Source organism: Stenotrophomonas sp. Sm6012, assembly GCF_030985895.1.
Lineage (GTDB): Bacteria > Pseudomonadota > Gammaproteobacteria > Xanthomonadales > Xanthomonadaceae > Stenotrophomonas > Stenotrophomonas forensis.
Map to the genome: position 1 here is coordinate 1 of NZ_JAPTFX010000024.1, position 41,508 is coordinate 41,508.

The following is a 41,508-nucleotide window of genomic DNA, read 5'->3' on the forward strand; positions in this document are numbered from 1 at the left end:
TTGCTGTTGCCCATAAACACCTCGGTCATTGCCATCAATTATGGCAACCGGATGTCTACGAAAGGCTGGCCGGTCCACCACGTCGTATCCTCCCGTGGCAGATACGCCGCCGATGAAGGCGTGTCCGGTGAACCCATTCTCGGCTGAGTACTGAATCCGATTGCCGTCACCCCAGCCTACGTATCCCATGCGTGTTCCGTCAGTGCGATGGAACGCGACGTAGCCGGCAAGTGCACCGGTACCAGCGTTGGTTCGAACGCAGCCGCCAGCACTGATGACCGAGCCAGCTGCGGTGACGGTTTCGTTGAAGGAGGCGGGCCCGGCCACGGATACGCTGGAACCGGTCAGCTCCAGTGGCGCAAAGGCATTTTCTGCCGGATTCACTGATTGGAGCACGGTGTTCCCCGCCCCATTGCTGATGAATCGGATCAGATTGTGACCTGCAGCGGCCTGGGCATACAGATAGGCATTGATGCGCAGTGCACCGGACACAGTGTCGCCGGCCTTGTTTATCTTGCTTGCCGGATCAAAGTTTCCACTGGTCCAGATCTGGCCGCCAGCGCTGAGCGTGGTGGTATAGCCGCCTGCAGAATTCGCAAAGGTGAAGTTCGTACCGTTCTTGAAGATGTACGAGTTGGCGTCGCCCAGCACGAGTACGCCATCGTTGGCCACACCATTCCAGCCATAGGAACGAAGCGAGTTTCCATTCACGCCGACGTGTCCGGTGAACGTCCCGCCGGTCTTGTCCATCTTCGATTCCGGCGCGAAGTTGCCGGCGTGCCATATGACCGAGCCATTCCAGCGCGGCGAGTCGCCATGCTTGATGGTGATCTCGCTGCTGGCATTACGATCGGCACTCCACACGCGCCACAGGCCCGTGTTCGCCCAGCCACCGATGAACGACTGTTCCGCCCCGGCACTGCCGAATCCAACCAGGGGCCAGCTGCCCGAAATGAACTGCTGGTCGGTGAAGGTATTGCCCGCCTTCGTCGCTTTGCCATCCAGTGCCGACTGCAGCCCGGTCACGTCAGCAATCACATGCTTGTGGCCGACCGTGGCGAAGTCGCCGGCCAGCGCGAACTCGGAGGCATGCTTGCCGTCCAGGGTGTCGGCGTCCAGGCCGTTGCCATGCCCGGTGTCCTTCAGTGCAGCACTCTTCAGCTCCAGCGCGGTGCGGGCTGCCGTGGTGGTCGCAGCCGACAGCAGTGTCTTCGCCAGTGCGGTCGGGGCGCTGGCGCCGAAGCGCTTGTCGGTGTAGGCGCGTACGCCACGCGGCGTCACCGCGCGCTGAGTGTCGGTCGCATCTTCGGCTTCGGTGCTCGTGGCCAGTTCAACCACGCCCACGACCTCGGTGGTTGCGGGCGGATAGATGAAGCCGGCGTCACCGAACTGGATCAGTGCGGTGTCCACCTCGGCGAAGCGCGTATCGGTGGCCAGCAGCAGCATCGAGGCGGCCGACTTCTCCATGATCGGATCGGCTTGGCCATACGTGGCGAACAACGTGCCGTCGGCCAGGTACAGGCCGAACCCGCGCAGCGTGTAGGCCGTTGCGCTGTCGTCGCGGATGGTGACGTGCACGGTGTCATCGCCCACCGCCTGCCCGCCGAAGCTGGCGACGCGTTTGATTTCGCCTGGCAGCGCGGTAAGCCCTGCCGATGGAGTGAAGGCAGTGGATGTCAAACCAATCTGCGTGATCAGGACGGCGTTGGTGCCGGTGTTCGGCGGATTGACCAGCCTGGCGAAGCCGGCATCGGTGATTTTCAAGCGCATGCGGGGGTTACTCTCCGATCAGTTGAAGGCGGCGGAAGGCCGTGGCGTGGGCGGCTGCAAGGGCGCCGACGGCGGCGTCGGCCTGCATGCCCTGGGTGAAGGTGAAGTGCGATCTCACCGGTTTGGTCCGGCTGATCTCGCCGATGACGTCTTCGACGAACATCGCCGTGGCGGCCTGGCCGCCCTGGTTGGCGATGGTCATCACCGCTTCGAAGGTGTGCGGCGGTCCCTTGGGCTGCAGCTGCCACCATTCGCGGATCAGCACCGAGCCACCGAATGCAGCGACCACGTCGCGCACACTGCCGGCGGTGCCCTTGCGGCGCTGGATGGCGATGGCCGTGCGCACCCGGGCGCGCTTCACCGCTTCGGGCCAATACGCCTTCCACTCATCCACCGACAGCGCCCAGGCCAGCCAGGGCAGCAGTGCGGTCGGGCAGCGGTCGGCGTCCCACAGTGCAGTGATGTCCACCGGCAGCGGGCGCGCCACGCTGGCGCGGGCAAGCGCGCGCTCGGCACGGGTGGCATTGGCGGGCAGCAGGTTCGCCGCCGACGGCACCACCACCTGGGCGTCGCCGTCGATGATCTCGCCGGGCACCGGTGCAGCAGCCAGGGTCACCACGCTGCCCTCGATGACGCCGCCCTGCAGTGGCTGGCGTCCTTGCGCGTTCGTGCGGTACACCGCCTGCAGCGTCGCCAGCGCGCCACCGGGGTGGCGGAAGGTGCGGTTGCGGCCATCGATCGCGCCGCGCAGGCGCGCGTTGATCAGGCGCGTGCTGGGCTCATTCATCGGTGCCGCCATGGGTCAGGGTCACGCCGGTGCAATGCGTGGCCTGGGTGCGATCCACCACCACGTCGGCAGCCGGGCGGATGATCTCCACACGCTGTACGCCCTCGGCGTGCAGTGCCGCGAACAGGCCCGAACGGGTGACGTCACGGCCGAGGCGATGCGATTCGCTGATGTAGCGATCGAGGCGGCTGCGCGCCTCGGCCAGCACCACCTGCGAGTCCGGGCCGGCGAAGGTGAACAGCGCAGCCTCGACCGCGTAGTTGACGATCGTGGCCGGCTTCACCAGCACGTGATCGGTCAGCGGCCGCACGTCATCCGCACCCAGCTTGGCCTCGACGATGTCGAGCAGGCCCTGGGTGGCGGTGCCATCGGCCTCGCGCGACAGTACCGAGACCACGACCTCGCCGGGCGTGGGGCTGGTCGCACTCGCATCGAGTACCCGCGGGTCGGCGCTGAGTGCATGGAATACATAGGCACCCTCCGGCCCCGCCACGCTGAAGCCTTCCGGGCCCAGCTGGATACGGCGGCGGAAATCATCATCGCTCTCGTAGCGTGGCGCGATGCCCTCCTGCGGTTTGCCCGGGTCCAGCACCTGGCGCGCGATGCCGAAGATCGCAGCGAGATGGTCCAGGTCGCTGCCGCCGGCATAGGCCAGCATCACGCCGCGCGCGGCGTCGTTGACGCGTTGGCGGTCGAGCAGGCGCAGGTAGGTGCAGACCTCGAGGATCTTGAAAGCAGGGTCCGACGGCAGCAGCGCGTCGAAGGTGGGATCCAGGGCCTGCAGCGCGGTCAGCGATTCATCGAACATGGCTTCGAAATCGAGCACTTCGATGACCGCCGGGGCAGGCAGCTGGGACAGATTGACACTGGTGAACGAGCCGGATGCCACGGTTAGCGAACCTCGATTCCTTCGATGGTGATGGCCTGCCCGTCGGGAAGATGGATGCCGGTCACTGCCAGGATCATCACGCCGGGGGCGGGGAGGGAGACGTCGATGTTCTCGACGTGGAGCCGCGGTTCCCATCGCGCCAGGGCGTCGACGGTGGCGGCAATCAGGTCCATGCGCAGCGAGCGATTGGTGGGCGCATCGATCAGTTCGAACACGCGTGAGCCGTATTCGCGGCGCAGTACGCGGGAGCCAAGGGGCGTGGTGAGAATGTCACGCACGGATTGGTGCAGATGGGCCAGCCCATCCAGGGATTTGCCGGTGTTGGCGTCGATTCCTCGCATGGTCTCTATCGTCGTGGAGTGCAGGTTTTCAGGGCATTGCAGGCGTGGCCGGTCAGGCCTGGGCCGGCGTGGTCGGTGCGGTGGGGCCCTGCGCGGTGTGCTTGTGCGCCTTCAGGCCGATGGCGCCGGCCTTGATCTCGCCGGGGGTGCTGATGTCCTTGCCGGCGGTGATCGCACCGGTCACGTCCAGGTCGCCCGTGGCCTTGATCGACGGTGTGTCGAGCAGCACCGATTCGCTGGCGATCACCTGCGCGCTTGCACAGTTCACGATGACCTTGCCGCTGCCGACGTTGACGCTCAGCGTGGTGGTTTCCTGGTCGTACTCGACGATGCTGCCGTCGGCGTATTGGGTACGCTGCCGCCGGCGCGAGTCAGCCGGTGCGGCGAAGCGGTCCTGGTACAGGCTGCCCAGCACCAGCGCCTGGCCCGGATCGCCATAGGGACAGGCCAGCACCACCTGTTCGCCCGGTTCGGGTGCGCACCAGCTGCGTACGCCCGGCCCGGCACGTCGCTCCAGCCAGGGAATCCAGTCGGTGAGCATGCCGTCGGCATCGACACGTACGCGCGCTGCGGCTTCGTCGAGCTCGCGCACGACGCCGATCATCAACAGGTTGCCGATCAGCCGTGCGTGCTCGGCGCTCATGGCGCGTGCTCCGGCAGTGGCTGGTAGCGCGGCTCATGGGCGCGGCCGATCTCGGGTGCGAAGCTGTAGAAGGCCTGCGGCACCACGCCGCCGGTGTCCTCCCACGCGTTGCTGCCCAGGGCGATCGGCAGCGACCACTCGACCACCCAGCTTCGGAGACCAGGCTGTGCCGTCGCAACGTCTTCGGGCAACGCGGCGATCACATCGATGGCGCCGCTGGCGGCCCCGGGGAATCGGCCGAGCTGGTGCAGCCAGGTTGCCAGGGCGACGGCGGCATTGCGTACCTGCAGCGCTGCATCGGCATTGGCCGCTACGACAATGCGTGCCTCGAAGCGCAGCAGGGCGTGCAGCAGGCCGCTGCCGTCGCTGTCTTCCTTGTTGCGATCACAACGGGTCATGGCCAACAGGCAGGCCGGCATGGGCATGTTGTCCGTGCTGGATTCCCGATAGAACGCGACGGTGGCAAGGCCCGGGAAGTGCGTGCGTATCGCGGTTTCGATGGCGCTGTGCAGCGCGTCGAGCGTCGGAGGAGGGGAATCGGTCGCCATGTCAGCTCATGCAGTGAATGGAAGGAGGGCAGGGTCGGTGCGGCCCATGCGGTCTGCAGCCAGTGTTGCCATCACCGGAGGTGGGCGGCATTGCAGGCGTGGCCGCGAGCGGCGGGGTCAGGGCAGGGTCTTGCTGGCGCCGGCTGCAGTGCCGCAGCTGGCAGGCGCGACCGGCAACGCACCGTTGATGGTGAAACCGGTCTGGTTGCCAAGGCTGCACAACAGCGCCCGCAACTGGTCGGCGAGTTCGTGGTACCGACGTGCGACCTCGACGTGATTGCGCAGCAGTGCTTCGTCATCAGCGCCATCGAGGTCGGGCAGCGCGGGCGCGACACGCAGTTGCGCAGGGGCGATGGCGAGGTCAATGCGGCAGTGCGCCGCCGGCATTGGCTTGGCGCCAGATGCGCACGAACTCAGCATCAGCATTGCCGCGATCGCGGCCAGGAGTCTTGGCATGGGTGTCGATGTCCCGTTGCAGGGCGTTGAACTGCTGGGTGCGCTCGGCCTGCGTGGCCAGGCGCTGCGATTCGGCCCGGGCGCTGGCACGGGCGTTGGCGAGGTCCTGCTGATGTGCGGCCTGCGCCGTATCAGCGCGGGATGCCTGCTGTGCGGCCTGCGCGCTGGCAGCGGCCAGGTCCGCGCTGCGGTCCCGCAGGGTCCACCCCAGCCAGGCGAAACCGGCATGACTGCCGACGAGCAGCAGCAGGCCGACGCGCAGCCTCAGCGCGAGCGGGGTCATGCCAGGGCTCCTCCTGCGGCACGATAAGCCGCACGCAGCGTCTCCAGCGCGTGTTCCTTCTGCCCGTAACCGGCGCCGGGCAGCGATGCCCAGATGCGCCGTGCCGCGCCGACGGCGGCGTCGAAACGTCCCAGCCGGACCAGCTCGTAGGCACCGCATTGCTTGAGCAGGGCGACCGCGGCGCGATCCTGCGAGACCGGGCCGAAGTCGGGCAGGCCCAGGCGTGCGCGCAGGTCGTCCCAGGTACTGCGCAGGAACTGGTAGCGGCCGGCAGCGCTGGATTTGATGCCGTAGCGTGGCAGTGACACCAGGACGCGGGGATGGTCGCGGTAGGTTTCGAACAGCTGGCCACCGACGATCACGTCGTAGCCGCGGTCACGTGAGCGCTGGCTGGGAATGTCGGTACCCTCGGACACGGCCAGCATGTCGAGGAACGCGGCCACGTTGGCACCACCGAGGGCGCTGGCTGCGGCGGCGGTCATGCGGCCGCTTCCGGCTGCTTGCGCACCAGTGCCAGCAGCGCGTCTATCTGCACGCTCTGCTGGGCGATCTGTGCACGCAGGGCGTTGACCTCGCCACGCAGTTGCCCGATCTCCTGCGCCATCGCCTCGCGTTCGTGCATCAGGCCATCGGCGCGGGTGCGCTCGGCGGCAAGTTGCTCCTGCAGGGTGCGCAGGGTGTTGCTGGTGGCTTCATCGGCGGTGCGGTCGACCTTGGCCGACGACAGCCATTGGCGCAGCCACAGCGACACCGCGATCAGTACGCCGGAGGTACCGCCCAGGTATTTGGCCCAGTCAGGTACGCCGGCCAGCAGGTCGCTCTCGTTCATGCGCGTGCGTATCCCTTGAGCAGGGCCGGATGGACCGCAGGCGGTGGCGCGCAGCGGGCATCGCGCAGGGCGCGCTTGATGGTGGTCTGCGAGACGCCGAACTCACGCGCCACGTGGTCGCGGGGCATGCCGCTGGCAACGGCACGTGCGATGCGTTCGCGGCGCTGCTGTGCGTCGGCAGCGAAGCAGGAGGCCAGGAACAGCAGCTCGCCACCGAAGTGCGCGACCAGCTGCTGGGCGACGTCGTAGCCGAGGATGTCGATCAGCCGGTGCTGGTCGGGCAGGGTGGACGGCACGTAGACGATGACGCGGTGGCGGCCGGTGGTGCTGGAGGTGGTCGGCGGCCATGCGCGCACCAGCGTGAGGGCTGCGGATTCGCCGATGACCTCGGCGAGGGTCTGGATGCTGTCGGGCAGGGCGTTCATGAGGAGTGTCGTCAGTGGCATTGATCTCCACTGTTGCCCTCCCGTTCTTCTGGTCAACACCTTTCATCTACTTTGGAAATTGCGCGCTGAAGGCATTCAGTGAGCCTGAGTACCGATGAGGACGGCGCTGCGGATGCCTGCGGCGGCTCTTGCCGGGTTGTCGTTGCCGCGGCTGTTTTCCGTATTCCTGTACTCGCTGTCCTCACCGTGTGGAAACAGAGGCAGGTCAAGGGGAATCCGGCAGGTATGGGGTGAGGATGGCCTTGTTGCCCGCCCTCACGTCCGGGCGCAGGCCCGGAAACAAAAAAGCCCCGGACGATGCCGGGGCTTCAGGGCTGCAGGTGGGGCTGGGTCAAAGGTCGAACACCAGGTTGCCGCCGGTCTTGCGTGGGATGTAGCCGGCGTCGCGCAGCCAGCGCGCCGCATTGACCTGGTCCATGCGCTTGACCGGAAAGCGGTTGGCGAACATCAGGAAGCGCGCCACCGTGATCGACTCACCCTTGCCCTTCAGGGCGGCCAGGGTTTCGGTGAACCACGGTGCGGGCGGCTGCTGCCTGCCGGGGCGGGCCACGGTACGGGCCTGCGTCGAGCTGCCATCGCCGGCCCGGGCCAGCGAGCACAGCGAGATGAAGATCGCGTCCAGGCTCACGACGTCCTTGCCACCCTTGGGCTGGGACTTGAACAATTCGATGGCCTTCAGGCGCGTCGACGTGAACTGTTCGACCTCCATGGCGTTTCCTCTCTGCGAAAATGATTGGGGGATGCAGGGTGACGACAGGTGTCGTCGGTGATGGGGCGACCTTACATCATTTTCGCCGATGATGGGTCGCGACCTGCGCTCGGATGAGTGGGAAGAGAGATCACACGGCCCCGCGCCGTGCTCAGATCACGCCGCGCGACAGCAGCTGGTCCAGCGTCCTGCGCACCAGATCGGCCGGCGCGCCGTCGTTGTTCACCTCGATGTCGACCAGATCGTCCGGCAAGGGCTGTTCGTCGGCATGGCCCGGGCGCCTGACGCGGATCACGACACCGCCACGGCGGCGAATCGCGCGGGCTTCATTGGCCAAGCGCACATCCGGTACCAGTCCGCCTGCAGGCAGGCGTGCGAACAACGCGCGCACCCGCAGTTCGGGGAGGATGCAATCACGCCCCGATCCGGTTCCGGCGCTCTGCATCAGCTGCTGAGGGATGAGCTCAGCCAGCGCCCGCAGCGGTGCCGCAAAGCTGTCGCAGGGCAGCGCCAGTGCCGAGGCCAGTCCATTGGCCAGGGTGTCCTTGCCCGCATGCTTGGCGCCGGCGATGCCGATGTAGAGCGGACCCGCCGCCTGCGGGGCAGGCCGCAGCGCAGTGCGCCGCAGGGCGGGGCCGGCACGGAATGCGACCAGGGTGTCGGCGATCATGCGATGGCCACTGTCGAGGGAGGCGGGAATCATGCGGAATCTACTCCTGGAAGAAGGTGGCAGCCGGCGACGGGTCAGGAATCGCGACCGCCAGCACCGCGCGCGCGCAGCAGGCGCTGGGTGATGCGGCCCCCGCGGGCGGCAGCCGCGGCAGGGTCAAAGCACAGCATGGCGGTGCGGGTACGACGGCCAGCGGCAAGGTGATCGCGGATGGTCCGTTCGGACAGCACCGGTACCCGCTGATGGATCTGCCGCACGGTCAGCTGCTCGCCTTCGAAGGCATGAAATTGGGGACGGGGCATGACGCAAGCGCTCCTGGAAGGTGGCGTGGCCGATACAGGCATCTTGCCTTCGTGAGCTCTTCTAGTCAACACCTTTCATCTACTTGTATCATGACTAGTGCGGCCGTTGGGCGGAGCGCCCCTTCAATTGACACCGCAGGGGGCGCCCGGCATCAGAACGGACCTGCCGCCTGCTCGCCGAGGGTGAGCCTGCGCGGCGGCATCAGCCAGACCTTGGCCCGCTCCTTGCCCACCACGCGCGTACGTACGCCATGGCGCTTGACCACATAGGCGGCCGCCTCGTTGACGTCGCGACGGTTCGGCTTGTCGATGCCCGCGGCAATGACGATCTCGGTGGCGCGGTAGTGCGCGTTCCAGTGCTCGGTAGGCAGCGACCAGTCGAAGCGGCGGTCGATCAGTTCGGCGATCGGCGAGATCGGTTCGTGCTCGCTGTTGGTGGTATTCAGTGCATCCAGTTCCTCGGCGGACAGGTGCCAGGTTTCGCCCTGGCAGTACAGCGCATGGGCCTCGGCCCACACCTGCTGCATGTCGATGCGCGCCGGTTCGCCCAGTGCCACGGCATGCACGGTCCACCAGCGCGTGTTGCCGGTCGCGTCGCGCAGGAAGCGCTCGTCATTGACACTGGCAAACAGGATGGTGCGGCGCGCATAGCGCGATTCGTTGCGCGCGTATGGACGGCGGATCTCATCATGGCTGCGCGAGATGAACGATTTCAGCGCGGCGATATCGGTGCGGCGGAAGGTGGCATCCACTTCACCCAGTTCGACGATCCACTTGGAGATGACCTGCTTGATGCTGTCCTTGTTGGCCGGATCGAGCACCACGCCGTCGGCGATCAGCTGCAGCTCAGCCGGTGCCAGTTGCCGGGCCCAGCGTGTCTTGCCCAGATTCTGTTTCGAGACGAACGTCAGCACACCCCGCGCCACCACGCCATCGGGCTCAAAGGCCGCCGCCACGCCGGAGACCAGCCAGCGTCGCATCAGTACTTCCTTCAGGACGCGCCCGTCGGCCATGCGCGTGGGCTGCGCTTCCTGCACCGTATCGAAGAAGGCCTGCAGACGGGACTGGCCGTCCCATGGGCGTGAGGTGATCCAGCTGGCGACCGGATTGTAGGGGTTGGCTTCGGCCACCTGGCACAGGTTGGTTTCGAAGCTGGCGGTGGTCATGCCAGCGCGGTGCATGCAGTCCATCACTTCACCGGCAGCCACTTCCTTGGCATTGTCCACCGTGCTCTGCAGGCCCGGCACCAGGATCTCCAGGTCCTTGCGGATGACGTTGTAGCGCACGGTCACGCCGGTGCGCCGGCACAGTTCGGCCAGATTGCGTGCGGTGGGCAATGGGCGGCCGCGCGCGCTGGTATCGGGAAAGGGCGTGAAGGCATCGAACGCGGACAGGTTGCCGGGCACCTGATAGCTCGCGCTGGCTGCCGAAGGTGGGACGTCGCCGGCCATGTCATGTTCCGCCACGGCGGCTGGTGGCGGCAGGAGCTGCGCGCGGACTGCCTCCAGCCCCTCGCGCAGGTGCAGGTCGTTGAAGTCGGTAGGGCGGTCACTGTCACCGTGCACTGCGGAGAACTCGGGCCATGCCACGCGTGCATCGATCTCCGCAGCGGCGCGCGTTGCCTGGGTGACGCCGGGATTGTCCACGGGCTGCCGGGTCCATTGATCGTTGTCCGCGCAGAGCACGAACACACCGTCGGGCACGGCGCTGCGCCAGGCGCGGGCGACTGCGGCGAGGTTGCCGGCATCCCAGGCGACCACCACGCACCAACCGGTGGCCTGATGGATGGAGGCGGCGGTGGCATAGCCCTCGGCGATGGCGATCGGCTGTGCAGCGAGCGGCTTGCCGATGACATGGAAACACCCCTGTTTGCGGCCACCGGACAGGAAGTCCTTGTCGCGGCCCAGTGCCGGCTCCAGGCGCGGAAAGATCGCCTGCAGCGAGACGATCCGACCGGCTGCGTTCATCACCGGCACCAGCAGCGCGTTGTCGACGTGGCGGAAGACCAGGCCGTCGCTGTTGCGTACCGGCCACGGCGCCACCCGCAGGCCATGCGCAGGGATGCCCTTGCGCACCAGATAGGGATGGCTGCCGTCCGCCGGTACCGCGCGGTTCCACAGGACGTTGGCGGCCTTGGCGGCGGCCTCCTCGCGTTCGCGCTGCTGCTGCTCGCGTTCGGCACGGGCCGCCTCCTGGCGGTGGCGGATGGCGCGCTGTTCGGCGGCGCTGAGCGTGCCGGGTGACTTCGCGCACCAGGCATGACGGGTGCCGGTACGCCAGCTGCCGAACTCGCCGGCCGGCACCTGGTCACCGAACAGTACAGCCCACCCATTGCGAGTGCCGGGGCGGTCACCCTGCACATGGAAGCGCACCAGCATGCCGTCGGCATTGAGTGACTCGCGGCCGCGGGCGTCCGGCACGATGCCGTGTGCGTGCATGACCTGCAGGAACGCAGGAACGACGTCCTGCGCTGGGTGCGATGTGTGCATTCGGCGAAGCCCCTTGAAGCGTGGTCCGGTTCACCGCAGCCTGTCGATGCGCAGCGTGATTCATGCCGGGCGCAGTGCACGTGGCGACCGGCCGACGCGGCAGGGTCAGCCGCAGAGGGGAAGCGGTGATGCGGCCATGGTGTCGGAACGACCTCTCTTTTGCAACACCTTGCGACACCTTGTATCCCCGACCCTGCCGATGCACTTGGGTGCTCGGGGGATCTGCGATGACCTTCGCAGATTGTCGCTTTTGCGGTGGCGTGTCGCAGTTGGCGAGAACCGTTTTTCCGATGATGCCGTCGCCGTCAGAGACGGCCTTCCGACCCGCCTTCCGCCCCTCCGGGCGCCCATGCACAAGGAGCCTGCATGCCTGAAATCCACTGCAACAACGAACGCCGATCCGATCACGGACGTGTCTCGTCCAGCGCCGTTGTGGCGTTCTCAATCGGTGCGACCACCCCCCGATAAAATACAGCCGGCATGACGGACACCATCGACGAAGCGCAGGAACTGGAAGCGCGCCATCTGCAACAGGCATTGGCCCAGCACGCAATGCGGGCCCGCGCTGTTGCCCCTCTCACACCCATTGGGGAATGCCACAACCCGGACTGCAGCGAAGACTTCGACAACGATCCGGCCAGGCTGTTCTGTGGGCCTGCCTGTGCCGAGCGCTACGAAGCCATCCATCAACACCGCAACGCATAGGAACAGGGGACATGTCTCTGAACAGCAACGACGCTGGATTCACCGAACGCATCGCCGGAGTGTCGGCCGAGCTCGCCGTGCTGGTGAGCCTGGTGGAGCACCACATCCATCTGCAATTGGCTGACCTGGCCGATTCGGGCGACATGGATGCCCAGGAGCGATTCGCGGTCGCCGATCCGGAGCGCTGGTTGGAGAACGCCCGCCACAGCCTGCAGGTGGGCGTCATGTTCCTGGAACGCGCGGTGCGGCAGCCCGCCCGGTTCTAGCGTTGCCGCGTGGGGACGGAAGGGGCCGGTGTGGTCGCCTTCCGTCCCCACTGCAGGACGCAGTGCGCTGCGCGACGGGGGCTGCGTCATAACGTCGCACCGCCTGTGCAGCAACCCTGAACGTGGTCCAAGGTTGGCCGCGCCCCCGTAGAATGGCAGCGTGCGCGGTTCTGTTCTCCATCGCCGGTTCCAGGCTCTGGCATGGCTTGCCATGCTGCTGGTGCTGCTCGCCCCGCTGGTGAGCCGCTGGCTGGCGCACGGCCACGTTGCGGCGAGCGCACCGGTGGCGGCAATCGACCACAGCCTGCACGCACCGCATGTGATGGACGGCCACCACGACCATCATGCGATGGCGATGCAGCACGGCGAATCGGCACCGAAGCCTGCTGCCGACCCCCATGCCGATCATGAGATGGGCGTGGACTGCGATTACTGCCTGATCGCCGCGCGGATGATCACCCTTCTGGTGGCAGCGCTGCTGCTGTTGGCGCCGATGACGCCGGTCTGCCGCGCATTGCGCGGTGCGGTGCAGGCCCTGCCGCGGCGGATCAGCGGCACCCTGGGAGCGCGTGGGCCACCGGTCCTCAGGACCGCCTGAGCCGCACGCGCGCTGCAGTGATCTTCCTGCCATGAGGTTGCCGGCCACGGCCGGTGCCCGCACGCGCGTGCCTGTCCCTTTCTGATTGCTGCCCTGCAGTGCGGGGTGGCCTTGCATGCCGTGACCCAATGAAAACCAACCCCAACTCCGCGTGCCTGCGCCGGGCGCTGCTGCCCGCGCTGTGTGCCTGGCTTCTGCAGGCGGCGCCTGCCCTTGCCGCCGATGCGGCGCCTCCCACCACGCTGGATACCGTGCGCGTGGTGGATACCCGCAGCGGCGAGCTGTCCTCCACCGCCAGCGCGGGCTCCGCGCTGGGCCTGAGCGTGCTGCAGACGCCGGCCGCGCTCACCGTCATCAGCCGCGACCAGCTGGAGCAGCGCGGCGATACCAACCTCAACGATGCGATCAGCCGCGCAGGTGCGATCAGCGCCATGCCGCACCCCGGCAACGGGCTGAGCGCGCTGTCCAGCCGCGGCTTCACCGATGGGGCGTCGGTGATGCGGTTGTATGACGGGCTGCGCCAGTACGGCGGCGTGGGCATCACTTTCCCGTTCGATACCTGGTCGATCGAGCGCATCGAAGTGCTGCGTGGGCCAGCTTCGGTGATCCATGGTGACGGTGCGATCGGCGGTGTCATCAACATCGTGCCGAAGAAGCCCTCGCGCGGAGCCATCGAGAACGAAGTCAGCGTGACCGTCGGCAGCGAGGACACCGCACGCCTCGGTTTCGGCAGTGGCGGCGCGCTGACCCCCGCGCTGGCATACCGGCTGGACGTGAGTGGCAACTACAGCGCCGGGTGGGTCGATCGCGGGCGCAACAGCGACGCCACCTTCTCCGGTGCGCTGCTGTGGCAGCCACGCGATGACCTGCAGCTGACCCTCACCCATGCGCAGGGCCAGCAGCGCCCGATGCGCTACTTCGGCACGCCCCTGGTCGACGGTCGCCAGCTGGACGCGCTGCGCCACCGCAACTTCAACGTGGAAGACAGCCAGATCCGCTTCCGTGATCGCTGGACCCAGCTCGACGCGCTGTGGACGCCCACCGCGAACGTGGAATGGCGCACCCGCGTCTACCAGATCGACAGCCAGCGCGACTGGCGCAACGCCGAGGCCTATGTGTACAACCCACGCACCGGCCTGGTTGATCGCTCCGGCAATACTCGGATCACCCATAACCAGGACCAGACCGGGTTGACCTCGACGCTGCGCGTGCAGGGGGAGGTGGGCGGCCTGGTGAACAGCTTCGCGGTGGGGCTGGATGCCAACCGTGCGCACTTCAAGCACACCAACAACACCTATGCCGGCAGTTCGGGCCCGGTCGATCCGTTCCATCCGGTGCCAGGCACGTTCGTCAGCGATGCGCCGAACCTGCCGCGCTACCGCAACCGCGCCGAGCAGTACGCGCTGTTCGTGGAAGACCGGCTGGCACTGGGTGAGCGCTGGTCGGTGCTGGGGGGCCTGCGCCACGATCGTGCCGACATTGATCGTACCGATCTGATAAGCGGCCAGCGTGCGTTCTCCAAGACCTACAGCAGCACCGGGTGGCGCGCGGGCACGGTGTTTGCGCTGCGCCCGACGCTGAGCCTGTACGCGCAGTATTCGCAGGCAGCCGACCCGGTCAGCGGCCTGTTGATGATCAGCCCGGCCAACGGGGCGTTCGATCTGGCCAAGGGCCGGCAGTTCGAGGTGGGCATGAAGCAGGCCTTCGACGGCGGCGAGTGGACGCTGGCCGCGTACCGCATCCGCAAGACCGGTCTGCTCAGCCGCGACCCGCTACAGCCCGACCGACGGGTGCAGGTGGGCGCGCAGACCTCGCGTGGCATCGAGGCTTCGTTGAACTGGAACTTCGCGCCGCACTGGTCGCTCGATGCCAACGCGACGCTGCTGAAGGCCGAGTTCGAGGACTTCCTGGAAACCACGGGGACGCCGCCGGTGCTGGTCTCGCGCGACGGCAATGTGCCGCCGAATGTGGCCGAACGCCTGGCCAACGTGTGGTTGAGCTGGCAGTTCCTGCCCGACTGGACCCTGGCCGGCGGCGCGCGCTACGTCGGCAAGCGCTACGCCGACAACGCCAACACGCTGGAGCTGCCGGGCTACAGCACCACCGACCTGGCGTTGTCCTGGCAGGCCGCCCCGCGGACGCGGGTGACTGCACGCGTGTTCAATGTGTTCGACAAGGCGTACTACGCCACCGCGTACTACACCAGTACACAGTGGTTGTTGGGTGCGGACCGGCGCGTCGAATTCACTGTCGATCATCGCTTCTGAGGGCAAGGGCCATGTCGCTGCGTTCCACCGCCAAGCGCTGTACCTACCTGGTGCATCGCTGGCTGGGCATCGGCGGATGCCTGTTGATGTTGCTGTGGTTCGTCAGCGGCATGGTGATGCTGTTCATCGGCTATCCAAAGCTGACACCCGGCGAGCGCCTGGCGGCGTTGCCGGTGCTGGGTGATGCCGTCGATTGGCGAGGGCTGTCGGCGCTGCCATACGCTGTACAGGCCGAGCCGGAAGCCGTGGCGCTGACCACGCTGCGTGGCGAACCCACCTATGTGGTGCGCAGCGGCAGCAACGTCGGTGCGTGGTCGGCGCGGACAGGCCAGGCGCTGCTGCCGGTGTCGGCACAGCAAGCTGAAGCGTCGGCAGCGCAGTTTGCCGGCGGGCAGGCGTTTGTCGGCGCAATGCGTGTGGATGAAGATCGCTGGACGCACTCGCGCGCGCTGGATGCGCATCGGCCGCTGTACCGGGTTGAGGTGGGCGGCGCGCAACCAGGCGATGTGTACGTGTCCTCGCATACCGGCGAGGTGGTGCTGGATGCGCCGCATGTGCAGCAGCGCTGGAACTATGTGGGCGCGTGGTTGCACTGGCTGTATTTCCTGCGCATGCAATCGGTGGATCCGGTATGGACGTGGGGGGTGATCGTGCTGTCCGCGCTGTGCACCGTGGCGGCGGTCAGCGGCATCGTGGTCGGCCTGTGGCGCTGGCGTTTCCGCGGGCGCTACCGCTCCGGCGCGAAGACGCCGTATGTCGAACCCTGGATGCGCTGGCACCACCTGATCGGGCTGGTCGCTGCTGCCTTCGTGTTCACCTGGATCTTCAGCGGCTTGATGTCGATGAATCCGCTGGGCGTGTTCAGCAGTACCCGCGATGCGATCGATGCCACTCGCTATCGCGGTGACAGGGTGGCGGTGGATGGGACGCTGGCCGAACCGTCGGCGTTGCTGGCGGTGGCCGGCGACGCGCGTTTCCGGCCGGTGGAAATCCAGTGGCGTCGCATCGGCGGCGAACTGTTCGCGGTGTTGCTGGACGGGCAGGGCGATAGCCGCATCGTGTCCAATGTGGACGGGCGGCTACAGGTCGCGCGCCAGTTGCCTGTTGCGCGCCTGCAGCAGCAGGCAGGCCTGATGTCGGATGCGCCGCTGCAGGACTTCCGCGTCCTGCAGTCGCCTGATGCCTATTTCTATCCGCGCGCGCCTGAGGCCATGAACGGTGCGGCCGTGCGCCGCTTCCCGGTGGCGGTTGCGGATTTCGATGATGCCGAAGCGACGCGTGTCTACCTCGACCTGGGCACCGGCGACCCGCTGTTGACGATGGGGCACCGCGAGCGGCTGGGGCGCTGGCTGTTCTACTTCCTGCACAGTTGGGACCTGCCGGCGATGCTGCGGCAGGACATCGCGCGACTGGGTGTGTTGTTGCTGCTGAGCGTGGCGGGTGCTGCGTTGTGCACGACTGCCACGGTAATCGGCTATCGGCGGTTGCGGATGAAGTTGCGGCGTCTGCGGCGCTGATGCGTCGGGTCACACCCGCAGCCAGCGCGTGGACACCGCCACCAGCAACAGGGCCGTCGCCACGCCGATGAACGCGGCGACCAGGCCGAAGTGATTGGCGGCGAAGCCGATCAGCGCCGGGCCGGCGAGGATGCCGGCAAAGCCAAGCGTAGACACCGCCGTAATCGCCAGTGCACCCGGCATACGGGTCTGGTGGCCGGCCAGCGAGAACAGTGCCGGCGCGATGTTGGCGCAGCCCAGGCCCACCAGCACGTAGCCGAGCAGGGACGCCTGCCAGGGTGTAACCAGGGTCAGCACCAGCACGCCGCTGGCGGCGAGCAGGGCGCCGAACACGATCGCGCGCTGGCGACCGACGCGTGCCACCAGCACATCGCCGAACAGGCGCGCGACGGTCATGGTCAGGGTGAAGGTCACATAGCCGATGCCGGCAAGGCTGGCATCGACGCGGCGCACATCGCTGAGAAACACCGCACTCCAGTCCAGCATCGCGCCTTCGCCGAGGAAGGCGATGAACGCCAGAACGCCGATGAACAGCACCACGCCGTGCGGCATCGCCAGCATCGGCGTGTCATGCGGCATGCGCTCGCGGTGCCAGTACGTCGCCGACAACAGCATCACCAGCAGCATGGCGCCTACGCCGATCAGCACCGACGCCAACGGTGGCAGCTGTGCCGAGAGCAGCAGGGTCATCGTGGCCGCACCAAGGAACCCGCCGATGCTGAAGAAGGCATGGAAACCGGACATCATCACGCGCCGGGCTTCGCGCTCGACGATCACCGCCTGCACGTTCATCGTGCAGTCCATCGCCCCCACCGCGGCACCGAACACGAACAGCACCAGCCCCAGCAGCCAGGCGGTGTCGGCCAGCACCAGCCCTGGCACGCTGAGGCAGATCAGCAACGTGCTGGCCACCATCACCCGACGGCAGCCCAGGCGTGCGGCCAGCACGCCGGACAGCGGCATCGCCAGCAGCGAACCGGCACCGAGGCAGAGCAGCACCAGGCCCAGCGTGGCATCGTTGATGTCCGTGCGTGACTTGGCGAAGGGCACCAGCGTGGCCCACAACGCGGTGGCGAAGCCGGGAATGAAGAATGCAGCGCGGGTCGCGTGCTGTTCGGCACGCGCGCGGTTGGCAATAGGCATGGGAGGTTCGGTCAGGGCAGGGTGGGATGCACTGTGATGCCGGCGGCACGGAAGCGGGCGGCCAGTGCGGGAGGCGCCGACGTGGTCAGCACCAGATCGTCGATCTCGTCGAGGCTGGCGATCTGCCAGTTGCCGCGCGCGCCGAGCTTTTCAGTGGTGGCAGCGACGATGACGCGGCTGCTGCACGCCACCATCGCGCGTTTCAGCGTGGCTTCTTCCGAATCCATCGCCCACACGCCGGTGTCACCGTCCACCGCACACGGGCCCGGCAGGTACACATCGGCCCGCAGGCGCTGCACCTGGGCCAGCGCTTCGGCACCGACCGCGCCGCCACCGCTGGCCAGGCGGCCGCCGATCAGCTGCACGGCGGTGCCTTCATGCACGCTGGCGGCGGTGGCGATCTGCGGCGCGTTGGTGATCACCGTCAAGCCGAGAGCGGCCGGCAGCTGCTGGGCGATCGCCAGGTTGGTCGACCCGGCGTCGAGCAGTACCACCTGGCCGGGTTGCAGCAGTGCGCAGACACGGGCGGCCAGTTCGGCCTTGTCGCCGCGGTCGCGGGTCAGTCGTTCGCGCAGTGGGCGTTCCTGCGGCGGCGGCAGCACGGCGCCCCCGTAGACGCGCTGGCATAGCCCTTGCGCGGCCAGTTCGCGCAGGTCACGGCGGATCGAATCTTCGGAGACGGCATAGCGGCGCGCCAGCTCGGCGGCGACCACGCGACCCTGCTGGCGCAGTTCCTCGAGGATCTGCTGGGGGCGCTGGGCGGGGAGGGGGCTGGGATCGGAGCTCATGCTGAGAATCATGCACGACTGTGCATGAGCGTGCAATATCAGGCATTGCGTTCCGCGGCGCTGGCGGGGTTGGGAATACGGCGCCTGCCCGGCATCATGGCCGCGCTCCCTGGCATGGAATCCCTGATGTCCCCCACCGTTCACCGCAAGCTGCGCATAGGCGCGGACCAGTACACCGGCCAGAAGGTGGTCGACCAGCAGTTCCATGAGTGCGATTTTTCCGGCGCCGACCTGACCGCCACCGAGTTCATCAACTGCAGCTTCTACGACGCCGACAGCCGCGCCGGCTGCCGCTTCAACGGTGCCACGCTGAAGGAGGCCAGCTTCCGTGGCTGCGACATCAGCATGTGCCACTTCAACTTCATCAAGGCACTGGGCCTGGAGATCAGCGAATGCCGCGCGCAGGGCGCGGATTTCAGCAATGCCAGCTTCATGAACCAGATCACCACCCGCAGCGGGTTCTGCAGTGCCTTCATCAAGAAGTCGAACCTGCGCTACGCCAATTTCTCGCGGGTGACGCTGGAAAAGTGCGAGCTGTGGGAGAACCGCTGGGACGGCGCCAACGTGAGCGGTGCCAGTTTCGCCGGCTCGGACCTGTCCGGTGGCCAGTTCGAAGGCATCGACTGGAACAGCGCCAACTTCACCGACTGCGACCTGACCAACTCGGAGCTGGGTGAGCTGGACCTGCGCAGCACCAACCTGCGTGGCGCCACGCTGGATGTGCAGCAGGTGGCGCTGTTGATGCAACGCATTGGCATCACCGTGGTGCCGTAGGCATCAACCGGCGTAGGCCACCCAGCCCTTGAAAGTGAAGCCGGCGTAGAACAGTTCCACGTCGTCGAAGCCGGCCTCCTGCAGCAGCGCGACCTCCTGTTCGGGCGACAGCAACGGCAGCCGCTCGGCAATGGCTTCGATCGCGCGCTGTGCATCCAAGCGCGCAACGCCAGAGGCTTCTGCGAACGCCGCATAGCGCTGCAACCAGCGCAGCTTGCCGTCCGGATCCTGCGGCACGCTGTGGTGAGCGACCACCAGAGGGGCACCCGTGCGCAGTCGCTTGTGTAGTTCGCGCAGCGTATGCAGGCGTTGCGTGGCGTCGAGGAAGTGCAGGGTCAGCAGGCAGCTGGCGCCGTCGAACCGCACGTCCGGAGCATCGTCGATGTAGCCTTCCAGCAGTTCAACGCGTGCGTTCAACGGGCCCAGCGTCTGCTCGGCCAGCGCCAGCATCGGTGCGGCCGGGTCCACGCCCAGCAGCTGCCAGCCCGGTTGTGCCTCGGCAAAGGCTTTCAGCTCCAGGCCGCCACCGGCGCCCAGCACCAGCACGCGCCCCTGCTCGGGGACCCGTTCGGCCAGCAGCAGGCGACTCATCTGCTGCAGGGCGAGATAGCCCGGCACCTGGCGCAACGGGCCTTCGGCATAGCGGGCCACGGCCTGCGGATCGGAAAACGAGGACATGCGGGCATTCCTGCAACGGGGACTTACCACTGTACCGTGGCACGCAAGTGCCGGGGCCGCAGGGCACCGGCATCGCGTTCAGCGCAAGGCCTGCGCCAACACCTGCCAGATCCGCGGGTCCTGGCATTGCGAGACATTGAAGCGCAGGTAGTCGGCCGCGCGCTGCGACTGGCTGAAGGCGTTGCCCGGTGCCAGTACGATTCCCTCGCGCAGGCAGTGCCGCGCCAGGGCCGCGGCGTCGCGGCCATCGGGCAGCTGGCACCACAGGAACAGGCCGGCTTCGGGCAGCAGCCACGGGGTGATGCCCAGCGCGTGCAGTTTCCGCAGCGTATGCCGGCGTGCATCGGCCAGGCGCGAACGCACCGACTGCATGTGGCGACGATAACCACTGTCGGTCAGCGCGATGTGCATCAGCTGCATCGCCAGATGGCCGCCGCCGAAGCTGGTTGCCAGCTTCAGGTCGGTCAGCGCGTCGATCCAGTCGTGGCGCGCCGCGATATAGCCGCAGCGTGAGGCCGCCGACAGCGTCTTGGAAAAACTGCCGACGTGGATCACCCGCGACAGACCATCCAGCGCGGCAAGCCGGGGGGCGGGATGCAGCTCGAAGTCGGCGAAGATGTCGTCCTCGACGATGACCAGTTCGCTGTGCTCGGCCAGGCCCAGCAGGCGGTGAGCGGTGCTGGCGGAAAGCACGGCGCCGGTCGGGTTGTGCAGGCCCGAATTGGTGATGTACAGCCGCGGCGAATGTGCCTGCAGCGCTTGCGCAAACGCATCAAGGTCCGGCCCGGTGTGGGTGTACGGCACACCTACGGCCTGCACCTGATGTGCCTTCAGCAGCGCGTGGTAGTTGAAGTAGCTGGGGTCATCCACCAGCACGCAGTCGCCGGGCTTGAGCAGGAAGCGGCAGATCAGGTCGACCGCGTGCGTGCCCGATTCGGTCAGCAGGATCTGTTCCATCGGCGCGTCGATGCCCAGTGCAGCAGCACGCCGCTGCAGCAACTGGCGCAATGCGGGCAGACCGAGCGGGCCGGCGTAGTCGACCAGCTGCGATGCATCGACACGTGCCAGCCGGCGCAGGCCACGGCGCATGCCGTCCTGGTACAGCCAGTCGCTGGGCATCCAGCCGCAGCCCGGCTTGAGGTGGCCCGCGGGCGTTTCCAGCGATTGCCTCGATACCCACAGCGGGTCCACCACGCGATCCAGCCGCGGCTCCATCGCGGCCAGCGCCAGCGGTGCGGCCGGGCCACTGACGTAGAAGCCCGAACCCGCGCGCGCGCTGATCACGCCTTCCGCCGCCAGGCGCTCGTAGGCCTCGACCACGGTGGAAACCGATACGCCCATAGCCGCCGCCTGCGCGCGCACCGACGGCAGGCGGGAACCGGGGCCATCCACGCGCGCGCTGATGCGGGTGCGGACGGTCTGGATGACTGATTCGATGCGGGTGAGCGGACGCGACATGGCGGGACTGTAGTGGAAGTGTGGGCAGTACAGTTACTTGCGACTGTACTGGATTGTAGCTGGGGCGCACCCGGCGATGGATGTTCCCATGCAGGTTCCGCCGGGCGATGCCCGGCATGACAGGAATACAGGCGTGGAACGGTCAGCGAGCGGTTGGATCAATGGCTTCATCGGTGTGGTGATCTTCGCCGGCTCGTTACCGGCCACCCGCCTGGCGGTGCTTGAACTGGACGCCGGATTCGTCACCGCCGCACGCGCCACCATCGCCGCAGTGCTTGGCCTTGGCCTGTTGCTGCTGTTGCGCCAGCCCTGGCCGCGGCGCAGTGACCTGCCGGGGCTGGTGGTAGTCAGCCTCGGCGTGGTGGTCGGTTTTCCGCTGCTGACCGCGTTGGCGCTGCGCCATGCGTCATCGGCGCACACCATTGTGTTCGTCGGCCTGCTGCCACTGAGCACCGCACTTTTCGGGGTGTTGCGCGGTGGCGAGCGGCCGCGCCCGGCGTTCTGGCTGTTCTCGCTGCTGGGCAGCGCCTGCGTGGTCGGCTACGCAATGCGCAATGGCATCGAGGCCTCGCTGCAGGGCGACCTGCTGATGCTGGCCGCGATCCTTGCCTGCGGGCTTGGCTATGCCGAAGGCGGCCGGCTGGCCCGCCATCTCGGCGGCTGGCAGGTGATCAGCTGGGCACTGCTGCTGGCGTTGCCGGTGATGCTGCCGCTGAGCGTGGTGATGCGCCCGGCGTCGTTCGCCGCGGTGGGCGCGCCTGCGTGGTGGGCACTGGGCTACGTGGCGGTGTTCAGCATGCTGGTCGGCTTCCTGTTCTGGTACCGCGGGCTGGCCCAGGGCGGTATCGCGGCGGTCGGCCAGCTGCAGCTGCTGCAACCGTTCTTCGGACTGGCCCTGGCGGCGCTGCTGCTGCACGAAGCGGTCAGCGCCGGCATGGTGCTGGTGACGCTGGGCGCGGTGGTCTGCGTGGCCGGCGCGCGCCGCTTCAGCCGCTAGAAAAAGGGGACGGAGGGGATTAAGTCGCTATTGCCCCTTGTGCGCGGAAAGCGACTTAATCCCCTCCGTCCCCTTTTCTGGTGATAGCGCGGGCGTATCGTGGGCTGTGGTCAACGGTATTGGCCGGTGCCCCCGCCCGTGGTTGAAGCTGTGCGCATGCAACCTGTTTCCCGGATTTCCTTTGAAGGCCAGGTGGGGCTGGTGACCGGTGCCGCCGGTGGACTGGGCCTGGCCTACAGTCGCCTGCTGGCCGAGCGTGGTGCGCACGTGGTGATGCACGACGTCGGTGCCGGCACCGATGGGCGTGGCACCGATCCGCTGCGCATCCAGCACAGTGCCGAAGCGCTGCAGGCGCGAGGGCTGGCGGTGCAGGCTGTCAGTGATCCCATCGATCATCGTGCCGGTTGCCACGCGCTGGTGCAGGATCTGCTGCAGCAGCATGGCCGCATCGATTTCCTGATCCACAACGCTGGCTGGGTGGAGTACCAGGCGTTGGAAGCCATCGAAGACGATGCGCTGGAGCGGATGCTGTGCCTGGCCGCGAAGACACCCCTGTGGCTGGCACAGGCAGCGTGGCCGGCAATGCGCGCGGCGGGTGGTGGCCGCATCGTCATCACCACCTCCGATCGCGCGCTGTATCCGCAGTACGCACAGCGCGGTCTTTCCGCCTATGCGATGGGCAAGCTGGCCGCGCTCGGCCTGGTCAATGTGCTGGCACTGGAAGGTGCCGGGCACGGCATCGTGGTCAATGCGGTTTCGCCAGTGGCCAAGACGCGGATGTGGGGCATCGACGGCGAGCCGGACGAACTGCATCCGGAGGCAGTCGCGCAGGGCGTGGCCTTTCTGGCATCGACGCGCTGCCAGGACGGCGGGTGGGTGCTGCGTGCAAGCAACGGCCAGTTCCATGCGCTGCGGCTGCAGGAAGCGGAACATGTCGCATATCCGCGTGATCTGCGTGCGGTCAGCGCAGACAGCATCGAGTCGGTGGCCCTGCAGTGGCCGGCCATCGCCCGCGCCAGTGTGGATGCGCGCAGCTGAGGGCGTACCCTAGCCGGGTTCCCACCACCTGCATCGAGATGATCGACCTGCGCCTGCTCCGCCAGTTCGTGGCCGTGGCCGAAGAACTGCACTTCCACCGCGCCGCCGCCCGGCTGCACATGTCGCAGCCACCGCTGACGGCGGCAATACGGCGGCTGGAAGACGAACTGGGCAGTGAGCTGATCGTGCGTGGCAACCGTACCCTGGGCCTGACCGTCGCCGGGCAGACCTTGCTGGTGGAAGCGCGTGCGACGCTGCAGCAGGCCGAACAGGCGCTGCAGCGCACCCGTGAAGCCGCCGCAGGGCAGAGTGGCAGCCTGCAGGTGGGCTATGTCGGCAGCGCCCTGTACGGTCGGCTTCCTGGTTTGATCCGCCGCTTCCGCCAGCAGTATCCGCAGGTGCGGCTGCATCTGCAGGAGGCGACCTCACGCCAGCAGCAGCTGTGGCTGCGTGAGCAGCGCATCGATGTCGGCGTGTTGATTCCACCGATTCCTGCCGCCGAACTACAGTTGCACGACTTCGATCACGACCATCTGGCGATTGCGCTGCCGCGAGCGCATGCGCTGGCCGCGTTGCCCGAAGTGAGCGTGGCGATGCTGGCCGATGAACCCTTCGTGTCGTGGCCAGCGGGCGAGGGCATCGGCTTCCACGCACAGGTGCTGGGCCTGTGCACCGCGGCCGGATTCACTCCGCGCGTGGTGCAGGAGGCGCAGGGCATGCATGCAGTGCTGTCGCTGGTGGCAGTGGATGCGGGCGTGGCCATCGTGCCGGCCAGCATGAGCAGTTTCCGCCCGGAGGAGATCGTCTACCGGACGGTGGCCGGCGATGCAGCGCGCTTCGCCCTGCAGCTGTGCGTGCGCCCGGAGCAACCTTCGCCGGTGCTGTGCAATTTCCTGGACGCCGCGAACGCGAGCTGATCCTTCCGGCCGCCTATGCGTGTTCGCCCTGAAACAGATGCGCCACGGCGTAGTCGATGAATACCCGCAGGCGCGCGCTGGGGTGGCGCCCACCCGGCCATAGCAGCGAGAACTGCCCCTGGTGCGTGGGTAGCGCAGGCAGCACCCGTTGCAGTCGGCCGTCGGCCAGCGCGTCAGCGGCAAGGAAGTCCGGCATCCAGGCCAGGCCCATGCGCCCGATGGCGGCGGCCAGCAGCGCTTCCATGTTGTTGCAGGTCATCGCCGTCGGCAGGCCCGCTCCGGCATCGCCTTCAACGCCCGGCAGCTGCCACGGATGCAGCTTCCCGGTGGTAGGGTAGCGGAAGCGCAGCGCGGTATGCATGCGCAGGTCGCTCACATTACTGGGCGTGCCGTGCGCGTGCAGATAGCCGGGGGCCGCACAGAGCATGAAACGAAACCCGCCCAGCCGCCGTGCGGTCAGGCTGGAGTCGGCCAGCTCACCGCTGCGTATCACCGCGTCGAGGCCTTCGCTGACCACATCGACAATGCGGTCATTGAAATCCAGTTCCAGCTGCACCTGCGGATAACGCTGCTGAAAACCAGGCAGCACCGGCAGCAGGAAGCGATAGCCGATGGTCGGCAGTCCGATGCGCAGCAGCCCACTGGGCGCGTGCTGTCGCTGCGCCAGGTCCGCCTGCGCTTCGGAAAGCTCGTCCAGGGCACGCCGGCAGCGTTGCAGGAGCAGATCGCCCTCATCGGTGAGGTGTACGCGGCGGGTGGTGCGATGGAACAGGCGCGTACCCAGGTCCTGCTCGAGGCGGGCGATGCGCTTGCCCACCGCCGACGCGGACAGGCCGAGAACGCGGGCGGCACCGACGATGCTGCCTGCCTCCGCAGTGCGGACGAAGGCGAGCAGGGCAGAGATGGAGTCCATGCCGGCATGATTACGGAACATTAGGCCGCAATCAACGTCCATCGAGCCAGTTTTTCATCAATAACGGCCTGTCCATCATCAATGCCCCTGATGGATGGAGGCCCGCATGGCCCCGGTTTCGATGCTCCCCTTGCCTGTCCGTGCGCAGCAGCGCTGGACGCTGCTTGCCGTCTGCCTGGCCGCGCTGGCGTTGCCGTTGTCCTTCTCGGCCGGCGCGGTCGCGGTGCCGGTGCTGGCCCGTTCCGCGGCGGCCTCACCCACTGCGCTGGCCTGGGTGACCAATGCGTTCATGCTCACCTTCGGCAGCCTATTGCTCGCCGCCGGCGGCCTGGCCGACCGCTATGGCCGGCGGCGGCTGTTCCTGCTGGGTACGGCGGGCTTCAGCGCCGCCACAGCCGTGGTCTGCCTTGCGCCCACGCTGCTGTGGCTGGATCTGGCGCGCGGGCTGCAGGGCGTTGCCGCCGCAGCAGCGCTGGCGTCCGGCACCGCTGCATTGGCGCAGGCCTGGCAGGGACCGGCACGTGCCCGCGTCTTCGCTCTGCTGGGCACGACATTCGGTGCAGGGTTGGCACTGGGGCCGCTGCTTGCCGGCCTTCTGCTGCAGGCACTGGGGTGGCGCAGCGTGTTCGCCGCCGGGGGGGTGCTGGCGTTGGCGGCCTTCGTGCTGGGCGCGCGCGTGTTGCCTGAAAGCCACGGCGAGCGCGGACACCTGGACCTCGGCGGCATGCTCGGCTTCAGCCTGATGCTGGCGGCGCTGACCCTGGCCCTCCTGTGGCTGGGCGAATTCGGGCTGCATGCCCTGCGCGTGCAGCTGGCGCTGCTGGCGACGCTGCTGTTGGGCGGGGTGTTCGTCTGCATCGAACGGGTGCACCACTCACCGCTGCTGGACCTCTCATTGTTCTCGCAGCCGGCGTTCCTCGGTGTCCAGCTGCTGCCGGTGGCCACCTGCTTCGGCTACGTGGTGCTGCTGGTGGTACTGCCGCTGCAGTTGCTGGGCGTGCATGGGCAAAGCGCGACCGCGGTCGGATTGCAGATGCTGGCCCTGTCCGCGCCGATGCTGGTACTGCCGATGCTGGCCGCGCGCTGGGCCGAGCGTATCGGAAGTGCGCGGTTGTGCACGCTGGGCCTGCTGGTCTGCGCCACCGGCCTGTACCTGCTGTCGCGCCACGCGTCGCACCCGTCGCCCTCGCAGTGGGTGCCGTTGCTGATGCTGATCGGTGCCGGAACGGCCTTGCCGTGGGGCCTGATGGATGGGCTGTCGGTCAGCGTGGTGCCGGTGCAGCGTGCGGGGATGGCCGCCGGCATCTTCGGAACGGTGCGCGTAGCCGGCGAAGGCATCGCATTGGCCGCAGTGACCGCGTTGCTTGCGCTGCTGATCGGCCAGCGGCTGCAGGGCGCGTCACCCGCGTCGCTGGCCAGGGCCGGGGCGTATCTGGCGACCGGTGCGCATGCACAGGCGCAGGCGCTGCTTCCGGCGATGCGCGGCGCACACCTGCAGCAGGCCAGTGCCGAAGCGCTGGCGATACTGCTGCGGATGCTGGCGCTGCTGACCGCCGCCTGTGCCGCGCTGCTGCACGTACTGCTGCGGCGGCCAGCGTTGGCCGTGATCAGAACCGATAGGTGATGGTGCCGGTGACCACCCGCGGGTAGCCGGCGAAGCAGTCACCGAAGGTGCGGCACGGTGCGTAATAGCGCTTGTCGGTGAGGTTGGTGATGTTCAGCGCCATCGTCCAGTCGGTCACCTGCACTTCCACCAGGGCATCGGCCAGCGTGTAGCTGGGAGTGATGATGCGCCCGCCATTGCCCAGCGACACGGTATTGCCGACATGGCGCACGCCCAGGCCCAGGCGCAGGCGTGCGCCATCTTCCAGCGGGAAACCCTTCGAGACCCAGGCCGAGGCCAGGTCCTGCGGGGTGTCGTTGAGGCGTTGGCCCACTTCCAGCGCGAAGTTGCTGCGGCTGACTTCGGCCTCGTTGCGCGCAACGGCGGCGGTGATCGTCAGCTCGTTGGCGAACTGGAACTGGCCCTCCAGCTCCACACCCCTGGAGCGGATCTGCCCGGTCTGCACCACGTTCAGCACGTTGTCCGGGTCGTTGGTCTGCCGGTTGGTTTCGGTGATGCGGTACGCGGCCATCGTCAGCAGCAGGTTGCGCGCGGGTTGCCACTTGATGCCGGCCTCGGTCTGGCGGCCGCGCATCGGCTTGAAGGCCTGGCCGAACAGGTCCTGGCCGGCAACGGGCAGGAACGATTCGCTGTAGCTCAGGTAGGGCGATACCCCGGCGCCCAGTTCGCCGATCAGGCCGGCGCGATAGGTGGTGGCGTTGTCGGTCTGGCTGGGCTGGCCGTCGGTCTTCGAGCGTGCATGGTCGCGTCGTGCGCCCAGCACCAGTGAAACGCGGTCGGCCCAGCGGATCTGATCCTGCAGGTAGAGGCCGAGCTGGGTGGAGGTCTGGTCCGGCTGGCGCTCCCAGCCACGCACCGTCGGTGCCACCGACACCGGGGCGTAGATGTCGATCGGCGTGCCGGTGGCATCCAGGCGCTGCAGCTGCTCCCGGTACTGGCTGTAGTCGACGCCGGCCAGCAGCAGGTGCTGGAAGGCACCCGTGGCGAAGTCGAACTGCAGGGCGTTGTCGGCACTGAAGATCTGCACGTCGGGGCGGGTGCCGTAGGCGGTGCGGTTGACCACGCGACGTCCGGCATCGATGAAGGGATCGGCCGGGTTGCTGTAGCTGTCCACGTACATCTGCTGCAACGTGGTCTTGCCGTCGATGTAGCGCACGGCCGAGCGCAGGCTGAGCACGTCGTTGAAGCGGTGGTCGAACAGTGCGGTGAGGCTGTAGACGCGGGAGTCGATGCGGTCGAAGTCAGGGTCGCCGATGAACGTGGAGGGATCGAGGCGGCGCCCGGGGGGGGCCAGCAGCGTCGCTGCCAACGGCAGGAACTGCTGGCTGGAGCCGGTCCTGTCGTGCTGGTAGCTGGCCAGCAGGCTGAAGGTGCTGCGTTCGCCGCGCCAGCTGATCGAAGGCGCAAGGTAGACACGGTCGTCCTTGAGCGTATCGGTCTGCATGTTCGACTCACGCACCAGGCCGACGAAGCGCCCGGCAACCGTGCCGGCATCGTTCAACGCACCGCCGATGTCGCCCTGAAGCTGCCTGCGGTCGAAGCTGCCAAGCTGCACGCCTACCTCGCCCGCCACGTTGCCGAACGTCGGGCGCTTGCTCATCGCATTGATGATGCCGCCGGTGGCGCCTGCGCCGTACAGCACCGACGAAGGACCGCGCAGCACTTCCACACGCTCCAGGCCATAGATTTCCGGCCGCGCCAACGGACTGAACCCGTAACTGCGGCGGAGGCCATCCTGGTACTGCACCGGATCCAGGCCGCGTACCGAGGTGGCATCGTTGCGGGTATCCAGGCCCCACGCGTCGGCGGTGACGCCGGCGCTGTAGCGCAGCACTTCCTGCAGGTTGTGCGCGCCGCGATCGGTGAACAGCTGCTGGGTGACCACGCTGATCGCCTGTGGCGTCTGGGTCAGGGCGGTGTCGGTCTTGGTCGCGGTACTGGCACGCTCGGCCACCACGCTGACGCGGTCCAGGGTGCGGGGAGTCGGCGCGTCGTCGGCCAGTGCGGCGTGTGCAACGAGGCTGCCGGGCAGGGCGAGGGCAAGCGAGAGCAGCGTGCGGCGGGCGGGCATGGCGGTCGGTCCACGGAAGATCGCCGCGGATTATCGGGATTGCACTCCGTTGTTGCAAATGATTCTCAATGTCTTGTCATCGTCGAGACTTCGCCGCCTCACGCCCCCTATGCCGGCCAGCGCCTAGTCTCGGTTGTCCCCGTCCCCCACGGAGACCCGCCATGTGGCTGCTCGACCATCTCTGGCCTGGCCGCAGGCCCCTTCCTCCCCCGGTCGCTGCCGAGCCGCAGGCTGCGCCCCGCCGGCCTTGGCTGAAACGCCCCGCACGCGCCGGTCGCAGTGGCATGGCACCCTGGCAGAAAGTGGCGGCACCGCTGCGACGCACGCGGCACTAGGCGATGCGGTCGGCCGGGTGATTGACGCCATCGTTGACCGGAATCACGCCCAGCGCGAACGGATCGATGCCCTCCAGGCAGGCCACGTTGTAGCCGTACTGCTCGGGATTGGAACGACGCCGGTGGTGGGTGTAGATGCCGCACACACCGCAGAAGTAATGCTCGGCCACATGCGTGTTGAACTGGTACAGCCGCAGGTGGTTCTGCCCGCGCACCACCTGCAGGCCCGCACGGGTCACGCTGGCGGCGATGGCGCCACGGCGCCGGCACATCGAGCAGTCACAGCGGCGTGGGTCGACGATGCCGTCCGGCAGATCCAGCAGCAGTTCGACCGTGCCGCAGTGGCAGGTTGCGCGGTGCCGGGGTTGGACCGGAACGCCGGCCACGGATGTGATGCCCATCATTGCTCCTGTGAGGTGAACCTGGCTTCGGGCGCCGCCGACGACGGTGCGCCGGCCTGGCTGAACGGGCCGTAGATGCCACGCTGAACCGGCTTGTGGCTAACTATGCGGCTTGAACACCGCCCCAGGATGCCAGTGAACACCGCAGGACGTTGGATGACAGGAAGTGCCATGGCGCTGGCGGCGCTGTGGGTGACCGGGCTGCTGGCCTACCAGCTGCCGGGGCCGGGTGCGCTGGCCACGACGGTGGCCGTGCTGTGGCTGCTGGTTGCGCTGTGGGCATCGTGGCGGGTCGCACGCGGCCGAGGCAACCGCCGGCTGGGCCTGGCGTTCGGCGCGGCACTGGCGCTGGCCGCGCTGTGGTGGCTGCTGCTGACGCCGCGCCAGGACCGCGTGTGGGCCGATGACGTGGCCCAGCGCCTGCATGTGGTTTCCTTCGACGGGCGTCGCGTGGTGCTCGACAACGTGCGTGATTTCACCTGGCGCAGTGAAACCGACTATGACGCGCGCTGGGTGCGCCGCGAGTACGACCTGGACCAGCTGCGTTCGGCCGATCTGGTGCTGTCGTACTGGATGGGCCCGGCAATCGCCCACACGCTGATCTCGTTCGGCTTCGACGATGGCCGCCACGTGGTGTTCTCGCTGGAGATCCGCAAGGAACGGGGTGAATCGTTCTCGGCGCTGGGCGGCTTCTTCCGCAAGTTCGAGATGACCCTGGTGGCCTCCGAGGAGACCGACATCATCCGCACCCGCACCAATGCGCGGGGCGAGGATGTCTACCTGTACCGCCTGCACGGCATGGACCGCACGCAGCTGAAGGAACTGTTCGCCGCCTACATCGAGCAGGCGCGCGAACTGGATGCGAAGCCGGGCTTCTACAACACGCTGACCAGCAACTGCACCACCATCGTCTTCGACCTGGCCCGCCACATCGCACCGCGCCTGCCGCTGGATTATCGCCTGCTGCTGTCGGGCTATCTGGCCGAGTACGCGCAGGAGGTCGGCGCGCTCACCCCGGGCGTGCCGTACGCCGAGCTGCATGACAAGGGCCGCATCACCCAGCGTGCGCTGGACCTGGGTGACGGCGCGCAATTCTCCACCGTAATCCGCCAGGGCGTGCCCGGCACCGAGCAGGATCCGCAGTAATGACCCAACGCCCCCCGACCCGCTGGCAGCGCCTGCTGCCGGTGTTGTTCGCCGCCTTCCTGCTGCTGGGCAGCAGCGGCTGCGCGATGGTTACCGTCAAGCAGGTCACGTCCAGTGATTCGCTGGTCAACAAGCGCGCCGACGTGCTCAACACCGGCAAGCTCAGCCCGGCCGCGCGCGAGACGCTCAGCGCGGCAGGCCTGGACGAATCGCAGTGCGAAAAGGACTTCCTGGTCTGCCGCAGCACGCTGCTGATGACCGATGACCTCAACGTCGAACAGCGGCTGTCGGCGCTGTCCGAACTGTGGGTGAAGGCGGCACTGGCGCTGACCCCGAAGAAGACTGCGGCCGGCGATCCGCCGATGAGCGATGCCGCGCTGGACGCCTGGCTGGAAGCGGCGCGTTACGCCTATGCGTACCTGTTCTACAGCGGCCGTTCGCCGTCTGACCGCGCCTTCGAGGACCGGCAGACGCAGGTGCGCGACTACTACAACTACGCAGCCGAGAAGGCGGCGGTGGTGCTGTTCGTGCGCGCGCGTGCGTCTGCGCTGGCCGGTGAGGACTACACGAAGCCGATCTCGGTCGGCAGCTGGTCACTGGCCTCCAACTACCAGCAGCTGGCCCTGAAGAGCATTCCCGCGCAGCTGGTGCCGGCCGGAACGGTCAGCTTCGTCGGCCTGCGCAGCACCTATCGCCGCGATGGCTTCGGTGCCGAACTGGTGATGGTGATGGACCCGCCGAAGCTGGTCGCGCCGGTGATCGCGCCGGATGGCCCGAAGGCCGAGACGACGCAGGACGACGAAGACGATGCGCACCGTGGCCGCCGCCATCGCCATGACGATTCGGTGCCCGAGTTCAGCGAAATGTCCTCGATCAACGTCACCGCGCTGCTGCGCTTCGAGGGCAGCAGCCTGGACGACGTGATGCGCACGCGCCGGGTCGAGCTGGATGCCTACTCGCCGGAAGCCACCGAGCGCATCAGCCTGCACGGCGAGCAGGTGCCGTTGGCCGGTAATTTCACTGCCGCCTATGGCCTGTGGCTGGCGCAGAGCGGCTTTGCCCGGCAGTCGCTACGCACCCTGTTCGGCATGAGCGAGGGCATCGGTGAGCCGCACATCTACCTGATGCAGCCGTGGGACCCGAACCGCCGCATCATCTTCATGCTGCATGGCCTGGCCAGCAGCCCGGAGGCCTGGGTGAACCTGGCCAACGAGATCATGGGCGACCCCGAGCTGCGCCAGCAGTTCCAGGTGTGGCAGGTCTATTACCCGACCAATGCGCCGATCGCGCTGAACCGCTATGAGATCGCCAATGCGTTCAATGACACGCTGAAGCACTTCGACCCCGATGGCAGCACGCGGGCATCGAAGGACATGGTCTACATCGGGCACAGCATGGGCGGCGTGCTGGCCCGCCTGCTGGTCAGTGATTCCGGCGATGTGCTGTGGAATGACCTGCTGGCCAACTACGACCTGAAGGGCGAGCGCCTGAAGCGCGTGCAGGCCAAGCTGGGGCCGCTGCTGCACTTCAAGGCGCAGCCGAACGTGGAGCGTGCGATCTTCATCGCCGCACCGCACCAGGGCACCGATATCGCCGGCAACAAGGTCGGGCGCCTGATCGGCCGGCTGGTGCGCCTGCCGCTGACGATTCTCGGCAAGTTCGAGGATGTGTTCATGGCGCTGGCACAGGCCGAGCAGCAGGTCGACGGCACCGCCAAGCCGAAGATTCCCAACAGCATCGACAACCTCAAGGCCAGCGATCCATTCGTGAAGGCGGCCGCGCAGCTGCCGATCGAGACCGGCTTGAAGTACCACTCGATCATCGCCCAGCGCAAACCGGAACTGCCGGTGGAGAAGTCCGATGACGGGCTGGTGCCGTACTGGAGCGCACACCTGCCGGGCGCACTGTCGGAGAAGGTGATCATCTCCGGCCACAGCGTGCAGGAGACCCCGCAGGCGGTGCTGGAAGTACGGCGCATCCTGCACCGGGACATCGACGACGTGGGCACCGGTAGCCGGTAGTGCCGGCTGCTGGCCGGCATCACCACGGTATTCCTGTTTGCGTGAAAGCTGCGGGCCAGCGGCCGGCACTACCGAGCGCTGCCGCCCTACACCCGCCGTGCGATCACCGTCGCCAGCACCGCCAGGCCGCAGGTGATCGCCAGGCACAGCACATAACCGGTGTGCGGCGCGGTTTCCACGAACAGCGCGAACAGTGCACCGGACACCGCCAGCGCGGTGGTCACCGACAACGCCTCGCTCAGCTGCAGGGCCGACGTGTTGGCGCCCTGCTCATGCGGCGCCGACAGCGAAAGCGTCAGCACCGACAGGCTGGCGTAGATCATGCCCATGCCGAAGCCGGTCACCGCCCAGCCGACCAGCGCCACCGGCAGTGGCACGGGGTTGAACAGCACCGCCAGCGTGGCGACGATGCCGACCGTCATCATCGCCGTGCCCACGCGCAGCAGCTGCTGGCGTGACCAGCCGCGCTGCTGGTGGCCCTGCAGCCAAGAGCCGGCAAACCAGCCCAGCGCGCCGAGGCTGAGCACCGCACCGGCCCAGCTCGGCGAGAGCCCGCGCTCGCGTTGCAGCAGCAGCGGCAGATAGGCCTCGCAGGCAAAGAAGGCCGCAGCGGCGACGCCACGCAGCGCGATCACACTGGGCAGGCCACGGCGCAGCACCAGCGTTCCGGTCGGAAGCAGGCGGTGCACGCAGAACAGCAGCGCCAGCATCGCAGCGCCGATGCAGAGCAGCGCCGGCAGGCCCTGCTGCTGGCCGCCGAAGTACAACAGCAGCGCAGCCAGCGAGGCCCCGCTGGCCCAGCGCACCACATTGCCGCGTCCATCGTCGCTGTCGCCGACCGAGGTAGGCTGCATGCGCGCCAGTGCCGGGCGCAGCAGCAGGGCAGCGGGAACCGCCAGCAGCGGCACCGCCAGGAACACCCAACGCCAGCCCAGATGCTGCACGATCAGGCCGCTCAACGCCGGGCCGATCATCGACGGCACCACCCAACCTGCGGAGAAGGCCGCAAACACTTTCGGCCGAAGGTGCTCGGGGTAGCTGCGGCCGACGATCACATACAGCGAAACCGAAATCGCGCCTGCACCCAGCCCCTGCAGCAGGCGCCCGGCGACCAGCATGCCCATGCGCATTGCAAAGCCGGCCAGCAGCAGGCCCAGTACGAAACAGGCCAGGCCGTACCATAGCGGTCGCGCCGGACCGTGGCGATCGGCCCAGCGCCCGGCCAGGGTCATGCCGATCACACTGGTGGCGAGGGTGCCGCCGAACGCCAGCGCATACAGGCGCAGGCCATCGAGCGCTTCGGCCACGGTGGGCATCGCGGCGGCCACGGCCAGTGCTTCGAAGGCGTGCAGCGCGACCAGCGCGACCATGCCGATGGTGGTGGCGCGGTAGCGGGCGGACAGGATCGAAGTATCGGCCGGCACAGGGGTATCGGCGGGGGAGAGCATGCTAGTCATACAGATGGGCTGCGGGCCGCGCTTGTCAACCGGCGGCGAAGATAGCAGCATGACACCTCAACCATAGTTGAGGTCAAGTGATGGCGTCCCAGGAACTGAGCGTTGGCGAAGTCTCCCAGCGCAGTGGCGTAGCGGTTTCCGCGCTGCACTTCTACGAGCGCAAGGGGCTGATCAGCAGCCTGCGCACCTCCGGCAACCAGCGCCGCTACAGCCGTGACGTGCTGCGCCGGCTGGCGGTGATCCGCGTGGCACAGCGCGTGGGCATGCCACTGGAAGCGGTGGGCCGTGCCTTCGAGAGCCTGCCCGAGGGGCGTGCGCCGACCAAGGCCGACTGGGCCAAGCTGTCCGCGCGCTGGCGCACCGAGCTGGAAGCGCGCATCCACATGCTGCAGCTGCTGCGCGATGAACTGACCGGCTGCATCGGCTGCGGCTGCCTGTCGCTGAAGCGCTGCCGCCTGGCCAACCCGGAAGACATCCTCGGCGAACGCGGCGACGGCCCGATGCGCTGGGAATGAAAAACGGAACGGAGTAGGTGCCGACCTTGGTCGGCACGCGTGTTACCAGACGGTGATCGTTTCGCCACTCTGGATGCCTTCCACCGCGCGCTGGAAGGCCAGCGCCGCGCGCTGTGAGCTCACCGCTTCGAAGCCGGGGAAGTAGGGGCCATAGGCCGCCATCGATTCGATCAGTACGTTCGGGCTGACCACGTTGATGCGCAGGCCGCGCGGCAGCAGCTCCAGCGCCGCCGCGCGCACGAAGCCTTCCAGCGCGGCGTTCACCGAGGTGGCGTTGGCACCATCGCGGATCGGCTGGGCGCTGACGATGCCGCTGGTCAGGGTGATCGAACCACCGGCGTTCAGATGGTGCTGCGCGGCCAGGGCCAACCGCACCTGGCCCAGCAGCTTGTCCTGCAGGCCGATGTTGAACTGCTCGGGTGTCATCTCCTGCAGTGGGCCGAAGTGCAGCTTGCCGGCGGTGGAGATCACCGCATCGACCGGGCCGGTGCGGGCGAACAGTTCGGCAACGCTGGCGTCGTCGGTCAGGTCGACCCGCAGTTCGCCGCTGTGGCGGCCGGCGGCGAGGATCTGGTGCTGCTGGCCGAGCTGGCGGGCGACCGCCTGGCCGAGGGTGCCGCTGGCACCGACGAGGAGGATCTTCATGGCCGTTCCTTGCGAGTGGGCGAATGAGCGCAGTCTGCGCGCTCACGGCACGGTTAAGTAAGTGGCGTATGCTTCGCAGATTCCTAACCTGGGGTTAGTAATGGATACGCTTCGCTGCATGCAGGCCTTCGTCGCCGTGGCCGAGCGCGGCAGCTTTGCCGGCGCCGCTGAACAGTTGCAGGTATCGGCGGTGATGGTCGGCAAGTACGTCCAGCAGCTGGAGGTGCACCTGGGCACTGCGCTGCTGCAACGGAACACCCGCCGCCAGCGCCTGACCGAAGCCGGCAGCGCCTACCTGGCCGGGTGCCGGCAGGTGCTGGAACAGGTGCAGCAGGCCGAAGCCGATGTGGCCGGCCTGCAGGTGCAGCCGCGTGGCCTGCTGCGGGTCAGCGCGCCGAGCACCTGGGGCAGCTGCGTGCTGGCCCCGCAACTGGCTGCCCTGCTGCGGGCACAGCCGCAGTTGAACATCGAGCTGGACCTGAGCAACCGCCGCGTGGACCTGATCGAGGATGGATTCGACGTGGCGATCCGGGTCGGGCCGCTGCCGTCGCAGGAGGTGGTGGCACGGCCGTTGCCGCCGTATGCGATGAGCCTGTGCGCGGCGCCGTCGTACCTGCGCCGGCGCGGCACGCCGCGTACGCCGGCGGATCTGCAAGGGCATGACTGCCTGAGCCATCTGGCCTGGCGTGGTGGCCATGGCTGGCAGCTGGCCAACGGCGAACAGGTGGATTGGGAAGCGCGGTTGACCTGCAATGATGGCGTTGCACTGCGCGAAGCCGCAGTGGCCGGCGCGGGGCTGGTGCTGCAGCCGACGGCACTGCTGGCGGGTGAAATCGCGGCAGGGCGGTTGAAGCCGCTGCTGCGCGACTATCTGCCCGAACCGCGGCCGATGCACCTGATCTACCTGCCCGACCGTCGGCCGCGCCCGCGGTTGCAGTGCTTCGTCGATTTCGTCATGGCCACATTGGGGCGATGATGACGGTGGGTGCCGACCGTTGGTCGGCACACATCGAGATCAATCATTCGCCGCAGACAATTCCTGCCCGCGCACCTGCGCGGCGCGCAGCGCCTTGTCCACCAGGGCCTCAAATCCACCAGCCTGGAAGCTCTCGATCGCCGCCTGGGTGGTGCCGTTCGGCGAAGTCACGCGGCGGCGCAGTTCGGCCGGGCTTTCGCCGGCTTCATCCAGCATGCGCGATGCGCCCAGCAGGGTCTGCACCACCAGCGCACGCGCGGCATCGGCCGGCAGGCCTTGCGCGATGCCGGCCGCTTCCATCGCTTCGGCCAGCAGGAACACATAGGCCGGCCCGCTGCCTGAAACGGCGGTGACCGAATCCATCAGCGTTTCGCTGTCGATCCACACCGTGCGCCCGGCACTGGCCAGCACCTGTTCGGCCTTCGCGTGCTGCTGCGCATCCACCGATGGCGTCGCGTACAAGCCGGTCACGCCGGCACCGAGCAGGGCGGGGGTGTTGGGCATTGCACGCACGACTTCCAGATCTCCGCCCAGCCAGCGCTCCAGCTGCGCGCTGGTGATGCCTGCGGCGATCGACACCACCAGCGGGCGCTGTGCCTGTGCCAGTGCCTGCAGCGACTGGCAGACGTCGCGCAGTACCTGCGGCTTCACCGCCAGCAGCCAGGTGCGGCCCTGCGCGGCGGCATCGGCCGCGTTGTCATGCACCTGCACGCCGAAGTCGGCGGCCAGCGCCTGGCGCAGCTCGGCCACCGGTTCGGCCACGTGGATGTGCGCGGCGGGCACGCCCTGGCGGATCAGGCCGGCAATCAGGCTGCGGGCCATGTTGCCGCCGCCGATGAAGGTGATGGAATCAGCTGCCATGGAAGTCTCCTTGGAAAGTCAGGCCGGGCGCGGACGCGCGCCGAACAGGGCGGTACCGATGCGCACCAGGGTGGCGCCCTCGGCGATGGCATCGGCGTAGTCGCCGCTCATGCCCATCGACAGGGTGTCGACCTGCGCGTACTGGGCCGCCAGCGTCTGGAAAAGTGTGCGCATGCGCACGAATGCGTCGCGGCGTCGTTCGGCCTCGGGCCACGGCGCGGGAATCGCCATCAGGCCGCGCAGGCGCAGGCCGGGTTCGGCGGCAATCGCGGCAGCGAGTGTATCGACCTCGTCCGGCGCACAGCCGTGCTTGCTGGATTCGTCGTCGATGTTGACCTGGATCAGCACGTTCAGCGGCCCGCGCGCTGCAGGGCGATGGCGTGCCAGCGCGGTCACCAGCTTGAGCCGGTCCACGCTCTGCACCCAGTCGAAGTGGCTGGCCACGGCATCGGCCTTGTTCGACTGCAGGTGGCCGATCAGGTGCCACTCCAGCGCCAGGTGCTGCAGCGCCTGCATCTTGGCCAGTGCTTCCTGCACGTAGTTCTCGCCGAAGGCATGCTGGCCCTGCGCGGCCAGCGCAGCCACCGCCGCGGCCGGCTGGGTCTTGGACACCGCCAGCAGGCGTGGGTCGGGCCTGCCAGCGGCCTCGGCGGCCGCATGCAGGTTGCTCAGGATCTGGGGCAGGGGAGTGGCCACGTAACGCGTTCCGTTGAATCAGGAGGCTATACTGCCGCCCGGGGAAAGATCCTTCCAGTCGAAGCCGTTATTGGGGAGTAGCCGCTCATGGATATCGCCGAGCTGTTGGCGTTTTCCGTAAAGAACAAAGCGTCCGACCTGCACCTGTCCGCAGGCCTGCCGCCGATGATCCGCGTGGACGGCGACGTGCGCCGGATCAACATCCCAGCCCTGGACCACAAGCAGGTCCACGCGCTGGTGTACGACATCATGTCCGACAAGCAGCGCCGCGATTACGAGGAATTCCTCGAAGTGGACTTCTCCTTCGAGATTCCGTCGCTGGCGCGCTTCCGTGTGAATGCGTTCAACCAGAACCGTGGCGCCGGTGCGGTGTTCCGTACCATTCCGTCCGAAGTGCTGACCCTGGAAGACCTGGCCTGCCCGCCGCTGTTCCGCGAAGTGATCCAGCAGCCGCAGGGCCTGATCCTGGTGACCGGCCCGACCGGCTCGGGCAAGTCGACCACGCTGGCGGCGATGATCGACTACATCAACAAGAACGAATACGGCCACATCCTCACCGTCGAGGATCCGATCGAATTCGTGCACACCTCGCAGAAGTGCCTGATCAACCAGCGCGAAGTGCACCGCGACACGCACGGCTTCAACGAAGCGCTGCGTTCGGCGCTGCGTGAGGACCCGGACATCATCCTGGTGGGCGAACTGCGCGACCTGGAAACCATCCGCCTGGCGCTGACCGCGGCGGAAACCGGCCACCTGGTGTTCGGCACCCTGCATACCAGTTCGGCGGCCAAGACCATCGACCGCATCATCGACGTGTTCCCGGCCGGCGAAAAGCCGATGGTGCGTTCGATGCTGTCCGAGTCGCTGCGTGCGGTGATCTCGCAGGCACTGCTGAAGAAGGTGGGCGGCGGTCGTACCGCAGCGTGGGAAATCATGGTCGGCACCCCGGCCATCCGTAACCTGATCCGCGAGGACAAGGTCGCGCAGATGTACTCGGCCATCCAGACCGGCCAGCAGTACGGCATGATGACCCTGGACCAGCACCTGCAGGACCTGGTCAAGCGCAGCCTGATCACCCGCAACCAGGCCCGCGACTACGCCAAGGACAAGCGCCTGTTCGAGTAAGGCGGGGCAGCAACGGGGCGGCGTGCGCCACGGCGCCGCCGTTCCGTGCCGTTTCCTCCATCGACCGTTTCCTGGTACATGCCCCATTGGGAGCCCGCCGTGAACACCACCGCGACCACCATCGATTTCACTTCGTTCCTCAAGCTGATGGCGCACCAGCGCGCCTCGGACCTGTTCATCACCGCCGGCATGCCGCCGGCGATGAAGGTCAACGGCAAGATCTCGCCGATCACCCAGACCCCGCTCACGCCGCAGCAGAGCCGCGACCTGGTGCTCAACGTGATGACGCCGGCGCAGCGCGAGGAATTCGAGAAGACCCACGAGTGCAACTTCGCCATCGGCCTGTCCGGTGTCGGCCGCTTCCGTGTCAGCTGCTTCTACCAGCGCAACCAGGTCGGCATGGTGCTGCGTCGCATCGAGACGCGCATTCCAACCGTGGAAGAGCTGAGCCTGCCGCCGATCATCAAGACGCTGGCGATGACCAAGCGCGGCATCATCCTGTTTGTCGGTGCCACCGGTACCGGTAAATCGACCTCGCTGGCAGCGATGATCGGTTACCGCAACCAGAACTCGACCGGCCACATCATCACCATCGAAGACCCGATCGAATTCGTGCACAAGCACGAGGGCTGCATCATCACCCAGCGCGAGGTCGGCATCGATACCGACAGCTGGGAAGCGGCGCTGAAGAACACCCTGCGCCAGGCGCCGGACGTGATCATGATCGGCGAGGTGCGTACCCGCGAAGGCATGGACCACGCCATCGCGTTTGCCGAAACCGGCCACCTGGTGCTGTGCACCCTGCATGCCAACAACGCCAACCAGGCGATGGACCGCATCGTCAACTTCTTCCCGGAAGACCGCCGCAACCAGCTGCTGATGGACCTGTCGCTGAACCTCAAGGGCGTGGTCGCGCAGCAGCTGATTCCTTCGCCCGATGGCCGCTCGCGCAAGGTGGCGATGGAGATCCTGCTGGGCACGCCGCTGGTGCAGGACTACATCCGCGACGGCGAGATCCACAAGCTGAAGGAAGTGATGAAGGATTCGGTCCAGCTGGGCATGAAGACCTTCGACCAGAGCCTGTTCGAGCTCTACCAGGCCGGCGAGATCAGCTACGAGGACGCGCTGCGCTACGCCGATTCGCAGAACGAAGTGCGCCTGCGCATCAAGCTCAGCCAGGGTGGCGACGCGCGCACCCTGTCGCAGGGGCTGGATGGCGTGGAGATCTCCGAGATCCGGTGACCCGGCCGGCGCCGGTTGTGGCTGGATTGATGAATTCCAGTCATGACCGACTGCCATCCCGTCGGTTCAATCCTTCGGCCGTGCAGGCGTATCGTCAGCGCTCCCCCTCTGGAGCACGACGATGCAGACACGTGAACTCGGCCGCAGCGGCCTGAAGGTTTCCGCCCTGGGCCTGGGCTGCATGGGCCTGAGCCATGGCTATGGCCAGCCGGTCGAGCGCAGCCAGGGCATCGCCCTGCTGCAGGCCGCCGTTGAACGCGGCGTGACCTTCTTCGACACCGCCGAGGTGTACGGCCCGTACACCAACGAAGATCTGCTTGGCGAGGCGTTGGCGCCGTACCGCGACAGGCTGGTGATCGCCACCAAGTTCGGCTTCAAGGATGCGCGCGTCGACACCGGCCTGGACAGCCGCCCGGAGAACATCCGTGCGGTGGCCGAGGCCAGCCTCAAGCGCCTGCGTACCGACCATATCGACCTGTTCTACCAGCACCGCGTCGATCCGAACGTGCCGATCGAGGATGTCGCCGGCACCGTGCGTGACCTGATCGCCGAAGGCAAGGTCGGTCACTTCGGGCTGTCCGAGGCCAGTGCCGCCACCGTGCGCCGCGCGCATGCGGTGCAGCCGGTTGCTGCCGTGCAGAGCGAGTACTCGCTGTGGTGGCGCGAGCCCGAGCGCGAGCTGCTGCCGACCCTGCAGGAACTGGGCATCGGCTTCGTGCCGTTCAGCCCGCTGGGCCGTGGCTTCCTGACTGGCGCGATCAGCGCCGACACCACCTTCGACGCCAACGATTTCCGCAACACCGTGCCGCGTTTCGAGGTGGAAGCGCGCCGCGCCAACCAGGCCCTGGTCGATCGCATCAGCACGATCGCCGCGGCACGTGGCGCCACACCGGCGCAGGTGGCGCTGGCCTGGCTGCTGGCGCAGGCGCCGTGGATCGTGCCGATTCCGGGCACCACCAAGGTCCACCGCCTGGACGAAAACCTGGGCGCGGCCGCACTGCAACTGGCGCCGGAGGAACTGCAGCGCATCGCACAGGCGCTGGATGAAGTGTCGATCGTCGGCGAGCGCTACAACGCGCAGCGCGCCGCCCAGGCCAAGGGCTGATCACCCAGTGGGCGCGGGCCGTTGAAGGTGGGTGCGGACCGTTGGTGGTGGGTGCGGACCGTTGGTC

43 protein-coding genes are annotated in these 41,508 nt (G+C 67.5%); 17 read left to right on the top strand and 26 right to left on the bottom strand.

The genetic code is table 11. The annotated features are described in order from the left end of the window. The 15 genes from O0J73_RS06680 to O0J73_RS06750 form a co-directional block, all read right to left on the bottom strand. Positions 1–1,770: tail fiber domain-containing protein (locus O0J73_RS06680; RefSeq protein ID WP_308308290.1), on the bottom strand; the 1,770-nt coding region annotated here is incomplete at its 3' end. A gap of 7 nt (positions 1,771–1,777) precedes the next feature. Next, positions 1,778–2,326: a phage tail protein I gene (locus O0J73_RS06685; RefSeq protein WP_239684256.1), complete on the bottom strand. Its 549-nt coding sequence runs from the start codon at positions 2,324–2,326 to the stop codon at positions 1,778–1,780. A 223-nt stretch (positions 2,327–2,549) separates the two neighbouring features. Continuing rightward, the gene (locus tag O0J73_RS06690) at positions 2,550–3,446 is read right to left on the bottom strand and encodes a baseplate J/gp47 family protein (protein WP_004154671.1); all 897 of its coding nucleotides are present in this window, start codon (positions 3,444–3,446) and stop codon (positions 2,550–2,552) included. Positions 3,447–3,448: 2 nt separating this feature from the next. Next, entirely contained in the window at positions 3,449–3,787 is a 339-nt protein-coding gene (locus O0J73_RS06695) for a GPW/gp25 family protein (RefSeq protein WP_197563744.1), read from the bottom strand. Positions 3,788–3,839: 52 nt separating this feature from the next. Continuing rightward, positions 3,840–4,430 (bottom strand): phage baseplate assembly protein V, encoded by a 591-nt coding sequence (locus tag O0J73_RS06700; RefSeq protein ID WP_308308291.1) that lies wholly within the window; start codon positions 4,428–4,430, stop codon positions 3,840–3,842. Next, positions 4,427–4,978 carry a hypothetical protein gene (locus O0J73_RS06705; RefSeq protein WP_004154674.1) on the bottom strand — a complete coding sequence of 184 codons (552 nt, stop codon included), beginning with the start codon at positions 4,976–4,978 and terminating at the stop codon, positions 4,427–4,429. The genes O0J73_RS06700 and O0J73_RS06705 overlap by 4 nt, the downstream gene beginning before the upstream one ends. Positions 4,979–5,095: 117 nt before the next feature. Further along, complete coding sequence (locus tag O0J73_RS06710; RefSeq protein WP_308308292.1) at positions 5,096–5,365, bottom strand: hypothetical protein; 270 nt, start codon at positions 5,363–5,365, stop codon at positions 5,096–5,098. Further along, the gene (locus tag O0J73_RS06715) at positions 5,340–5,717 is read right to left on the bottom strand and encodes a hypothetical protein (RefSeq protein ID WP_004154675.1); all 378 of its coding nucleotides are present in this window, start codon (positions 5,715–5,717) and stop codon (positions 5,340–5,342) included. The genes O0J73_RS06710 and O0J73_RS06715 overlap by 26 nt, the downstream gene beginning before the upstream one ends. Beyond that, positions 5,714–6,199, bottom strand: coding sequence for a glycoside hydrolase family 104 protein (locus O0J73_RS06720; RefSeq protein ID WP_004154676.1), 486 nt, complete (start codon positions 6,197–6,199; stop codon positions 5,714–5,716). The genes O0J73_RS06715 and O0J73_RS06720 overlap by 4 nt, the downstream gene beginning before the upstream one ends. Next, positions 6,196–6,546: a hypothetical protein gene (locus O0J73_RS06725; RefSeq protein ID WP_004154677.1), complete on the bottom strand. Its 351-nt coding sequence runs from the start codon at positions 6,544–6,546 to the stop codon at positions 6,196–6,198. The genes O0J73_RS06720 and O0J73_RS06725 overlap by 4 nt, the downstream gene beginning before the upstream one ends. Further along, positions 6,543–6,971 (bottom strand): Mor transcription activator family protein, encoded by a 429-nt coding sequence (locus O0J73_RS06730; protein WP_308308293.1) that lies wholly within the window; start codon positions 6,969–6,971, stop codon positions 6,543–6,545. The genes O0J73_RS06725 and O0J73_RS06730 overlap by 4 nt, the downstream gene beginning before the upstream one ends. A 352-nt stretch (positions 6,972–7,323) precedes the next feature. Then, positions 7,324–7,701, bottom strand: a complete 378-nt coding sequence (locus O0J73_RS06735; RefSeq protein WP_049457604.1) for a hypothetical protein — start codon at positions 7,699–7,701, stop codon at positions 7,324–7,326. A gap of 151 nt (positions 7,702–7,852) precedes the next feature. Further along, positions 7,853–8,404 carry a hypothetical protein gene (locus O0J73_RS06740; RefSeq protein ID WP_049457603.1) on the bottom strand — a complete coding sequence of 184 codons (552 nt, stop codon included), beginning with the start codon at positions 8,402–8,404 and terminating at the stop codon, positions 7,853–7,855. 41 nt (positions 8,405–8,445) lie between these two features. Then, positions 8,446–8,673, bottom strand: coding sequence for a hypothetical protein (locus tag O0J73_RS06745; protein WP_049457602.1), 228 nt, complete (start codon positions 8,671–8,673; stop codon positions 8,446–8,448). Positions 8,674–8,825: 152 nt separating this feature from the next. Further along, positions 8,826–11,162: a VapE domain-containing protein gene (locus O0J73_RS06750; RefSeq protein WP_197563752.1), complete on the bottom strand. Its 2,337-nt coding sequence runs from the start codon at positions 11,160–11,162 to the stop codon at positions 8,826–8,828. A 480-nt stretch (positions 11,163–11,642) separates the two neighbouring features. On the opposite strand from O0J73_RS06750, the gene O0J73_RS06755 reads away from it, so the two are divergent. From O0J73_RS06755 to O0J73_RS06775, 5 genes are all read left to right on the top strand, one after another. After that, complete coding sequence (locus O0J73_RS06755) at positions 11,643–11,867, top strand: hypothetical protein (RefSeq protein WP_004154683.1); 225 nt, start codon at positions 11,643–11,645, stop codon at positions 11,865–11,867. A gap of 11 nt (positions 11,868–11,878) precedes the next feature. Beyond that, the gene (locus O0J73_RS06760) at positions 11,879–12,133 is read left to right on the top strand and encodes a hypothetical protein (RefSeq protein ID WP_004154684.1); all 255 of its coding nucleotides are present in this window, start codon (positions 11,879–11,881) and stop codon (positions 12,131–12,133) included. Between the two features lie 211 nt (positions 12,134–12,344). Beyond that, positions 12,345–12,731 (top strand): DUF2946 family protein, encoded by a 387-nt coding sequence (locus tag O0J73_RS06765; RefSeq protein ID WP_308308294.1) that lies wholly within the window; start codon positions 12,345–12,347, stop codon positions 12,729–12,731. Between the two features lie 128 nt (positions 12,732–12,859). After that, a complete protein-coding gene (locus tag O0J73_RS06770; protein WP_308308295.1) occupies positions 12,860–14,998 on the top strand; it encodes a TonB-dependent receptor in 2,139 nt (712 codons plus the stop codon). A gap of 11 nt (positions 14,999–15,009) precedes the next feature. Next, complete coding sequence (locus tag O0J73_RS06775; protein WP_308308296.1) at positions 15,010–16,515, top strand: PepSY domain-containing protein; 1,506 nt, start codon at positions 15,010–15,012, stop codon at positions 16,513–16,515. 9 nt (positions 16,516–16,524) lie between these two features. Here O0J73_RS06775 and O0J73_RS06780 read toward each other — a convergent pair whose 3' ends face one another. Beyond that, the gene (locus tag O0J73_RS06780; protein ID WP_308308297.1) at positions 16,525–17,658 is read right to left on the bottom strand and encodes an MFS transporter; all 1,134 of its coding nucleotides are present in this window, start codon (positions 17,656–17,658) and stop codon (positions 16,525–16,527) included. A gap of 11 nt (positions 17,659–17,669) precedes the next feature. Continuing rightward, positions 17,670–18,446, bottom strand: coding sequence for a DeoR/GlpR family DNA-binding transcription regulator (locus O0J73_RS06785; RefSeq protein WP_308308298.1), 777 nt, complete (start codon positions 18,444–18,446; stop codon positions 17,670–17,672). Positions 18,447–18,572: 126 nt separating this feature from the next. On the opposite strand from O0J73_RS06785, the gene smqnr reads away from it, so the two are divergent. Then, positions 18,573–19,220 (top strand): SmQnr family pentapeptide repeat protein, encoded by a 648-nt coding sequence (smqnr, locus tag O0J73_RS06790; RefSeq protein WP_308308299.1) that lies wholly within the window; start codon positions 18,573–18,575, stop codon positions 19,218–19,220. A 3-nt stretch (positions 19,221–19,223) separates the two neighbouring features. Here smqnr and O0J73_RS06795 read toward each other — a convergent pair whose 3' ends face one another. Beyond that, a complete protein-coding gene (locus O0J73_RS06795) occupies positions 19,224–19,898 on the bottom strand; it encodes a class I SAM-dependent methyltransferase (protein ID WP_308308300.1) in 675 nt (224 codons plus the stop codon). 78 nt (positions 19,899–19,976) lie between these two features. After that, positions 19,977–21,356: a PLP-dependent aminotransferase family protein gene (locus O0J73_RS06800; protein ID WP_197563759.1), complete on the bottom strand. Its 1,380-nt coding sequence runs from the start codon at positions 21,354–21,356 to the stop codon at positions 19,977–19,979. A 133-nt stretch (positions 21,357–21,489) separates the two neighbouring features. Here O0J73_RS06800 and O0J73_RS06805 point away from each other — a divergent pair, with 133 nt between their 5' ends. The 3 genes from O0J73_RS06805 to O0J73_RS06815 all read left to right on the top strand — a co-directional run bounded on the left by O0J73_RS06805 (position 21,490) and on the right by O0J73_RS06815 (position 24,308). Beyond that, the gene (locus O0J73_RS06805; RefSeq protein WP_308308301.1) at positions 21,490–22,353 is read left to right on the top strand and encodes a DMT family transporter; all 864 of its coding nucleotides are present in this window, start codon (positions 21,490–21,492) and stop codon (positions 22,351–22,353) included. Between the two features lie 156 nt (positions 22,354–22,509). Then, complete coding sequence (locus tag O0J73_RS06810) at positions 22,510–23,391, top strand: SDR family oxidoreductase (RefSeq protein ID WP_197563760.1); 882 nt, start codon at positions 22,510–22,512, stop codon at positions 23,389–23,391. Positions 23,392–23,429: 38 nt separating this feature from the next. After that, positions 23,430–24,308, top strand: a complete 879-nt coding sequence (locus O0J73_RS06815; protein WP_308308302.1) for a LysR family transcriptional regulator — start codon at positions 23,430–23,432, stop codon at positions 24,306–24,308. 13 nt (positions 24,309–24,321) lie between these two features. Here the strand turns inward: O0J73_RS06815 and O0J73_RS06820 are convergent, their stop codons facing one another. Continuing rightward, entirely contained in the window at positions 24,322–25,221 is a 900-nt protein-coding gene (locus O0J73_RS06820) for a LysR substrate-binding domain-containing protein (protein WP_049457635.1), read from the bottom strand. A gap of 106 nt (positions 25,222–25,327) precedes the next feature. Between O0J73_RS06820 and O0J73_RS06825 the strand changes: the two genes are divergently transcribed. Then, entirely contained in the window at positions 25,328–26,845 is a 1,518-nt protein-coding gene (locus tag O0J73_RS06825) for an MFS transporter (protein WP_308308303.1), read from the top strand. On the opposite strand, the gene O0J73_RS06830 is transcribed toward O0J73_RS06825, so the two are convergent. Both O0J73_RS06830 and O0J73_RS06835 read right to left on the bottom strand, forming a co-directional pair. Further along, positions 26,829–28,916, bottom strand: coding sequence for a TonB-dependent siderophore receptor (locus O0J73_RS06830; protein ID WP_004154700.1), 2,088 nt, complete (start codon positions 28,914–28,916; stop codon positions 26,829–26,831). The genes O0J73_RS06825 and O0J73_RS06830 overlap by 17 nt on opposite strands. 331 nt (positions 28,917–29,247) lie before the next feature. Next, a complete protein-coding gene (locus tag O0J73_RS06835) occupies positions 29,248–29,652 on the bottom strand; it encodes a GFA family protein (RefSeq protein ID WP_308308304.1) in 405 nt (134 codons plus the stop codon). Positions 29,653–29,823: 171 nt separating this feature from the next. On the opposite strand from O0J73_RS06835, the gene O0J73_RS06840 reads away from it, so the two are divergent. Further along, positions 29,824–30,798 (top strand): DUF4105 domain-containing protein, encoded by a 975-nt coding sequence (locus O0J73_RS06840; RefSeq protein WP_308308311.1) that lies wholly within the window; start codon positions 29,824–29,826, stop codon positions 30,796–30,798. After that, positions 30,798–32,819: an alpha/beta hydrolase gene (locus O0J73_RS06845; protein ID WP_006422394.1), complete on the top strand. Its 2,022-nt coding sequence runs from the start codon at positions 30,798–30,800 to the stop codon at positions 32,817–32,819. Before O0J73_RS06840 ends, O0J73_RS06845 begins: the two co-directional genes overlap by 1 nt. Positions 32,820–32,905: 86 nt before the next feature. Here the strand turns inward: O0J73_RS06845 and O0J73_RS06850 are convergent, their stop codons facing one another. Beyond that, entirely contained in the window at positions 32,906–34,327 is a 1,422-nt protein-coding gene (locus O0J73_RS06850; RefSeq protein ID WP_308308306.1) for an MFS transporter, read from the bottom strand. A gap of 29 nt (positions 34,328–34,356) precedes the next feature. On the opposite strand from O0J73_RS06850, the gene soxR reads away from it, so the two are divergent. Then, positions 34,357–34,791, top strand: a complete 435-nt coding sequence (soxR, locus tag O0J73_RS06855) for a redox-sensitive transcriptional activator SoxR (RefSeq protein ID WP_008267329.1) — start codon at positions 34,357–34,359, stop codon at positions 34,789–34,791. Positions 34,792–34,833: 42 nt separating this feature from the next. Here the strand turns inward: soxR and O0J73_RS06860 are convergent, their stop codons facing one another. After that, on the bottom strand, positions 34,834–35,436 hold the full coding sequence (locus O0J73_RS06860) for a short chain dehydrogenase (RefSeq protein WP_308308307.1): 603 nt from the start codon (positions 35,434–35,436) through the stop codon (positions 34,834–34,836). A gap of 100 nt (positions 35,437–35,536) precedes the next feature. Between O0J73_RS06860 and O0J73_RS06865 the strand changes: the two genes are divergently transcribed. Further along, positions 35,537–36,412, top strand: a complete 876-nt coding sequence (locus O0J73_RS06865; protein ID WP_308308308.1) for a LysR family transcriptional regulator — start codon at positions 35,537–35,539, stop codon at positions 36,410–36,412. Between the two features lie 39 nt (positions 36,413–36,451). On the opposite strand, the gene proC is transcribed toward O0J73_RS06865, so the two are convergent. Both proC and O0J73_RS06875 read right to left on the bottom strand, forming a co-directional pair. Next, positions 36,452–37,273, bottom strand: coding sequence for a pyrroline-5-carboxylate reductase (gene proC, locus O0J73_RS06870; protein ID WP_308308309.1), 822 nt, complete (start codon positions 37,271–37,273; stop codon positions 36,452–36,454). 18 nt (positions 37,274–37,291) lie between these two features. Beyond that, the gene (locus O0J73_RS06875) at positions 37,292–37,969 is read right to left on the bottom strand and encodes a YggS family pyridoxal phosphate-dependent enzyme (RefSeq protein ID WP_308308310.1); all 678 of its coding nucleotides are present in this window, start codon (positions 37,967–37,969) and stop codon (positions 37,292–37,294) included. An 87-nt stretch (positions 37,970–38,056) separates the two neighbouring features. On the opposite strand from O0J73_RS06875, the gene O0J73_RS06880 reads away from it, so the two are divergent. The 3 genes from O0J73_RS06880 to O0J73_RS06890 all read left to right on the top strand — a co-directional run bounded on the left by O0J73_RS06880 (position 38,057) and on the right by O0J73_RS06890 (position 41,441). Further along, positions 38,057–39,094 carry a type IV pilus twitching motility protein PilT gene (locus O0J73_RS06880; protein WP_006422551.1) on the top strand — a complete coding sequence of 346 codons (1,038 nt, stop codon included), beginning with the start codon at positions 38,057–38,059 and terminating at the stop codon, positions 39,092–39,094. Between the two features lie 78 nt (positions 39,095–39,172). Continuing rightward, complete coding sequence (locus O0J73_RS06885) at positions 39,173–40,336, top strand: PilT/PilU family type 4a pilus ATPase (RefSeq protein ID WP_049434422.1); 1,164 nt, start codon at positions 39,173–39,175, stop codon at positions 40,334–40,336. Positions 40,337–40,457: 121 nt separating this feature from the next. Beyond that, positions 40,458–41,441 carry an aldo/keto reductase gene (locus O0J73_RS06890; RefSeq protein ID WP_006422553.1) on the top strand — a complete coding sequence of 328 codons (984 nt, stop codon included), beginning with the start codon at positions 40,458–40,460 and terminating at the stop codon, positions 41,439–41,441. Positions 41,442–41,508: the final 67 nt, after the last annotated feature.

What these genes read in the sequence shown, in the direction of transcription:
- O0J73_RS06760 (WP_004154684.1), top strand. Translation starts at nt 11,879, where the DNA reads ATGTCTCTGAACAGCAACGACGCTGGATTCACCGAACGCATCGCCGGA.
- O0J73_RS06775 (WP_308308296.1), top strand. Translation starts at nt 15,010, where the DNA reads ATGTCGCTGCGTTCCACCGCCAAGCGCTGTACCTACCTGGTGCATCGC.
- O0J73_RS06730 (WP_308308293.1), bottom strand. Translation starts at nt 6,971, where the DNA reads ATGAACGCCCTGCCCGACAGCATCCAGACCCTCGCCGAGGTCATCGGC.
- O0J73_RS06835 (WP_308308304.1), bottom strand. Translation starts at nt 29,652, where the DNA reads ATGGGCATCACATCCGTGGCCGGCGTTCCGGTCCAACCCCGGCACCGC.
- O0J73_RS06825 (WP_308308303.1), top strand. Translation starts at nt 25,328, where the DNA reads ATGGCCCCGGTTTCGATGCTCCCCTTGCCTGTCCGTGCGCAGCAGCGC.
- O0J73_RS06750 (WP_197563752.1), bottom strand. Translation starts at nt 11,162, where the DNA reads ATGCACACATCGCACCCAGCGCAGGACGTCGTTCCTGCGTTCCTGCAG.
- O0J73_RS06885 (WP_049434422.1), top strand. Translation starts at nt 39,173, where the DNA reads ATGCCCCATTGGGAGCCCGCCGTGAACACCACCGCGACCACCATCGAT.
- O0J73_RS06780 (WP_308308297.1), bottom strand. Translation starts at nt 17,658, where the DNA reads ATGCCTATTGCCAACCGCGCGCGTGCCGAACAGCACGCGACCCGCGCT.
- O0J73_RS06850 (WP_308308306.1), bottom strand. Translation starts at nt 34,327, where the DNA reads ATGCTGCTATCTTCGCCGCCGGTTGACAAGCGCGGCCCGCAGCCCATC.
- O0J73_RS06840 (WP_308308311.1), top strand. Translation starts at nt 29,824, where the DNA reads ATGGCGCTGGCGGCGCTGTGGGTGACCGGGCTGCTGGCCTACCAGCTG.
- O0J73_RS06695 (WP_197563744.1), bottom strand. Translation starts at nt 3,787, where the DNA reads ATGCGAGGAATCGACGCCAACACCGGCAAATCCCTGGATGGGCTGGCC.
- O0J73_RS06830 (WP_004154700.1), bottom strand. Translation starts at nt 28,916, where the DNA reads ATGCCCGCCCGCCGCACGCTGCTCTCGCTTGCCCTCGCCCTGCCCGGC.
- O0J73_RS06785 (WP_308308298.1), bottom strand. Translation starts at nt 18,446, where the DNA reads ATGAGCTCCGATCCCAGCCCCCTCCCCGCCCAGCGCCCCCAGCAGATC.
- O0J73_RS06880 (WP_006422551.1), top strand. Translation starts at nt 38,057, where the DNA reads ATGGATATCGCCGAGCTGTTGGCGTTTTCCGTAAAGAACAAAGCGTCC.
- O0J73_RS06725 (WP_004154677.1), bottom strand. Translation starts at nt 6,546, where the DNA reads ATGAACGAGAGCGACCTGCTGGCCGGCGTACCTGACTGGGCCAAATAC.
- O0J73_RS06810 (WP_197563760.1), top strand. Translation starts at nt 22,510, where the DNA reads ATGCAACCTGTTTCCCGGATTTCCTTTGAAGGCCAGGTGGGGCTGGTG.
- O0J73_RS06720 (WP_004154676.1), bottom strand. Translation starts at nt 6,199, where the DNA reads ATGACCGCCGCCGCAGCCAGCGCCCTCGGTGGTGCCAACGTGGCCGCG.
- O0J73_RS06800 (WP_197563759.1), bottom strand. Translation starts at nt 21,356, where the DNA reads ATGTCGCGTCCGCTCACCCGCATCGAATCAGTCATCCAGACCGTCCGC.
- O0J73_RS06815 (WP_308308302.1), top strand. Translation starts at nt 23,430, where the DNA reads ATGATCGACCTGCGCCTGCTCCGCCAGTTCGTGGCCGTGGCCGAAGAA.
- O0J73_RS06865 (WP_308308308.1), top strand. Translation starts at nt 35,537, where the DNA reads ATGGATACGCTTCGCTGCATGCAGGCCTTCGTCGCCGTGGCCGAGCGC.
- soxR (WP_008267329.1), top strand. Translation starts at nt 34,357, where the DNA reads ATGGCGTCCCAGGAACTGAGCGTTGGCGAAGTCTCCCAGCGCAGTGGC.
- proC (WP_308308309.1), bottom strand. Translation starts at nt 37,273, where the DNA reads ATGGCAGCTGATTCCATCACCTTCATCGGCGGCGGCAACATGGCCCGC.
- O0J73_RS06755 (WP_004154683.1), top strand. Translation starts at nt 11,643, where the DNA reads ATGACGGACACCATCGACGAAGCGCAGGAACTGGAAGCGCGCCATCTG.
- O0J73_RS06745 (WP_049457602.1), bottom strand. Translation starts at nt 8,673, where the DNA reads ATGCCCCGTCCCCAATTTCATGCCTTCGAAGGCGAGCAGCTGACCGTG.
- O0J73_RS06705 (WP_004154674.1), bottom strand. Translation starts at nt 4,978, where the DNA reads ATGGCGACCGATTCCCCTCCTCCGACGCTCGACGCGCTGCACAGCGCC.
- smqnr (WP_308308299.1), top strand. Translation starts at nt 18,573, where the DNA reads ATGTCCCCCACCGTTCACCGCAAGCTGCGCATAGGCGCGGACCAGTAC.
- O0J73_RS06890 (WP_006422553.1), top strand. Translation starts at nt 40,458, where the DNA reads ATGCAGACACGTGAACTCGGCCGCAGCGGCCTGAAGGTTTCCGCCCTG.
- O0J73_RS06845 (WP_006422394.1), top strand. Translation starts at nt 30,798, where the DNA reads ATGACCCAACGCCCCCCGACCCGCTGGCAGCGCCTGCTGCCGGTGTTG.
- O0J73_RS06735 (WP_049457604.1), bottom strand. Translation starts at nt 7,701, where the DNA reads ATGGAGGTCGAACAGTTCACGTCGACGCGCCTGAAGGCCATCGAATTG.
- O0J73_RS06700 (WP_308308291.1), bottom strand. Translation starts at nt 4,430, where the DNA reads ATGAGCGCCGAGCACGCACGGCTGATCGGCAACCTGTTGATGATCGGC.
- O0J73_RS06820 (WP_049457635.1), bottom strand. Translation starts at nt 25,221, where the DNA reads ATGGACTCCATCTCTGCCCTGCTCGCCTTCGTCCGCACTGCGGAGGCA.
- O0J73_RS06715 (WP_004154675.1), bottom strand. Translation starts at nt 5,717, where the DNA reads ATGACCCCGCTCGCGCTGAGGCTGCGCGTCGGCCTGCTGCTGCTCGTC.
- O0J73_RS06710 (WP_308308292.1), bottom strand. Translation starts at nt 5,365, where the DNA reads ATGCCGGCGGCGCACTGCCGCATTGACCTCGCCATCGCCCCTGCGCAA.
- O0J73_RS06770 (WP_308308295.1), top strand. Translation starts at nt 12,860, where the DNA reads ATGAAAACCAACCCCAACTCCGCGTGCCTGCGCCGGGCGCTGCTGCCC.
- O0J73_RS06860 (WP_308308307.1), bottom strand. Translation starts at nt 35,436, where the DNA reads ATGAAGATCCTCCTCGTCGGTGCCAGCGGCACCCTCGGCCAGGCGGTC.
- O0J73_RS06740 (WP_049457603.1), bottom strand. Translation starts at nt 8,404, where the DNA reads ATGATTCCCGCCTCCCTCGACAGTGGCCATCGCATGATCGCCGACACC.
- O0J73_RS06795 (WP_308308300.1), bottom strand. Translation starts at nt 19,898, where the DNA reads ATGTCCTCGTTTTCCGATCCGCAGGCCGTGGCCCGCTATGCCGAAGGC.
- O0J73_RS06765 (WP_308308294.1), top strand. Translation starts at nt 12,345, where the DNA reads ATGCTGCTGGTGCTGCTCGCCCCGCTGGTGAGCCGCTGGCTGGCGCAC.